Here is a 57,671-nt window from a genome sequence, read left to right as displayed (position 1 = left end):
GAATGTTCCGGTTGATTCTACTTTAACAAAATCGGTTATAATTAGATTATTAGAAGGTTGAATGTTTAATGTTCCACCATTTTTAACTGTTAAGTTTTTTCCGAAAGCATTATAATTTGTCCCGGAAATTGTTGTGTTGTTTGGAATTACCACACAATTGTCTGATGTAGGAATTCCGGCTGGTGACCAATTATCAACATCGTTCCAATTAGAATTTACTGTACCTTTCCATACTTTTGACTTATTCGTTACATTTACTGTTCCGCTAGTTGTACAGCCGTTTGTGAGGTTTGCATTGGCGGTAAAAGAATAATTAGCATTTTCTAATTGAGCTAATGTTGGTTTTATATATACGGTTGAAACAGGAGTTCCTGTTGTATATGGAATTGTACAAGCTAAATCTACATAAGCATCAATTGGGTAACCGCTTGTCCAAGTAAAGTTAGGTACTAAAGGACGATTACCAAATATTTTAACATCATCAATAGCAACACCATCACACCATCCAGCTCTATACCTGATTCTAATTTTAAAATTAGATATATTGACAAAACTGTTTAAAGGAATATTTTTTTCAACAAATTTTGTACCAATTCCTTCGTCTGATAAATAAGTAGCTACCGGAGTAGAAGACCATCCACTACCATCATTGGTTTCAATAAAGACAGCTTCTGTATTTGCGTTATTAGCATCGTAATAACTTGAAAAATATATTTTAAAAGTTAAGGTTAAATCTGTAAAACCTACGGTGTTGACACTGTTTGTTAGCTCTAATGCTTCATTAACCTTGCCTGAAGTTGTTCCTCCAGCTACTAAGTCAGATGTTGACATCATAAATTTGTTATTGCCAAAACCAGAAGAGATTGCTGGGTACCATACAGGATAAGTTGGATAAGGAGGAACGTAAGTACTTGTTTTTATTTGCCAATTTGTTATTGAACTATCTGGGGAAGCAATTTGATTGCTTGTGAAAACATAACTACTTCCTTCAAAACTTTCATCTACTAAATATACTTGTTCACTAGTTCCGCTAGCAGATAACTCTAAAATACTATCTTCTCCACATATTTCTGGACTTGAATTACTAAAAGTTAAAGCGGGTACTTTTTTAACAGTTGCAACTACTGCAGTTCTATATAATGACTCACATGAGCCATTATAAGCAGTTACATAATATGTCGTTGTGTTATTAATTGAAGGAGTATTCCACGAAGACGATGGAGAACTAATATAAGTTCCTCCAGTTGCTGTAGAATACCATCTATACTCTGTTGTTCCAGAAGAACCTACAGCATTTAATGTTACGGATCCTGTTCCACATCTAGTGCCATTTGTTATAGAGGTTATTTTTGCACTACAATTTGAAACAACAGTAAATAAATAGTCTTCAGTTTCTCCATAATAAGCTATGTTTCCACAAGGTCCGTAGGAGTTACTTGCTCCAGAGCCACTACTTCTATTAATTCGTAATCTAATTCTGTAGTCACCTGGGGTAGTACTACTTGGAATTTGAAATCCAAAAGTAGTATTAAGAAAACCACTTGTACACTGATAAACTACTTCTGTTGATGTGTCAAATGTCCCGTCCTTATTCCAATCTACCCATGCCTTTAAATAGTTTGCACCACCATCCGTATCTACATATAGATTAACACCTTCTCCCTGTGCTTGAGAAGCTCTTGATCCTAATGATGACCAATCTTGATATCCTCTTGGTGAAGAACTATATTGCGGAGTTGGCGAGTTGTTGGTATTGATTATATTTCCAATAAAATTCACAGTTGTAATGTAGTTTGAAGCTTCTCTACCACTGCTGACTGAGGGTGTACAATATACTGGGCTAACTGTTAATAAAGCAGAAGTCGAAAATGTTGATGTTCCACAAGAATTTGTTGCAGAAACTCTGTATCTATAGCTATCCATTGCTAAAGCAGCGTTTGTAATGACCAAAGTAGCTGTTGTGGCACCAGAATAAACACCACCATTAGTAACTGTTGACCAAGTTCCACCACCATTGGTGCTAACCTGCCATGAATAACTACTAGGACTATTTGTAGCGCCAACTGTAAATGAAGTATTAGATCCTTCGGTAATTGAAGAATCTATTGGATTTGTATTAATTGTAGGTGTTGTAGAAACATTTAAAGCTACTGCGTTTGAAGTTCTACTGCAACTTCCATTGCTAACAACAACATCAAAATTACCTGCTATTGCTAACACAGGATTTGTAATTGTTAATGTACTTGATGTTGCTCCAGAATAAGGAGTACCATTTGATATGTTAACACCGTTTCTTCTCCATTGAAAAGATGTTGCACTAGTTGCTGTAACAGAAATAGTTCTTGTTCCTGAACCAGCACAAACTGTTGTAGGTGCAACTGGCTGAGATGTTATATTTGGACCATTTGTAATATTAACCCATAGGTATTGACCACCACCACCAAAACCACAACCATTTATTGATTGAACCCTTATGTTACCTGATGTTGCTGTCGAGTTAAATGTAACAGTTGCAGATAAACCATCAGCTGCTGGAGTAATTGTAGCACCGCTTCCACCGTCAACATACGACCAAATATAAGAACTGGAATACTGATCTGGTACAATTGTATATGTTGTTGTAGAGTTTGTACATTGTGTATTGGAGCCATTTAAACTAATTGGACCGTTTCCAGGACCATTAGCTACATAAACAGTTCTTGTGCTAGTGTATGTTGGACAAGATCCACCTCCAACAGTATATGTTATAGTTGCAGTACCAGAATTTACAGCAGTTACCAATCCAGTTGAAGCATTTACATTAGCGACACTGGTATTGCTACTTGTCCAAGTTCCACCAGAAACTGAAGAAGAAAAAGTTGTACTAGTATTTGTGTATCTACAGATGTATTGATTACCAGAAAGTGTTCCTGCGGATGTTTGACAAGGACTGTAAACACAAATTTGTCCATTCATACTTCCATCTGAATTATTTCTTTGAATTCTTATCATGTATTTTTGACCAATTATTGTTGGGTATGTTATGGTCTCTAACTCTCCATTACCACCAATATTAGAACAAGCTAAGGCAGTTACTGATGTACTACAGGTTCCTGTAAATAGATGTAAAATAGCATCTCTACCATTTGTTGGCTGATAATTAATGATAGTCGATGTGGAAGTTGCTGTAAACCAACCCCATGCATCATCTCTATTTGAATCGGCACTACAAGTGTTGCCATTCCAGTAATTATTATTAAAATTAGAATTGAAATTTGAATAATTGCAACTTGCACCAACAGTAACTTCACCAGCTGAGGCTGTCAAATCGCAATTATTAGTCTGAGAAAAGGTGATATTTGTTGAAAATATAAAACAAATAAAAAACAAAACTCTTAAATGCATTAAACTATTGCTTGATACATTTAAAATGGTTAGCTTTGGGGAACTATTTTCCATAATAAAGTAATTTGTAGGTGTCTATTAAATAAAGATAATAATAGAATTTACTCTGACAAAAATGAAAAATACGAAAGTAGTTTTTCAGTTCTTAATAATATTTTATGTGTCTGATTTAAGGCCTATTATTTCCAATAATCAGGACAAATGTAGAATTTAATTTAACATCAACAAAATAACTTCTCTAAACAATCTTTTTAATCGATAAAAGGCTAATATTTTTCGACGAATGGATTTTGTGTAAGTTATTTTTATATATTTGTTTGAATAAAATATACTCTTAAATCTGTTTCAAATGAAAAACTGTATTTATCTATTCTTTTTTTTAATTTTTAGTTATACTTCCTATTCACAATTATTTGTGAAAGATGGGAGCTATATTTACAACAATGATAATGTTGTATATGTTAAAGAGGATGTTAACTTAGAATTAAACTCTAATTTTTACTTAAGAAATCAAGCACAACTTGTTCAAGGTAAAACAGGAGTTTCAACTAATTCAGGTGAAGGGAAAGTTTCTGTTTTTCAAGAGGGAACTTCAAATCGTTATGTTTATAATTATTGGTGTTCACCTGTTGGAGTAGCAAATGGTGCTGCAGGAAATACTAATTTTGGAATATTGTTAATGAATAGACCAACATCTGTTACTGCTTCAAATGTTATTACCACAACAGCATATGACGGTTCATCTTCCACTAGTTCATTAGTGGTTGCGAAATATTGGATTTGGAAGTACTTAAGTGCAAACGGATATAATCTAGGTGGGCCAAATGGCTGGATACATGTTCAAGATACTCAAACACTTTTGCCTGGACAAGGTTTTACGATGAAAGGTGTTAGTGGAACTGATACAACATTAATTACTACTGAGCCGACGCAAGCAAATAATCCAGGAAATAATCAACGTTATGATTTTAGAGGAAGACCAAACGATGGTGATATAACTATTGAAGTTGGGGAAGATGATTTTACATTGACAGGGAATCCTTATCCTTCAGCATTGAATGTTAGTGCTTTTCTATTAGACCCTGTAAATTCAGCATGTAATGGAATTGCTTATTATTGGGAACAAAATAAAACTGATAATTCACATTATTTGGTTGATTATCATGGTGGATATGGTACGTATGCTCCAATTTCTGCTCCTTATACAGGTATTTATATACCTGCAACATTTGATACTTATAATGGAGATGGTACAATAAATACAACAGGTTCTTCTTCTGGTTTAGTTATTGAAAGAAAATATGCTCCGATAGGACAAGGTTTTATGGTTTTTGGTGCTGCTGATGGAACTATAACCTTAAAAAACGAATATAGAGAATATGTGAAAGAAGGTTCTAGTTTATCTCAATTTGAAAAAGTAGCTTCTCCTCAGGTTACAACAACTGCTAATCAAGTTCCTCACATGCGTTTTGATATTTCTTTGAATAATCAAAACACAAGACAAATAGGTTTAGTTTTAATTCCAGAGGCTACTGATGGAGTTGATAGAGGAATTGATGCAAAAAGTCCTGCTGAAGATACTTTGCCAAATGATGTTTATTTTTTCTTAGATAATGACAAATATGTTGTTGAAGGAATTCCCTTTGATATAAATAAAAGAATTAAAGTAGGTGTAAAATCAGCTGCTAATGTTCCTTTTAATTTTAAACTGTCTCATGTTATTAATTTTGATCAAAACCAAAATGTTTATCTGTATGATGGATTAACACAGACTTATCATGATATTAAAAATGGTAATTATGATGTGATTTTACCAGGAGGAACAATAAATGATAGATTTGAAATTACATTTACAGCAAGTGCTTTAAATACTGCTGTGAATTTGGAAGAAAGTTTTGCAATTTATCAAAATAATGATAAACAAACTTTAAGAGTAGAGAATCCTACACTGTTAGATGTACGCTCAATTTCTCTTTTTGATGTTACTGGAAAAGTTATTTTTGGAAAAGAAAAATTAGGAATAGAAAATGAATATGAGTTTTCAACTTCAGGTATTAGTGATGGAGTTTATATTGTTAAAATGGTTACAAGTGATAGCCAAAGTTTAAGTCATAAAATCATAGTTAAGAATAATAAAAAATAGCATTTTTATAAAAAAGTTAAAATGAGCAGTCTTATGGCTGCTTTTTTTATGAAATGTAAATGATGAATTGTAATTTTGCATTCGTGGAAATTAAGACTCAAAAAATTAAAATTAATAACTCAAACGTTGAATTATATATTAAACGAGAGGATTTGATTCATCCGTTAATTTCAGGAAATAAATACAGAAAGCTTAAATACAATTTAATAGAAGCTAAAAACGAAAATCATTCTACATTGTTAACTTTTGGTGGAGCTTTTTCAAATCATATTTTAGCGGTTGCTTCGGCTGGTTTTGAAAATAATTTTAAAACAATTGGAGTAATTAGAGGAGAAGAGTTGTTTGATAAAATTGAACAAAACCCTACTTTAAAGAAAGCAAAAGAATTAGGTATGCAGTTCAAGTTTGTGTCAAGAGAAGATTTTAGAAATAAAAACAACAAAGATTTTTTAGAAGGTTTAAAAGCTCAATTTGGTGAATTATATCTTTTGCCAGAAGGAGGAACAAATCAATTAGCCATAAAAGGTTGCGAAGAGATATTAACAAAAGAGGACAAAATGTTTACTCATGTTTGTTGTTCAATAGGTACTGGTGGCACAATTTCAGGAATTATTAATTCAAGTTTTAGTGGTCAACAAATTGTTGGTTTTCCTTCTTTAAAAGGGGATTTTATTTCAAATGAGATTAGTAACTTTGTACAGAAATCAAATTGGAATATCATTTCTGATTATCATTTTGGAGGTTATGGCAAAATAACTGACGAATTAATTCGTTTTATTAATGATTTTAATTCGAAGAGCAATATTCCATTAGACCCAATTTATACAGGAAAAATGATGTTTGGAATCTATGATTTAATTAAAAATGAATATTTTCCAAAAGGAAGTAAGATTTTAGCAATTCATACTGGTGGTTTACAAGGTATAAAGGGAATGAACGAGTTGTTGAAAAAACAAAATAAAGAAATAATACATATAAATGAAATTTAAAATTGCCCTAATCTGTTTTTGTACTCTACTCTTAGTGAGTTGTGGATCTCAAAAAAAAGTAAGAACTACTAGTACTAAAAGACAACCAGTGAAGAAGACTGTTGTTACTAATAAAAAGCAAATTATTAAAAAGGAAGAAGAAAAACTTGAAGCTACTTCTTTTGTTGTAGTAACATTTGAAAATGTTGAAGAATATATTTCATGGTTCAAAAACACAGCTATTAGTAATATGATTAATTATAAAATTCCTGCAAGTATTACGCTAGCTCAAGGAATTTTAGAATCTGGTGCTGGAAAAGGTGAGCTATGCAAAAAAGCTAATAATCATTTTGGTATAAAATGTCATGTAGGTTGGGAAGGAGCAAGTGTATATCATGATGATGATGAGTCACAAGAATGTTTTAGAAAATACAATCATCCTGCGGAATCTTATAGAGATCATTCGTTGTTTTTAACTTCTAGAAGTAGATATAATTTTCTTTTTGACTTAAAAGAAGATGACTACAAAGCTTGGGCAAATGGATTAAAAAGTGCAGGTTATGCAACTGATCCAAAATATCCTGCAAAACTCATTCATATTATTGAACGATATAAATTATATGAATATGATAATGAAGCATTAGGAAGGTCTCCTATTAAAGAAGAAGTAGTCCTTTATGAAGCACCTAGTAAATCAATAAGTAACTCTGAATATGAAGTGGTTAAAGGAGATACTTTGTATTCTATTTCAAGAAAATATAATATTTCAGTAGAAGATTTAAAAAACAAAAACAATATTTCTGACAATGCACTTTCAATAGGTCAGATTTTAAAGATTAAATAATGGTATATAAAAGAAGTAGCGAATTATTCGTTGAAGCAAATAAAGTAATTCCAGGAGGTGTAAATTCACCAGTAAGAGCATTTAAATCAGTTGGTGGAACTCCAATTTTCGTAAAAAGTGCCAAAGGACCTTATTTGTTTGATGAAGATGGAAATAAATTAATCGATTATATCAACTCTTGGGGACCAATGATTTTAGGTCATGCTCACGAACCCGTAATAAATGCAATTACTGAAAGAGCTAAACTAGGAACTTCTTTTGGGATGCCAACAGAATTAGAAACAAAGATAGCTGAATTAGCCGTTTCAATGGTGCCAAATATTGATAAAATTCGTTTTGTAAATTCAGGTACAGAAGCTTGTATGAGTGCTATTCGATTAGCAAGAGGTTATACTAAAAGAGATAAAATCATAAAATTCGCTGGTTGTTATCATGGACATTCAGATTCTTTTTTGATTCAAGCAGGTAGTGGTGCTATAACTTTTGGTTCACCAAATAGTCCTGGTGTAACTGAAGGTACTGCAAAAGATACGCTTTTAGCTAATTACAATGATATTGAAAATGTAAAAGCTCTATTTGAAGCTAATAAAAATGAAATTGCAGCTATAATCATCGAACCAGTAGCTGGAAACATGGGTTGTATTCCTCCAAAAGCAGGTTTTTTAAACGCGTTAAGAGAACTTTGTGATGCAGACGGAACAATGCTAATCTTTGATGAAGTTATGACTGGATTTCGTTTAGCAAAAGGTGGAGCTCAAGAACTATATAATGTCAAAGCAGATATAGTTTGTTTTGGAAAAGTAATTGGTGGAGGTTTGCCAGTTGGTGCTTTTGCAGCAAAAAAAGAAATTATGGATTATTTAGCTCCAATAGGACCTGTTTATCAAGCTGGAACTTTGTCTGGAAATCCACTAGCAATGGCTGCTGGATACGAAATGCTTAAAGAACTAAATTCGGATAAAGATATTTATAAAAGACTTGAAGAAAAAACAGCTTATCTTTATGAAGGAATACATAAAGTTTTATCAGATAAAGAAATTGATTTTACTATAAATAGAGTAGGCTCTATGATTTCAGTTCATTTTGATAAAAACGAAGTGTATGATTTTGAAACCGCTAAAAAAGGAGATAATGATAGCTTTAAAAAATTCTTTCATGGTTTGGTTAAAGAAGGTGTTTATATTGCTCCTTCAGCCTATGAAACTTGGTTTATAACTGATGCTTTATCTTATGAAGACTTAGATTTTACAATAAATGCAATTAATAAAGTAGTAAGTAATTTATAAAAAAAATCCCGAAATTAAATTTCGGGATTTTTTTTAATTTCTAGTTAACTTTTTATAAAGTGCTTTATCAGCCTTTAATTTATCAAAATCACCTTGATTTAATAAAGATGATAATTTTGTTTCTACAAAGTTAGATACAATTACTTTTCTGTCTTCAGAAATTCCTTCAGTTAAAAGAACATCGTGTTTTTCTTTGAAAACTGTTTGTAAGTCGGTTAAAACTTCTCCTTGTAAACCAAGATATTGAGCAAGTTCTTGTGTGTCTTGCTTAGCAAGTTCCGTTGCTTTGCTTTTGTCTTGTGCATTTGCATTAAAAGTAAAAGCAAATAGTAAAACAAAAAGTGCGATTATTTTTTTCATAGTATTTGGTTGTTTTTGATTTTGAAATTCAAATCTAACTATTTTTTTTTAAATTCAAAATAATACACAGGCTTTTTATTTAAATTATTCCGTTTTTTTACCTTTATTGGCTCTTCTTTCTTTCATTTTTTCTTTGACTTCTTCTTTTTGAGTTTCCCATTTTTTGTATTGGTCATCATTAAGTATAGATTTCATTTTGGCATTTATTACTGCTTTTTTCTCATTCATTTTAGCTTTCATTTCTGCTCTTTGCTCTTTTGTGGCTTTTTCAGCAGTTTCTTTCATTTCTTTTCTTCTTTCTAGCATTTCAGCTCTTTCTTCTTTTTGAGAATTTAAAAGTTCTTTTATTTGCTTTTGTTGCGTTTCATTTAAGTCAAGATCTTTTGTCATTTTCTTAACCTGAATTTCTGTTCTTTGTTCTGGAGTCATTTCTTTAAAATCTCCTCTCTTACCTTTTCCTTGAGCAAATGTTGTTAATCCAACAACTAGAAATGCTACTACTAGTAATTTTTTCATTTTTATAATTTTTTAAGTTTGAAGATAAGACAGTGTTATTATTAAAAGGTTTAATCTTTAATAAAAAAAAACACAAAAAAAAGGAAACTCTAATGAATTTCCTTTAATATATAATGTGGTAAGATTAATTCTTATTTCAATTCCACAATCTTGCTTTCACCTTCAACTCTTACTGAAGTCATGTTGTGTTTAGCTAAACCTTTCATAGCTGCATCCCATTTTTTTCCGCTTAAAGCAGCTTTGGTTTTTAATTCAGCTAAATCCATTGCATTTTCATTTTTAGTTAAAAGATCAATTATCATTTTTTCTTCTTCAGATAATTCTACTTGTTTTTTTTCAGGTCTCATTTGAGGAAAAAACAATACTTCTTGTATCGATTGATTATTTGTTAAAAACATGATTAATCGGTCCATTCCAATTCCTAAACCAGATGTTGGAGGCATTCCGTATTCTAAAGCTCTTAAGAAATCTTCATCAATAATTCCGTTTGCTTCGTCATCACCTTTGGCAGCTAAAGCCATTTGGTTTTCAAAACGACCTCTTTGGTCAATTGGATCATTTAATTCAGAATAAGCATTCGCAATTTCTTTTCCACAAACCATCAATTCAAAACGTTCAGTTAAATCCGGATTATCTCTATGTTCTTTACATAAAGGAGACATTTCTTTTGGATAATCTGTAATAAAGGTTGGTTGAATAAAATTACCTTCACATTTTTCACCAAAAATTTCATCAATTAATTTTCCTTTACCCATAGTTTCATCAACTGCAATTCCCATTGATTGAGCAGCTTCAAATAATTCTTTTTCAGATTTTCCTGTAATGTCAAAACCTGTAAAGTTTTTGATGGCATCAGTCATTGTAACTCTTGCATAAGGAGCTTTGAAGCTAACTTTATGTTCACCAAAAGTAGCATCTGTAGTTCCGTTTACTTCTTTGGCACAATGTTCTAATAAGTTTTCGGTAAACTCCATCATCCAATTGTAGTCTTTGTAAGCTACATAAATTTCCATAGCAGTAAACTCTGGATTATGAGTTCTATCCATTCCTTCATTTCTGAAGTTTTTTGAAAATTCATAAACTCCATCAAAACCACCAACAATTAATCTTTTTAAATATAATTCATTTGCAATTCTCATGTACAAAGGAATGTCTAAACTATTATGATGTGTAATAAAAGGACGAGCAGCAGCACCACCAGGAATAGCTTGTAAAACTGGAGTTTCAACTTCCATATAACCTGCTTGGTTAAAGAAATTTCGCATAGCAGTGAACAGTTTTGTACGTTTTACGAAAACCTCTTTTACTTTTGGGTTAACCACTAAATCCACATAACGCATTCTGTAACGCAACTCTGGATCTACAAATGCATCAAATGTATTTCCTTCTGTATCTGTTTTTGGTAAAGGTAATGGACGAAGAGTTTTACTTAATAAAGTTAAATTAGAAACTCGTATTGATTTTTCACCAACTTGGGTCATAAATAAAGTTCCTTCAATCCCGATAAAATCACCTAAATCAATCAATTTTTTAAAGACTTCATTGTATAAAGTTTTGTCTTCATCAGGACAAATTTCATCTCTATTCACATAAATCTGAATTCTACCTTCACTATCTTGCAATTCCGCAAAAGAAGCTTTTCCTTGAATACGAGTACTCATCACACGACCAGCTAAAACTACCTTTTTCCCTTCTTCAAAATTTTCTTTAACCTGTTTTGAAGTAGTGTTTACAGCAAATAAATCTGCTGGATAAGGATTTATACCTAGAGCACGAAGTGAATTTAACTTTTCTCTTCTAATGATTTCTTGTTCCGAAAGTTGCATAATATCTTTATTTTAAGCCTGCAAAGATAAGTATTAGTTTCAGAGTTTCAAAGCGTTGTTTTTTGATTTTTGAAGCAAAAGTTTTGGGCTTATTTGGTTGTGTAATTCCTGCCATCCATTCTATCTTTTTTTTACAAAAAAAGGATGCCATTCCTGTCAGGGCTAATTGGTAAATCATTTGTATCTTTGCAAAGATAAATTGAAATCAAAAATAGGTTTTTACAAAACATGAATAAAAAAATCCAGTTACAAGATTTAGGTCACAAAGATTATAAAGATACATGGGATTATCAAGAAGAGCTTTTCAAAGAAATAGTTGATTTAAAAATCAAAAATAGAAGAGAGGAACTAAATGATGAAACTCCTAATTATTTTCTTTATGTAGAACATCCTCATGTGTATACTTTGGGTAAAAGTGGTGATTTGTCTAATTTGCTTTTATCTGAAAAACAATTGGCTGATAAAGGAGCGACTTTTTATAAAATAAATAGAGGAGGAGATATTACTTATCACGGACCTGGTCAAATCGTTGGTTATCCTATTTTGGATTTAGAAAATTTCTTTACAGATATTCATAAATATTTACGACTTTTAGAAGAAGCAATAATCTTGACTCTGGCAGAATATAATATTTTTTCTTCAAGAAGCGAAGGTGAAACTGGAGTTTGGTTAGGTGTTGGGACTCCATTTGCAAGAAAAATTTGTGCCATGGGAGTTCGTGCAAGTCGCTGGGTAACTATGCATGGTTTTGCATTAAACGTAAATGCTGATTTAGGATATTTTGATAACATCATCCCTTGTGGAATAAGAGGAAAAGCAGTTACTTCTTTGAACGTTGAACTTGGAGTTGAAAAAGTAAATGAAGAAGAAGTAAAGCAAAAAATTCTTAAGCATTTTACAGATCTTTTTGAAGCTGAATTTGAGAATTCTTAAAAAGAAAAATATTAAAGGTCTAAAGATAGTTGCTCGGGTAATAATCTAAAAGACATTCTGTGGTATTTTGATGGGCCATATTTTCTAATAGCTTCTCGATGTTCTTTTGTTGGGTAGCCTTTGTTTTTTTTCCAATTATACATTGGGAATTCTTCGTGAATTTTATTCATATATTCATCTCTATATGTTTTAGCTAAAATAGAAGCAGCTGCAATACTTATGTATTTGCTATCACCTTTTATAATTGTTGAAAAAGGAATGTTGTTCAATGGTTTAAATCTATTTCCATCCACTATAATATATAAAGGTATGGGATTTAACTTTAAAATACTTTTTTGCATAGCTAATATTGATGCGTTTAGTATGTTTATTTCGTCAATAACATTAGGTTCTAAATGAGTTACTGCAAAAGATAAAGCTTCATTTTCTAAAATTGGTTTTAAATAATCTCTGTTTTTTTCTGAGAGTTGTTTGGAGTCATTTAGCAATTCGTTTTTAAAATTGTTTGGCAAAAGAATTGCAGCAGCAGTTACAGGTCCAGCTAAGCAACCTCTTCCAGCCTCGTCTGTTCCGCATTCTAAATCAAATCCTGAAAAGTTAAAGTTTAACATATTCTTTTTTTGATAAAAATATAAATTTTAACGCAACCTTTTAAATTATTCTGCATCTTTTATATGTGTTGCAACCACAAAGTTAGTTTTAGAGTAAAAAAGTTTAACATAATTAAAAACTAATTATTAGTTAATAAAATTTGTTTATTTAAGAAATTATTAAGAAGTTTGCTGAATAACTAACTCAAATAAATTTAATATGAGATCGAAGTTCAAATGGATTTTTACGCTATTAGTAGCGTTTACAATGCAGTTTTCGTTTGCACAAGAGAAAACTGTTACGGGTAATGTTTCTGATGAATTAGGAACGTTAGCTGGTGCAACTGTTCAAGTTCAAGGAACAAATCGCGGTGTAACAACCGATTTTGATGGAAATTACTCAATTTCTGCTAAACAAGGAGACGTTTTGGAATTTTCTTTCGCAGGAAAGAAAAAATCAACAGTAACTGTTGGTGCTGCCAATGTTTACGATGTTGTTCTTTCTGAAGGTTTCGTTGGAGACGAAATTGTATTAACTGGTATAGTAGGTGTTGCTAGAAAGGCAGATGCTGTTACTTCTACTTATCAAGTTGTTAAGTCGGAAGAATTAAATCAGGCAGCTAACCCAAATGCAGTACAAGCACTTGCAGGTAAAGTTTCTGGTTTGCAAATCACTACAACTAGTAATGGTGTTAATCAAACAAACTCTATTGTGTTAAGAGGTAATCGTTCGATTACTGGTAGTAATGAAGCATTGATTGTAATTGATAATGCAATATCTTCAGCTACAGTATTACAAAATTTAGCTCCTGAATCAATCGAGTCTATGAACGTTATTAAAGGTGCTCAAGGAGCTGCTTTGTACGGAGATAGAGGTGTTAATGGTGTTATTGTTGTTACAACTAAAAGAGGTAATGGTGAGGAAAAAGTAAGTATTTCTTTAAATTCTTCTATTGCTTTTGAGAACATTTCTTTTATGCCTACACGTCAAGAACGTTATGGACAAGGATGGAGTGGTCAACACGTGACTTATGAGAATGGTGCATGGGGTGCTGAATTTGATGGTGTTGTTAGAACAGTAGGTCAAGTTCAAGCTGATGGTACTTATTTTACTGCTCCATATTCACCAATAGATAAAAACATCAATGAATTCTTTAAGACAGGTACATTGTTTCAAAATGGAATTAGTATAAGTGGAGGTTCGCTTAAAACAGGTTATGTGAGTGTTACTGCTAATAAGCAAAATACTGATTTCGTTGTGGATGGAGATAAGTTAGATAGATCATCTTTTATTGTGAGAGGTGGTAAGCAAATCGGAAAATGGACTTTAGATGCAAACGTTAATTATATTTCATCTAAGACAGAACAAACTACTTCAAATCTTTTATCTGAGCTTTTGCAAGCAGCGACAAATATCCCTGTTGAGAAGTTTAAAAACTCTGGAAATGAAGGTGCTTGGACTTCTTATTATAGAAATCCATATTGGAGAGCGCAAAATGAAAGATTTATTGATAGATCTGATTATATGACTGGTAGTGCAACTATCGGATATGAAATTAATAAAAACATTAAATTAAATTACATAGCTAACATTAGAACTTTCCAAAATAACGGATATAACTATGTTAATGAATATATAGATCAAATTCAGTTAGGTGGAGGTGATGCATCAACTGTGTCTTCTTTCTCACAATACAATTCTGGACAAAGAGATTTTTACGGAGATTTTACAGCTAACTTTAATTATAAATTAACTGAAAAAATTGGTTTTAACGGTACTTTTGGTAATAATATTACTGATAGATTTTTCAAAACTACTAGTGTTGGAGGTACTAATTTAACGATACCAGGTTTGTATACTATTGATAATGTTGAGAATATTGCTGCTACAACTGGTAGTAATTTTCAAACAAGAGCTAGATCGGCTTCGTTCTTTACAAATTTAGATTTTGATTATAATGATTATTTGTTCTTAACTTTAACAGGTCGTTATGATATGATTTCTGAGTTAATTGGAAGTTCTGAAGGTAATAAATATTTCTATCCATCTGTTGGGCTTGCATTTATTCCTACAAAAGCTTTTGAAGGAATTAAAAGTGATAAAGGTTTGAAATATGCAAAAGTTTATGCTAACTACATTAGAGTTGGTAATAGATCTACTATCGGAGCTTATGATTTGAATAGATTATATACTGGGGGTGCAGGTTATCCATATGGAAATAATAACTCTTTTGTACAAGATGTAACTGTTACTGATGGTGCAATCAAACCAGAATTTCAAACAACTCTTGAAGGAGGTATTAATTTAGGGTTCTTTAAAGATAGATTAACTTTTGATGCTTCAGCATACCAAACTACAACAACTGATCTTATTACAAGTGTTGATGCTTCAGCTGCATCTGGTTTATCTAGATTAGAAACTAATATTGGTAAAATGACTAATAAAGGATTTGAAATTGATTTAGGATTTACTCCAATTGCAAAATCAAGTTTTAATAATTTAGGTTTAGTTTGGGAAAACAGATTAAGTTATACTACATATAAAGCTATTGTTGATGAAGTTTCAGATCAAGCAGATGAAGTAGCATTAGTTACTGGCCCTGAAGCAAGTATTTTCGCTATTAAAGGAGAAGAATTTCCTATAATCAAAGGTACAGCTTATCAAAGAGATGATCAAGGTAGAGTAATAATAGGGGCTAATGGAAATCCATTACGTGCTGAAGGATTACAAATTTTAGGAAAATCTACACCAGACTATATTCTTAATTATAGTACTTCTGTAAGTTTCAAAGGACTTAAGTTGTCATTAGTTATGGACTACAGAACAGGTCATCAATTTTATGCTGAAACAAAAGACTGGATTTCTTGGTCAGGTCAATTATACGAATCAGCTTTAAATGGAAGAACTGGATTCATTTTCCCAAATTCTTCAGTTGAAACTAGTCCTGGTGTTTATACTGCTAATACTAATGTAGTAACAGGTGGAAATAGTTATTCTTCTTATTTATCTTATTTCCAAGATGAGTATGCTGATATAGCTGAAAATGCAGTTTTAGATGCTACTGCATTAAAAATTAGAGAGATTGCTTTAAGTTATGGTTTACCTAGTGAGACAGTTAAAAGAATTGGTCTTTCTTCACTACGTTTTAGTGTTTCTGCAAGAAATCCATTCGTTTTCTTAGCTAATGAAAATAGAGGATATGCAGATCCAGAGTCTTCTTTCTCTAACGGAAATGGTAAAGGTTATGCTAATATCGGAAGATATCCTACTACAAGAACTATGGCATTTACATTAAACGCAACATTTTAAAAAAAAATAGATATGAAAAAAATAAAAATTTTAGCACTTTTCGCTTTTCTAGGTTTCATGTCATGTGATAATTATTTGGATATAAATGAATCTCCTAATAATGCTAAAAACACTGATATAACTCCAGATTTAGCATTAGCAGCTGCTCAAACAAGTTCTTATGCGAACGTTACAACTTCAATGAATTTTCTTGGAAATTTATTTATGAATAACTGGGGGTTTGATGTAAACTCTTTCGCAGTAACAAATCCAGCTGAATTTTCTTATTCAATTGATAATAATTTTTATGCTGCAATTTGGAATACTCCAATGCGTAATACTGCTAACTTAAGCAATATTATAAATACAGAGTTTCCTAATTATGAAAACCATGTTGCAATTGCAAAAATTTGCAAAGCGTATTATTTTCAAATTTTAGTTGACATGTATGGTGATATTCCTTATTCTGAAGCTCATTTAGGTGTTGAGGATATTACTCCTTCTTACGATGATGCAAAATCAGTTTATCGTGATTTATATGTGCAGTTAGATGATGCAATTAATTTGATTGATAATTCTCCTGCGGCTAACGCTGTTGGTGCTGAAGATGCTGTTTTTGGTGGAAACATGGAAAGATGGAAACAATTTGCTAATACAATGAAATTAAGATTGTTAATGCGTCAAGTGGATTTAGCTGAAGCGGGAACTGATGCTGAAACAACTGCTTATGTTGCTGATAAATTTGCTACTCTAGCTGGTTCTTCTTTCTTAGACGTTGATGCAACTTTAAATCCTGGTTACTCTGATACTCGTGCTGATACTCGTAATCCATTTTGGAATATTATGTATGGTGCTGACAATACAACAGTATCTACTTTTTATAGACAATACAAAGCTTCTAAAAGAAATGCGGATAATTTAAATGATAATGGCGGTGATCCTAGAAGATTTAGATTGTTTACACCAGTTGGCGGTCAAGTTGTAGGTGTCCTACAAGGAGATAATGCTGTTGTTAATGGAGGAACTGCTCCAACAACTCTTTCTTCTTTCGGTCCTGGTGTTTTAATAGGAGCTTCACAAGATGCTTATATGTTCTCTGCAGCTGAAAGTTTCTTGTTACAGTCAGAAGCTGTACTTAGAGGTTATATGCCTGGTAATGATGAAGCTTTATTTAACGCAGCTATCAATGCATCATGTGCACAACTTGGAGTAACTGAAGGAGGTTACATTGGAGCTATTTCATCAGTGCCTGGTAAAGGTTGGACTGGAACTGTTGCTCAAAAAATTGAAGCAATCATGTACCAAAAAAATATAGCTTTACAAGGAACAAGTCAAGCTTTAGAAGCGTTCATTGAATATACACGTACTGGTTTAATTGATTCAGTTCCTGGTTCTATTTTAGGAGCTACACAACCTAACAGACCTAGACGTTTATTATATCCAACTTCTGAATACACTAGTAACTCCGCTAACGTTCCTGCTCAAGGTAATGTTTTCACAACTGGTTCATTCTGGTACGCATATTAATTAACTAAAAATATAAATTATGAAAAAGATTTTATCATTATTTGCTATATCAGCGGTACTTTTTTCTTGTACTGATGATGATATAAGAATTGAGCATCAACTTAATACAGGAAGTAAAATTGTTGGTTTTTCAAAGTCATTTGAAACGGTTTCTTACTTCGTTGATGAAGGTGCAGTTCAATTAGGTTTTCCAGTAAATTTAATTGGAAGCGGAAACGGTCAAACTTTGAGTGAGCCAATAGAAGTTCAATATGAAGTTGATGCTGCTAACAGTACTGCTACTGAAGGTGTTGAGTTTGATTTTGTTAGCTCAACGGGTAAAGTTACTATTCCAGCTGGTGGAACATTTGGTGAGTTTTTGCTTAATGTAAATACTGGGCAGTTAAATCCAACTATGAAAACAGAATTAGTTGTTAAATTAACTGCAGCTAGTAATTCAACAGTAGTTGGTGCACAATATCAAACTCTTAAAGTTATTTTCGTTGGATGTAAGTCTTTAATTGCTGGTCCAACAGGAGTTGGTAATTATAATCTTGTAGTTACTCGTCCGGATTTACCAGGAAGTGTTTGGAATTTTTCTAACGAAGCTGTTACGGAAACTTCAGTTAACAATTTTGTAACAACAAGATCTGGTAATTATGATATTGGTGTATTACAAGGAAACAATACTGGTTACGATTTTGTTGATATTTGTAATGAAATTACAATTCCAGAGCAAAATTTAGCACACATTTACTCTAATATTCTAAGACCTCGTACTGCTAATAATGGTATTGATGGAACAGTTACTGATATTAACCATTTCCAAACAAACTATGAAATTGGTTTTACAGGAAACACTGTTTGGAGAACTTTTAATTGTGTTTACACAAGAATTTAATTTAAACTTAAAACATGAAAAAACATTTTATAAATAAAGCTTTATTTGCTTCAATTATGGTTTCGTTGTTTTTCTCTTCTTGTAATGAGATTGAGAACGACACTACAGATTTACGTGTAGTTAAACCAGTTGTTACTGCAAATCAAACTAATTTTACGATAGAGGAAGGAGAATCAGCTACTGTTACTTTAACAACTGACACTCCTTACAGCCAAGATTTGACATTCAAATTAGAATTGGTTGGAGGAACAGGTTCTTTTAATGATTACCTTTGCTCAGGAACTGAAACTGCTGATAGTGACGGTTTTGGTCCAATAGGATATATTGTAACAGTACCTGCTTATGCAACAAGTGGAACATTTGATGTTACTGCAGTATTTGATTTATTACCTGAAGGTTCAGAAACTCTTCAATTAAGATTATATTCTGATTCTTATGCAAGAGGTCTTGTGGCTGAAGGTTCAGATATGATTAACATTACAATTAACAACAAACAATCTACTGATTTTGTTGCTGTAGTTGATTGGACACAAAATTATATTGATTCTTTTGGTACACTACAAGAAGGTGTATACCTTGATGCTGACGGTGATCCACATTCTTTCTGTGATTTAGATTTTGACTTAGAAATTTATGATGAATTCTTTTCAAGTGTAGTTGCTGATAGTTACTCTAGCTGCCCTGAAATGATTACTTTAGATGCTTCTACAACACCAGATGGAACTTATCAAATTGTTCCAAGTTTATGGACAACAACTGGAAATATTTTACCAGCTTCTGATTTCTTCTTCAAAGTTAAAGTTACTATGTCTAAACCAGGTGTTTGGGTAAAAGAAATAAATGTTGACGATAACTGGAAGTTCTCAGAAGGTGGTGCTCAACAAAGTAATCCAAATGCATATTACCCAGTTGCAACTTTAGTTAAAACAGGTACAACATATGTTTTAAAAGACTTTGCTACTGGAGATGTTTTAGCTTCAGGAAAACTTGCAGATTTTAAATTAAAATCTAAGAAAAATAAAAAATAATTATAATTTAATTATAAATTTTTAAAGACTGCTTTTTTAAGCAGTCTTTTTTTGTTTTAAATTATTACATTTGCTCTTATTTACTCAAATGAAAAATATATTTCTATTATTCTTTTTATTCATAACTATATTTTCTTTTTCTCAAGAAGAAGATGTAGAAGGCCTTGAAAAGTTACCTAAAAAAGAAAAACCCTCTATTGAGTTATACAAAATATACACTTTAGAAAAGGATACTGTTTTTTTAGATACAACTTTAACTATCAAAAAAGAGTATAAATTCAATATGCTTAGAAAAGATAATTTTGGATTATTGCCTTTTGCTAACGAAGGACAAAATTATAACACATTAAATTTTGGATTAAATACAAATTCAACTTTTCCAAACTTTGGATTTAAAGCAAAGCATTTTAATTATTTAGAAGTTGAGGATATAAAATATTATTCTGTTCCAACTCCTTTGTCAGATTTGTATTTTAAAACAGTTATGGAGCAAGGACAATCTCTTGATGCTTTTTTAACTATAAACACAAAACCAAATCTAAATTTTTCAATTGCATATAAAGGAATTAGATCTTTAGGGAAATATATTAACTCTCTGACTAGTTCTGGAAATTTTAGGTTTACTTCAAGTTATTTTACGAAAGACAAAAGATATATATTAAATGCTCATTTCACAGGTCAAGATATAATGAATCAAGAAAATGGTGGAATAACAACTACTTCAGATTTTGAAATTAGTGATGAACCTTACGATGAGAGAGCTCAACTAGAAGTTTATTTTAACGATGCTACAAATCTATTAAAAGGTAATAGATTTTTTATTGATCACTCTTATAAGCTTTCAAAGGACAATCCAAATAGTTTGGTGTTCACTCATCAATTTAATCATGAATATAAGTTTTTTGAATATAATCAAAGAACTGTTAGTGATAGATTCGGTGACTCTTATTCTAATTCGATTTATAATAAAACGAGATACAATCATTTGTATAATAAAATTGGTGTTGCCTACAAAACCAAAGATTTTGGAAACTTAGAGTTTTTTGTAGATGATAATAAATATAATTATTACTACAATAGTGTTGTTTACGATAATCTTGGAAATATTGATGTGCCAAATGCAATTAATGATAGAATCAATAATGTTGGAGGAACTTATACTTATTTTGCTACTAATTTAGTGGCAAAACTTTTAATTTCAAACGCAATTACAGATCAGTCAATTTCAAATATTGAAGCGAAAGCTACTTATAAGCTTAATGATGATTACAATTTTATTTTTGAATATCAAAAACTAAATAGTCTTCCTGCTTTAAATTACACTTTATATCAAAGTAATTACGTTGATTACAATTGGTCTAATAATTTTAAAAATGAAAAATTAAACCAATTTAAAATTGCAGCGAATACAAAATGGTTAGACCTTTCGTTTAATTATAAAATCTTAAATGATCATTTGTATTTTGAAAATGAAAATAACGACATAACTTCTTTAAAAGTTAAACCTAAACAATTTGAAAATACTATAAATTATTTATCATTTCAAGCAAAAAAAGAAATTAAATTTTGGAAGTTTGCCCTAGATAATACAGTTTTGTTTCAAAGTGTAGATCAATCAAGTGATATTGTTAATGTTCCTCAAATTGTAACAAGAAATACTATTTACTTTACAGATAAAGTTTTTAAAAAAGCTATGCAAATTCAAACGGGTGTAACTTTTAATTATTTTACGGAATATTATGCTAATGATTATAATCCTTTGTTAGCTGAATTTTATGTACAAAATCAGACTAAAATCGGAGGTTTTCCTATGTTAGATTTCTTTATCAATGCTAAAGTTCGTCAAACACGTATTTTCTTAAAAGCGGAACACTTCAATTCGGCTTGGACAGGTTACAATTTCTATTCAGCTCCAAATTATCCTTATCGTGATTTTATAGTACGTTTTGGTTTAGTTTGGAACTTCTTTCAATAGTTTTTTTGAAACAGCACTATAGGCTTGTCATTAAATGCAATTCCTGCTTTCCGCTAACACTACAATCAGGGTTAGATAGATATTTGTATTGATTGTCTATTTAGGTCTCTTAAAAAGCTTACCAACAACAAATCGTAAAGTTATTTTGCTATACTATATCAAACCTATATCTTTGCAATCAGAAAAATTTAAAAACAAGTACAATTCACTATGAATTACGCAAAAAATATACTAGAAACTATTGGAAATACTCCTTTAGTACAATTAAATAAAGTAACTGCTGAAGTTGATGCTTTGGTGTTGGCAAAAGTTGAAACTTTTAACCCTGGAAATTCTGTAAAAGATAGAATGGCTGTTAAAATGATTGAAGATGCAGTTGCTGACGGAAGATTAAAACCAGGAGGAACTATCATTGAAGGAACTTCAGGAAACACAGGAATGGGTTTGGCTTTAGCAGCAATTGTTCATGGTTATAAGTTGATTTGTGTAATTTCAGACAAACAATCTAAAGAGAAAATGGACATTCTTCGTGCTGTTGGTGCAAAAGTTGTAGTTTGTCCTACTGATGTTGATCCAACTGATCCAAGGTCTTACTATTCTGTTTCAAAAAGATTAGCTACTGAAACTCCAAATTCTTGGTACGTAAATCAATACGATAATCCAAGTAATGCAATTGCTCATTATGAACAAACTGGACCGGAAATTTGGGAACAAACAGAAGGAAAAATCACTCATTTTGTAGTTGGAGTTGGAACTGGTGGAACAATTTCAGGTGTTGCAAAGTACTTGAAAGAAAAAAATCCAAACATCAAAATTTGGGGAATTGATACGTATGGTTCAGTATTCAAAAAATATCATGAAACAGGAATCTTTGATGAAAACGAAATTTATTCTTACATTACAGAAGGAATTGGAGAAGATATTTTACCTAAAAATGTTGACTTTTCTCTAATCGATGGTTTTACAAAAGTTACTGATAAAGATGCAGCTGTTTATACTAGAAAAATTGCTTTGGAAGAAGGAATTTTTGTTGGAAACTCTGCTGGTGCTGCTATCAAAGGTTTGATTCAGTTAAAAGACGAATTCAAACCAGAAGATGTTGTAGTAGTTTTATTCCACGATTCAGGAAGTAGATATGTGGGTAAAATGTTCAACGACGATTGGATGAGAGAAAGAGGTTTCTTAGAAGAAGAAATCACTAAAGCTGAAGATGTAATCAAAGGTCATATCAATAAACCATTAGTAATAGTAAGAACAGAAGAATTAGTTTCTCATGCTATTGAAAGATTAAAAAAATACAATATCTCGCAAATTCCAGTTATTGATACAACAGGTTTTGTAGGAAGTATTGATGAATCTGATTTATTCAGAAGTTATGTTGAAAATAAAGACATTGCTGATAAACCTATCAAAGATATAATGGGTAAACCTTATCCAATTGTAGATAGAAATGCTCCAATAGAAGAGATTTCTAAATTAATCAATAAAGACAATCAAGCTGTTATTGTTGATTTAGGAGAAGGAAAACATCACATTATCACAAAACATGATATTATTAGTTCTATTAAGTAAGGCAATAGGCAAAAGTAATAAGGCAAAAGAAGAGTCAGGATTCAGGCATAATAAGTCTAAATTTTGACTCTTTTCTTTTTTCTAATCTCTTTTTTCTTAAATTATTCTCCTAATAAAACACCCGAAACATTCCATGCACTAAAGCTATTTCCTTCTGGTTCTCCTTGAGGAATTAAAATTTGCATGGAATGTTTCCCTTTTTTAAGGTTACCCAAATTAATATAAACAGGATTTGTAGCCATTCCAGGACACCAATTACTTCTACTATAATCTGATGATGATAATCCATTGCCAAAATTCCCAGAAGCAGGATTATAAAGTCGATAACTTCCACAATCTTGTCTCCAAGGTGTAAAACTATGTACTTCTTTACTATCAAGTAAAATAGTGTTTAGTTTAGGAACAAACTCATCACCATTTTCCCAACCACCATGACCAGTTGTGATATATCTTAATCTAGCATTAGTAATGTCATTTTCTAAAGTAAATTCAACGGTTAAACCTTTTTCAGAATTAAACATAGTTCCATATTCTTGTCCAGCCATTTCCATTACATTTACTGTATTGAATAATGGCAAAACAAAATTTTCCTTATTCAATTGCGATTCTGATTCTGGATGAATAGTTATATTCATTGAAACTTTATGACCACCTTTGTCATAATTTCCCACAAAAGTTCCAATATAAATTTCTTTATTCGATAGTGATAATCTTAAATCTGAAATATCTTGTCTATAAGGAACTATTTCATGCCAATTTTTATCTTTTAACTCAATATGATTGTATTGTTTAATGCCAAAAGGAGTAAAAAATCGCATCAATTCTATAATTGGATAATAATTTTCAGTTGCCACAACACCTTGATAAGTTTTTCCATTTCCATTATCAAAAACAGGAAGCACATCTTTACCATTCTCCAAACCATTTAAAAAACTCTTTTCTTTTTCCATAGGAATAATAAAAACAGAACCTGTTCTATCATATGCATCACCATTTGATTGTTCCAATAAATCAATGAAAATTTGGCTTCCTTTCTTGATTTCGGGAATTTTTATTTTTCGCAAAGCAATTGTTCCATTTGCATAACGAAAGACACTATCATTTGATTTAGATTGATCTGAAAAATTAATGATTTCATCCTTGAAAACTGAAATTGTAGTAAACCTACTTTTCCAAAGTAAATCTCTATAACTTAATAAATCAATTGGTTTAGAATTCAGATTAATTTCTGGAATTTGTTTCACTTTTTCAAGTTTTGAAGCAGCAATTAAATAATTTCCATTTCTATTCATTTCTAGAACTAGTCCTAAATTCCTGCCAAGTGAAGAAGGAGAAGCATTTATCTTCAGGTCATTTGTATACCAAATTTCAATGGTATTTGAATTAATTATGGTTTTTGCTTTTTTACAATTGTAGCCTAGAATTTTTTTAGTTTCACTTAAAAGTTCAAAATTTTGCTTTTCTAACGAAACACTATCAATTGTTATAATGTTTTTCTCTTGATTAAGTTGAGCAATATTGTAATACAGATTTTTATTTTTCGAATTAAAATAACTTATTTCATATGGAAAATCAGCTTTGTTATCAAGTATCTTTTGATTCGTAATAATCGATTCATTAGAATTTGCAAAAACTAAAATTGGTTCCTGGTTTTCAATCAGTTTGTTGTTTGAACTTCTAAGATAAGAGATTTTATAATTTTGAGAATAAACTGAAAAACTAATTAAAAGTAGTAAAAAATATTTTTTCATTAAAAATGTATTTGAAAAGCAAATATAATTAATTCTCTAAACTTAATTTTTTATAAATTAGCTTTATGAAAGAGGATTTTCTACATCATATATGGCTCAACAAAAGGTTTGATTTTTCGAATTTAAAAACTTCGGATAATCAAATACTTCAAATTGTTGATTTTGGTCGGTATTTGCAAATGGCTGGTCCAGATATTTTTAATGCTCAACTTATAATTGACAATCAAAAATGGGCCGGAAATGTTGAAATTCATGTAAAATCTTCAGATTGGTATTTGCACAATCACGAAAATGATACTAATTATGATAATGTAATTTTGCATGTAGTTTGGGAACATGATGCTGAAGTTTACCGAAAAGACAATTCTGAAATTCCAGTTTTAGAGCTCAAAAACTATGTCGCTAAATCAGAACTTGATAAATATAATGCTTTAACAACTTCTAAATCTTGGATATTTTGCGAAAACGATATTGCAACTATTGATGATTTGACTTTCATAAATTGGAAAGAACGATTGTTTTTTGAACGTTTAGAACGAAAAGCAATTCCTATTCAAGAACTTTTAAAAGAAACTTCAAACGATTGGGAATTTGTTCTTTTCGTAATGTTAGCTAAAAATTTTGGTTTGAACGTAAACGGAATTTCATTTTTTGAAATGGCTAAATCTATTCCGAGTAATGTGCTGAAGAAAGAAGTTTTTGATGTAGAGAATTTAGAAGCATTATTTTTCGGAAGAGCTAATTTATTGGAAGAAGAGAAACAAGATAACTATTATAAAAATTTACAAATTCGTTGGAGTTTTCTCAAACAGAAATATGAACTAAAGAATCATTACATAACACCAATTCAGTTTTTTAAATTAAGACCCGATAATTTCCCAACTATTCGATTAGCTCAATTAGCTCAATTATATCATTTGAACCATAGTTTGTTTTCTAAAATTGTCAATGCAAAATCTTTAATTGAATTGTATGATATTTTTAAAAACGCAACTTCAATTTATTGGAAAACACATTATAATTTTGACAAACAGAGTAGCTCTAAGCCAAAAAACTTGAGTTCAGCATTTATAGATTTACTTATAATAAACACCATAATTCCAATCAAATTTCTTTATGCAAATGAGAACGGAAAAGATAGTACTGAAGAGTTATTGGAATTAATAAGTCAAATTAAACCTGAGAGAAATACCATAATCGATAAATTTGAAGTTTTCAAAATTAAATCTAAAAGTGCATTTGATTCTCAAGCTTTGTTGCAACTTAAAAATGAATATTGCAATCATAAAAAATGTTTGCATTGCAATATAGGTTTAGCTTTGCTAAAAAATTAATTATATCTTTGTGAGTATAAAAATCAAAAAATGATTCGTAATATTTTACATTTTTTTGAAAAAAACGGTTTTTTTGTTGCTTCGCGTTTGGCAGATAGATTGGGTATGAAAGCTACAAATGTTCGTTTGTTTTTTATTTATATATCCTTCATAACAGCTGGTTTGTGGTTTGGTGTTTATCTTACATTAGCGTTTTGGTTAAAATTAAAAGATATGATTTATACCAAGCGTTCTTCGGTTTTTGACTTGTAAAAAGTAATAAATACTTTGTTTTTTCATTGGTTTTATTATCTTTGAACAACTAATAACTAACCAAAAATATTTTATGTCTACAAAAGCAGATTCATGGGGCTCACGTGTCGGCCTTATATTAGCAATGGCTGGAAATGCAGTTGGTCTAGGAAATTTCTTAAGATTTCCAGTTCAAGCAGTGCAAAATGGAGGTGGAGCCTTTATAATTCCTTACTTAGTTTGTTTCCTTGTAATGGGAATTCCTTTACTTTTTATTGAATGGTCAACCGGAAGATATGGAGGAAGAATGGGAAATCACAGTACTCCTTACATCTTAAATACAATGGCAAAAGGTAGGGTTTGGAAATACATTGGTGTTTTCGGAATTTTTACCAATATAGCAGTTGCTGCTTACTATTGTTATATTGAATCTTGGACAATGTCTTATGTATATCATTCGGTTGTAGGAACTTTTAACGGAATGAGTCAAGCTGATGTTGCAGGATTTTTTAATTCATATGTAGATGTTGCACAATCAACAACAGGAATTCCATATGAAGCAGTTATATTTTACATTGTATGTTTACTTTTAAATACTTACATACTTTCCAAAGGATTAGGAGGAATTGAAAAAGTTGCGAAAATAGGAATGCCTTTGTTAATTATGTTTGGAGTTATCTTAGCAGTCCGTGGATTGACTTTAGGTACTACAGGAGCTTCAGATATTTTTCCAGATGCTAATGCATGGGATGGTTTAAATTTCTTATGGACACCACAGTTTGATTCATTGTCTAATCCAAAAGTATGGTTAGCAGCTGCTGGTCAAATTTTCTTTACCTTATCTGTAGGAATGGGAACTATTCAGTGCTACGCTTCTTACTTAAAAGAGAGAGATGATATTGCGTTAAATGCGGTTTCAGCAGGTTTTATGAATGAATTCGTAGAAGTAGTTCTTGGAAGTTTAATTGTAATTCCAATTGCAGCAGGTTATTTAGGATTGGATTGGGTACTTCAAAACGCTGGTTTTGGTATGGCTTTCCAAACAATGCCATATTTATTTCAACAATGGGGAGATGTTCTTTCAATTTTTGCTGGAGTTTTTTGGTTTGGATTATTGTTCTTTGCCGGAATTACATCTTCATTAGCAATGGGAACACCTTGGATGGGATTCATGCAAGATGAGTTTAATTGGAGTAAGATTAAAGGAGCTTGGTCTTTTGGAGCTTTAGCTTTATTAATGGGATTACCAACTGTTATATTCTACAAACAAGGACTATTTGATCAATATGATTATTGGGCAGGAACAGTAAGTTTAGTAGTTTTTGCTTTCCTTGAGACTATTCTTTTCTCATATATATTTGGAATCAAGAAAGGGTGGGCAGAGATTAATAGTGGAGCTGATATAAAAATACCCGGAATCTATAAATATATTATTTTAATTGTAACACCATTATTACTTGGTTCAGTTTTGGTTTCAAGTATTCCAGATTGGGTTGATAAAGTAAATGATGCTGATACTAATAATAAAGAGTGGTTTACAGACTCTTATTATGCAGAGAACTTTGATGCTTCGGGTACCAAAAAAGGTAAAGTAGTAGAAGTCAATCCTAACTACATAAAGCTTTCATTTGAAAATGAGAAAAAAGTTTTTGATAAAGGAACTGAAAAGGTTAAAGTTGTAAACTTTCAAGATTTTAAAGAATATAAATTTAATGCTTCTAAAAATCAAATAACAACGGTAAAAGTTGGAGATGAAGTTTCTCCAAATGATAAAATCGCAACAGGTGATTTTACCAATGATACATTTCATAAATTTTTAGGTAGAATGTTGCTTTTAACATTATTCTTATTTATTTCATTTGTTGTATATTTAGCTTATAAAAAACGTGTAAAAGAAGGGAGAGAATAATTATGAACACAACAGCAATAATCACAATGGTATGTGCACAAGGGATAGTAGTAAGTTTTGCAGCTTATTTTTTCTATAAAGTATTAACTATTCCACCAAAACAAGAACCAGATTCGTATTCAGAAAATGACGACGAATTAGTAAGACAACCTAAAGACTAAATTTAGGAGTCATGAAAAATATAAAATCCTACTTCATGTTTTCAAGAGAACACAGAAGTGGGATTTTTTTGTTATTACTACTCATTATATTGTTTCAAGTTGCTTGGTACCTTTATGATTTTTCTCCTAAAGTTTCAAAACCATCTGAAAAAGAATTACAATGGTTGTCAATCCAAAATGAAATAGACAGTTTAAAACAAGTTGGTCTCAACAAGAAATATGAAATCAAACCTTTTAATCCAAATTTTATAACTGACTATAAAGGTTCTGTTTTAGGAATGTCTGTTGAGGAAATTGACAGATTGCATAAATTTAGAGAACAAGATAAATATGTTAATTCTGCAAAAGAATTTCAACAAGTAACCAAAGTTTCAAATGAATTATTAGATAAAATTTCGCCTCACTTTAAGTTTCCTGATTGGGTTACTAACAAGAAAGCTTCAAATTATAAAGAGTATTCAAGCGATAATTTCAATTATAAAAAATTTCCAGAAAAGAAATCCATTATTACAAAAGATATTAATTTGGCAACAAAAGAAGAAATAATGGAAGTTTATGGAGTTGGAGAAAAAATTTCTGATATTATATTACAAGAAAAAGAAAAGTTTGGTGCTTTTGCATCCATAGAACAATTGCAATTTGTTTGGGGCGTTTCACCTGAAGCTTATGAAGATATTCAAAAAAGATTTTTTGTTGGTCCAAATCCTTCAATTAAAAAAATTGATATAAATAATTTATCTATAAAAGAACTTTCTAAGTTTCCTTATTTTGATTACAATCTTGCAAGACAAATAGTAATTTATAGAAGTGCGAATGATGAAATCAAAAATATTGAGGATTTAACAAAAATTAAGGGAATGCCTGATGAAAAAATTAGAATAATAGCCTTATATTTGGAATTCTAAAAAAAGAATACAAAAACAAGCTTATGAATTCATTATATTTTACAGAAGAACACCAATTATTTAGAGAAAGTTTACGAGATTTTTTGCAAAAAGAAGTTGTTCCTCATATTGAAAAATGGGAAAAAACAGGAACAATTGAACGTTTTATTTGGAAAAAATTTGGAGAGATGGGTTTCTTCGGAATTAATTATCCTGAAGCATATGGAGGTTTAAACTTAGATCTATTTTATACTGTAATATTTTTAGAGGAACTTCAAAAAATAAAATCAGCAGGTTTTGCAGCGGCTATGTGGGCACATGCTTATTTGGCAATGACACATTTAAATGCTGAAGGAGATGAGAGAATCAAGCAAGATTATCTAGCACCAAGTATTTTAGGAGATAAAATAGGAGCATTATGTATTACAGAGCCTTTTGGAGGAAGTGACGTAGCAGGAATGCGAACAACTGCTGTTAAAAAAGGTGATAAGTATGTTATCAACGGTTCAAAAACTTTTATTACAAATGGAGTTTATGCAGATTATTATGTAGTAGCTGCCAAAACAAGTCCAAGTGAAGGAAATAAAGGAATCAGCATGTTTTTAGTCGATAAAAGTGTAAAAGGAATTTCGGCTACAAAGTTAGACAAGTTGGGTTGGAGAGCTTCTGATACAGCAGAATTGGCTTTTGATAATGTTGAGATTTCCGAAGATAATTTAATGGGTGAAGAAGGGAAAGGTTTTCCTTATATTATGCAACATTTTGCATTAGAACGTTTAATAATGGCAATAAATGCTCATGCTCGTTCAGAATATGCAATTGATTATACCATAGAATACATGTCACAACGTGAAGCTTTTGGTAAAACGATTGATAAATTCCAAGCATTACGTCATAAAATGGTTGAACATGCAACAGATGTTGAACATTGTAAAATATTCAATTATGCTGCAGTAGCTCGATTAGACAAAGGAGAGTATGTGGTGAAAGAAGCAACAATGGCTAAATTAAAGTCAACTAAAGTAGCTGATGAAACCATTTATAGTTGCTTGCAAATGTTAGGTGGCTATGGTTATATGGAAGAATATCCATTAGCACGTTTACTGAGAGATAGTCGTTTAGGACCAATTGGTGGTGGAACATCAGAAATTTTGAAAGAAATTTTATCTAAAATGATTATTGATAAACAGAATTATAAACCAGCTGTAAAATAAACTAAAAAAAAGCGAAAATCAATCACGATTTTCGCTTTTTTCTTTTTTACCTTCTTCAATCATTTCGTCAATATTCTCTTTATTTTCCTGATTCAAATTTTCATTTGACTCATCATCATTATTGTTTTTTTTATCTATGTAAAAAGAACAGTAAATAGGAAAGTGGTCAGAGCCAAAATAGTTTAATGTTTTTAAATCTTCAATGTAAATTTCTGAAGAATGAAAAAGTAAATCAATAGGAAATCTAAGAAACCAATATTTAGCATGAAAAGTTGAAAAAAGCCCTTTTCCTATTCTTGCGTCAATTAGTTTACTTGATTTTTTAAACAATATAGATGATTTTGCCCAAGCTACATTGTTGAAATCTCCAATTACTAAACATGGATTGTTTAGTTTCTTTACCATTTTTCCAACACTAAGTATTTCACCATCTCTTTCTTTAGAGTTGTCCTCCTCTGTTGGACTTGGTGGTGGTGGATGAACACCAAAAAAATCAAATTTGTATCCGTCAATAGTTTTTATTTCTGCTTGAATACTTGGAATATCATCAGCTACAAAAAAATGTACTTTGTGGTTTAATATTTCTAGCTTTGAATATAAATGCATTCCATAAGTATTTTCTAAAGGTATTTTTATTTGATGAGGATATTTTTTTTCTAAAACAGAAAGTCCATCTTCCCATTTTTTATCGGATTCCATTGTTAAAAGTAAATCAGGGTTATATTTCTTAACTAAGGTAATTAGCCTTTTGTAATCTGAATTATCTTGATATACATTGGCTGAAATAATACTTAGAGCTTTTGATGAAAAATTTGATTTAATATTTTTACGAGCTTTTTTTAATTTAGAATAAGGATATAAGTCTTTTATCAAATAGATTACTATTAAAATGTCAATACAAAAAACGGAAATAAAATAGCTTTCTTTCTTAAAAAAAAATATTCCAAATATTAATAACAAAATAAATAGTTGAAATAATTGTACCTTTCCAAATTCGAAAATTCTAAAAAACCAATAAGGACTATTGATTAATGGAATTAAACTAGCAATTATTAAAAGCAATGAAATGACAATAAACCACATAATTAAATTTGTTTAAGCAAATTACTGAAAAAAAAATCAAGCAATATAGTTTGTGGATAAGTATTTTATTGTTACTTTTGCACCCTTAACGAGAGGAGGTGTCAATATTATGTTAATTATACCAATTAAAGACGGAGAAAATATAGATAGAGCTTTAAAGCGCTACAAGAGAAAATTTGATAAAACTGGAACAGTTCGTCAATTAAGAGCACGTCAGCAATTCATTAAGCCATCTGTTACAAACAGAGCTAAAATTCAAAAAGCTGCGTACATCCAACACATGAAAGAGGCATTAGAGAATTAATTTTTTTTGATGTTAAAAATAATAACCGTTAGTTTATAAAGTGTAACTTTGTATCTAACGGTTTTTTTATGGTCAAAAATTTGCAAGCATATCAAGATTATCTTCTAAAAGAAAAGAACTATTCGTTACTTACTTTGCGAGCTTATTTGGATGATATAAAATCCTTTCAGGATTATTTATCTAATGAACATGAAAATCTTCCTTTAGAACAAATCAATTATTCACAAGTCAGAAGTTGGATTGTTGTTTTGGTTGAAAAAGGAATAGCTAATAAATCCATAAACCGGAAAATATCTTCCTTAAAATCATATTATAAATTTCTACTAAAAATTAAGCAAATAGAAATTAATCCGTTTTCAAAACACAAATCTTTAAAAGTTCCAAAAAAAATTCAAATTCCTTTTTCTGAAAAAGAGTTGAATACTGTTTTGGATATAAATTATATAGAAAATGATTTCGAATCCATCAGAGATAAATTAATAATTGAATTGTTTTATGCGACTGGTATTCGAAGAGCTGAGTTGATTAATTTGAAAATTAATAATATTGATAAATACAATAAAACATTAAAGGTTTTAGGGAAAAGAAATAAAGAAAGAATTATACCTTTATTAGATTGTACAATTGATTTAATAAGTGTGTATATAATTCAAAGAACAAAGTTAGAAAACATCCAAAATTCTGATGTGTTAATTTTGTCTAAAAAAGGTAAAATACTTTCTGAAACATTTGTGTATAGAATGATTAATTCATACTTTAGTGCTATATCTGAAAAGGTAAAAAAAAGTCCCCATGTTCTTAGGCACACATTTGCAACTCATTTATTAAACAATGGTGCTGATCTCAATTCAGTTAAAGAATTATTGGGTCATGCTAGCTTATCTTCAACGCAAATATACACACACAGTAGTTTGTCAGAATTGCAGCAAGTTTATAAAGACGCGCACCCTAGGAACAAATAATATTGTAAAACCTTAAAAATTTGAATTATGAAAGTAAATGTTCAAGCGGTAAATTTTAATGTCGACAGAAAACTTGTTGACTTTACACAAGAGAGATTAGATAAATTAGAAAAATTCTATGATAAAATTGTTTCGTCGGATGTTTTTTTAAAAGTGGAAAATACAAGTGATAAAGAAAATAAAATTGTTGAGGTTCGAATAAATGTACCAGGGGATGATTTAATGGTTAAGAAAATAGCTAAAACTTTTGAAGAAGCTGTTGATTCTTGTGCTTCTTCATTGGAAAGAGTTCTGGTAAAAAGGAAAGAAAAATTAAGAGCTCACGCATAAATTAAAAATATTTGCAAAAATTATTTTGATTAAACAAATAATTCCATACATTTGCAGTCCGTTAGAAATAGCGGACTTTTTTTATTGAATAAGCCGGTGTAGCTCAGCTGGCTAGAGCAGCTGATTTGTAATCAGCAGGTCGTGGGTTCGAGTCCCTCCACTGGCTCTATTTTTAGAGTAATAATTTGGTTTTTTTAAAATCATTTTAAGGTTTATTGAAATATTTAAAGTTGGGGGAGATACTCAAGCGGCCAACGAGGACGGACTGTAAATCCGTTGGGAAACCTTCGCAGGTTCGAATCCTGCTCTCCCCACAAAAGAATTTAGAGTTTAGAGTTTAGATATTTCTAAATTCTGAATTCTAACTTCTGATTTACACTTGCCGGTGTAGCTCAGGGGTAGAGTGCTTCCTTGGTAAGGAAGAGGTCTCGGGTTCAATTCCCGACATTGGCTCAAAAATGTGAATAAATTTGAACACTATAAATAAATAACTAAGATTAAATTATTAAATCATGGCAAAAGGAAATTTTGATCGTTCCAAACCACACTTAAACATTGGTACAATTGGACACGTAGATCACGGTAAAACTACATTAACAGCTGCAATTACAAAAGTATTGTCAGATGCTGGATACTCTGAAGCAAAATCGTTTGATCAAATTGATAACGCACCAGAAGAAAAAGAAAGAGGTATTACAATTAATACATCTCACGTTGAATATGCTACAGCTAATCGTCACTACGCTCACGTTGACTGTCCAGGTCACGCGGATTACGTAAAGAACATGGTTACTGGAGCTGCTCAAATGGACGGAGCTATCTTAGTAGTTGCTGCTACAGATGGTCCAATGCCACAAACAAGAGAGCACATCCTTTTAGGGCGTCAAGTTGGTGTGCCTAGAATGGTTGTATTCATGAATAAAGTGGATATGGTTGATGATGCTGAATTATTAGAGTTAGTAGAGATGGAAATCAGAGATTTATTATCTTTCTACAAATATGATGGTGATAATGGACCAGTAGTTCAAGGTTCTGCTTTAGGAGCTTTAAACGGTGAGCAAAAATGGGTTGATACAGTTTTAGAATTAATGGAAGCTGTTGATAACTGGATTGAATTACCAGCTCGTGATGTTGAGAAACCATTCTTAATGCCAGTTGAAGATGTGTTTACAATTACAGGTCGTGGAACTGTTGCAACAGGTCGTATCGAAACTGGTATTGCTAATACAGGTGATGCTGTTGAAATCATTGGTATGGGTGCTGATAAATTAACTTCTACTATTACTGGTATTGAAATGTTCCGTCAAATCCTTGATAGAGGTGAGGCTGGAGATAATGCAGGTATCTTATTAAGAGGTATTGCTAAAGAAGATATCAAAAGAGGAATGGTGATTGTTAAGCCAGGATCTGTTAAGCCACACGCTCATTTCAAAGCTGAGGTTTACATCTTGAAAAAAGAAGAAGGTGGACGTCACACTCCATTCCACAATAATTACCGTCCACAATTCTACGTTCGTACAACTGACGTAACAGGAACTATTACTTTACCAGCTGGTGTAGAAATGGTTATGCCTGGGGATAACTTAACGATTGAAGTACAATTATTAAGTCCAATCGCATTATCTGTTGGTTTACGTTTTGTAGTTCGTGAAGGAGGTAGAACTGTAGGTGCTGGTCAGGTTACTGAAATCTTAGACTAAGAATAAACAAATAATTATTTATAAGCCAGTTGATTTTATTGACTGGCTTTATAAACAAACGGGCGTAGTTCAAGGGTAGAATAGCGGTCTCCAAAACCGTTGATGGGGGTTCGAATCCCTCCGCCCGTGCCAATAAAATAAAATAAAATGACAAAAGTTGTTAATTATATTACTGAAGCATTTGGTGAACTAAAATCAAATGTAACTTGGACAAGTTGGGCAGAATTGCAAAAGCTTACTATTGTTGTAGCTGTTTTTTCTGTTTTGTTTGCTTTGTTAACATTTGGTGTTGATCAGGTATTTGAAGTAGTTGTTAAAAATATTTACAGTTTTTTAAAATCATAATATATCCCTATGTCAGATAATAACATAAAGAAATGGTATGTAGTAAGAGCTGTAAGTGGTCAGGAAAATAAGGTTAAAAACTATATTGAAACTGAAATTAGTAGACTTGGATTATCTGATTATGTTTCTCAAGTTCTTGTACCTACTGAAAAAGTAGTCCAAGTTAAGGATGGAAAAAAAATCAGTAAAGAAAAAGTTTATTTTCCGGGTTATATAATGATAGAAGCAAATCTTACTGGTGAAATCCCTCACATTATTAAATCAATTACAAGTGTTATTGGTTTTTTAGGTGAGACTAAAGGAGGAGATGCTGTACCATTGCGTCAATCTGAAGTTAACAGAATGTTAGGTAAGGTTGATGAATTAGCTGTAAATACTGATAATGTTTCTATTCCATTTACAACTGGTGAAACAGTTAAAGTAATTGACGGTCCTTTTAATGGTTTTAATGGAACTATTGAAAAAGTAAATGAAGAAAAGCGTAAACTTGAAGTTATGGTTAAAATTTTCGGAAGAAAAACTCCATTAGAATTAAGTTTTATGCAAGTTGAAAAAGTATAATATTTGTTACATTCATAATAAACAACATCAATCGCTTCCAAGAAAGATGTTAAAATTTAAAAACAATGGCTAAAGAGATTAGTAAAGTAGTTAAACTACAAGTTAAGGGAGGTGCTGCGAACCCATCGCCACCGGTTGGACCTGCTCTGGGAGCTGCTGGTGTTAATATCATGGAGTTCTGTAAGCAATTTAATGCTAGAACACAAGATAAAGCTGGCAAAATATGTCCGGTACAAATTACCGTGTACAAAGACAAGTCTTTTGACTTTGTTATTAAAACGCCACCAGCTGCAGTTCAATTATTAGAGGCAGCAAAATTAAAGTCTGGTTCAGGAGAACCTAACCGTAAAAAAGTAGCAAGTGTTACTTGGGATCAAATTAAATCTATCGCTGAAGATAAAATGCAAGATTTAAATGCATTTACAATCGAATCTGCTATGAGTATGATTGCAGGTACAGCTAGATCTATGGGTATAACAGTTTCAGGAACAGCTCCTTTTTAATCCGATAAAGAATTAGACAATGGCAAAATTGACAAAAAAACAAAAAGAAGCAGCTGCAAAAATTGACAAGAATAAATTATACTCTTTAAGAGATGCTTCTGCATTAATTAAAGAAGTTTCTTCTGCAAAATTTGATGAGTCTGTAGATATCGCTGTTCGTTTAGGAGTAGATCCTAGAAAAGCGAATCAAATGGTAAGAGGTGTTGTTACTTTACCTCATGGGACTGGAAAAGATGTAAGAGTATTAGCTCTTGTAACTCCAGATAAAGAAGCAGAAGCGAAAGCTGCTGGTGCTGACCACGTAGGTTTAGATGATTACCTTCAAAAAATAAAAGAAGGTTGGACTGATATTGATGTTATCATCACTATGCCAGCAGTTATGGGTAAATTAGGACCTTTAGGACGTGTTTTAGGACCTAGAGGATTAATGCCTAACCCAAAAACAGGTACAGTTACTATGGATGTAGCTAAAGCTGTTGAAGAAGTAAAAGCTGGTAAAATTGACTTTAAAGTTGATAAAACAGGTATCGTTCATGCAGGTATAGGTAAAGTGTCTTTTGATGCTGATAAAATCTATGACAATGCACACGAAATAGTACAAACATTAATCAAAATGAAACCAACTGCGGCAAAAGGTACTTACATTAAGTCTATCTACTTAACAAGTACTATGAGTCCTGCTATTGCTTTAGATCCTAAGGCAGTATAATTGGTAGTTAAAAACTTTTAGTATGACTAGAGAAGAAAAATCAATCGAGATTGAAAATTTAACTGCACAGTTAGCGGGAGTTAATGTTATTTACTTAGCAGATATTTCAGGACTTGATGCAGATACTACATCTAACTTAAGAAGAGCTTGTTTTAAAGCTGGAATTAAATTAGAAGTTGTGAAGAATACATTACTTGCAAAAGCAATGGAAACTTCAGATATTAACTTTGGTGAATTGCCAACAGTTTTAAAAGGAAATACATCTATAATGATTGCTGATGTTGCTAATGCTCCAGCTAAAATTATTAAAGATTTCCGTAAAAAAGGTAATAAACCTTTATTGAAAGGAGCTTATATCACTGAAGATATTTATATCGGTGATGAAAATCTTGATGGATTAGCTGCAATTAAATCTAGAACAGAAGTTATTGGTGAAATCATTGGATTACTTCAATCTCCTGCTCAAAGAGTTATTGCTGCTCTTCAAAATCAAGATAAAGAAGAAGCTGCTGAATAAACAAGCGCACATTAATAAATTATATTTTTACAAAACATTTTAAACGATAGAAAAAATGGCAGATTTAAAACAATTCGCAGAGCAATTAGTTAACTTAACAGTTAAAGAAGTTAATGAATTAGCTACAATATTAAAAGATGAGTATGGTATCGAACCAGCTGCAGCTGCAGTTGTTGTTTCTGGTGGTGCTGGTGCTGAAGGTGGTGCTGAAGAAAAATCAGAATTCACTGTAGTACTTAAAGAAGCTGGTGCTTCAAAATTAGCTGTTGTAAAAGCAGTAAAAGAATTAACAGGTTTAGGACTTAAAGAAGCTAAAGACTTAGTGGATGGAGCTCCTTCAAACATCAAAGAAGGTGTAGCTAAAGATGAGGCTGAAGGTCTTAAAAAATCTTTAGAAGAAGCTGGAGCTGTTGTTGAGCTTGTTTAATTAAAACAAAGACAATAAAGCTGGGTTTAGACCTTGGGAAATGCTCCCAAAGGTCTAAACCATTTTGCGTATAAAGAAATTACCATTTTTATACACATAAAAATAATCAATAACGAAGAAAGAAAACAAACTAACTTTCCTGGTTTATTTTTAAAGATGTATTGATTATTTATCAAAAAGGAAGTATTAAACATATCGTGTTTTTGCACAAAAATTACTTTTTTTAAATCAAAAATTTGTTCATTGATGATTGCTAATCAGACTGAAAGATTAAATTTTGCTTCTACGAAGAACATACCTGATTATCCAGATTTTCTAGATATTCAAGTGAAGTCATTCCAAGATTTTTTTCAATTAGAAACTAAATCAGACGAAAGAGGCAACGAAGGGTTGTATAACACCTTCATGGAAAACTTTCCAATTACAGATACAAGAAATAACTTCGTTTTAGAATTTCTTGATTATTTTGTAGATCCACCAAGATACACAATTGAAGAGTGTATAGATAGAGGATTAACTTATAGTGTTCCATTAAAAGCTAGACTTAAATTATATTGTACTGATCCTGAACACGAAGATTTTGAAACTATTGTTCAAGATGTCTATTTAGGAACAATACCATATATGACTCCAAGTGGTACTTTTGTTATCAATGGAGCAGAACGAGTTGTAGTTTCTCAATTACATAGATCTCCTGGTGTTTTCTTTGGACAGTCTTTTCACGCAAATGGTACTAAGTTATATTCTGCTAGAGTTATTCCTTTCAAAGGTTCTTGGATTGAATTTGCTACAGATATTAATAACGTAATGTATGCGTACATTGATAGAAAGAAAAAATTACCTGTAACAACTTTATTTAGAGCAATCGGTTTTGAAAGAGATAAAGATATCCTTGAAATTTTTGACCTTGCAGAAGAAATTAAAGTGTCTAAAACAGGTGTTAAAAAATATATCGGTAGAAGATTAGCTGCTCGTGTATTAAATACATGGCATGAAGATTTCGTAGATGAAGATACTGGTGAAGTAGTTTCTATCGAGCGTAATGAAATTATTTTAGATCGTGATACAATCTTAGACAAAGATAATGTTGAAGAAATTATCACAGCTGATGTAAAAACTATTTTATTACATAAAGAAGATAGCAATCAAGCGGATTATGCAATTATTCATAATACGTTACAAAAAGACCCTACAAACTCTGAAAAAGAAGCTGTAGAACACATATATAGACAATTACGTAATGCTGAACCACCTGATGAGGAAACTGCTCGTGGAATCATCGATAAATTGTTCTTCTCTGACCAAAGATATAACTTAGGTGAAGTTGGTCGTTATAGAATGAACAAAAAGTTAGGTTTGGACATCGCTACAGATAAACAAGTTTTAACTAAAGAAGATATTATTACGATTGTGAAATATTTAATCGAATTAATCAACTCTAAAGCTGAGATTGATGATATCGATCACTTATCAAACAGACGTGTAAGAACAGTTGGTGAACAATTATCTTCTCAATTCGGTGTTGGACTTGCTCGTATGGCAAGAACAATCCGTGAGAGAATGAACGTTAGAGATAACGAAGTATTTACACCAATTGATTTGATTAATGCTAAAACATTATCTTCTGTAATTAACTCATTCTTCGGAACGAACCAGTTATCTCAATTCATGGATCAAACAAATCCATTAGCTGAGATTACACACAAGCGTAGATTATCTGCCCTTGGACCTGGAGGTTTATCTAGAGAAAGAGCAGGATTTGAGGTTCGTGACGTTCACTATACACACTACGGTCGTTTATGTCCAATTGAAACTCCTGAAGGACCAAACATTGGACTTATTTCGTCACTTGGTGTTTATGCTAAAGTAAATGGAATGGGATTCATTGAAACTCCTTACCGTAAAGTTGATAATGGAGTTGTTAATTTAACAGATGAACCTATTTACTTAAGTGCTGAGGAAGAAGAAGGAATGATGATTTCTCAAGCAAATATTGATGTAGATGCTCAAGGAAAAATTCTTGCTGATAGAGTTATTGCTCGTGAAGAAGGAGATTTTCCAGTTGTTGAACCATCAGCTATTCATTATGCGGACGTTGCTCCAAACCAAATTGCATCTATTTCGGCTTCATTAATTCCTTTCTTGGAACATGATGATGCTAACCGTGCATTGATGGGATCAAACATGATGCGTCAAGCTGTACCTTTATTACGTCCAGAAGCTCCAATTGTTGGAACTGGATTAGAAAGACAAGTAGCTTCAGATTCACGTGTACTTATTAATGCTGAAGGTAATGGTGTTGTTGAATATGTTGATGCAAATTCTATTACAATTAAATATGATAGAACAGAAGAGGAAAGACTTGTAAGTTTTGATACTGATGAAAAAACATATAACTTAATTAAATTTAGAAAAACAAATCAAAGTACTTCTATAAACTTGAAACCAATCGTAAGAAAAGGTGACAGAGTTGTAAAAGGACAAGTGCTTTGTGAAGGGTATGCTACTCAAAACGGAGAATTAGCACTTGGAAGAAACCTTAAAGTAGCATTTATGCCATGGAAAGGTTACAACTTCGAGGATGCAATTGTAATTTCTGAAAAAGTAGTTCGTGATGACATTTTTACATCTATTCATATTGATGATTATACTTTAGAAGTTAGAGATACTAAATTAGGTAACGAAGAGTTGACTAATGATATTCCTAACGTTTCTGAAGAAGCAACAAAAGATTTAGATGAAAATGGTATGATTAGAATTGGAGCAGAGGTTAAACCTGGTGACATTCTTATCGGAAAAATTACACCAAAAGGAGAATCTGACCCAACACCTGAAGAAAAATTACTTAGAGCAATCTTTGGAGATAAAGCAGGTGATGTAAAAGACGCTTCATTAAAAGCTTCACCTTCATTACATGGTGTGGTTTTAGATAAAAAATTGTTTGCAAAAGCAGTTAAAGATAAACGTAAACGTACAAAAGATAAAGAAGATATTGATAAACTTGAAACAGAATTTGATGTTAAATCAAACGAGTTGAAAGAAAAACTTATCGATAAATTATTCAATATTGTTAATGGAAAAACATCTCAAGGTGTAATGAATGATTTAGGTGAAGAAGTATTACCAAAAGGTAAAAAATTCACTCAAAAAATGTTATACGCTGTTGATGATTTTGCTCACTTAACAAAAGGTCAATGGACAACGGACGATAATACAAATTCGTTAGTAAATGACTTAATTCACAACTATAAAATCAAATTAAATGATTTACAAGGTTGGTTAAGAAGAGAGAAATTTACAATCACTGTTGGAGATGAATTACCAGCAGGTATCTTAAAACTAGCTAAAGTTTATATCGCTAAGAAACGTAAACTTAAAGTGGGTGATAAGATGGCAGGTCGTCACGGAAATAAAGGTATTGTGGCTCGTATCGTTCGTCATGAAGATATGCCATTCCTTGAAGACGGAACACCAGTTGATATTGTATTGAATCCTCTTGGAGTTCCTTCTCGTATGAATATTGGTCAAATTTATGAAACAGTTCTTGGATGGGCTGGTCAAAAATTAAACAGAAAATTTGCTACACCTATTTTTGATGGAGCAACTTTAGACCAAATCAATGAGTTAACAGACGAAGCAGGAATTCCTCAATTCGGACATACTTATCTTTATGATGGTGGTACTGGAGAGCGTTTCCATCAAGCAGCAACAGTTGGAGTTATCTATATGTTGAAACTTGGACATATGGTTGACGATAAAATGCATGCTCGTTCTATTGGACCATACTCGCTTATTACGCAACAACCTCTTGGTGGTAAAGCACAATTTGGAGGTCAGCGTTTTGGAGAGATGGAGGTTTGGGCACTTGAAGCATATGGTGCATCAAGTACACTAAGAGAAATCTTGACGGTTAAATCTGATGATGTTATTGGTAGAGCTAAAACTTACGAATCTATCGTAAAAGGAGAAGTTATGCCAGAACCAGGATTACCTGAGTCATTCAATGTATTAATGCATGAATTAAAAGGACTTGGATTAGACATTAGATTAGAAGAATAAAAAAAATAGTTGGCAGTAACAGTGTTTAGAATTATCCGAACACTGTATACTGAACACTGAACACTTTTTAAATGTTACGACTATGATGAACAATAGAAATAGAGACAACAAAAATAATCCAATCAAGAGATTTAATAAAATCTCGATAGGTCTTGCTTCTCCAGAATCAATTTTGGCTGAATCAAGAGGTGAGGTTTTAAAACCAGAAACCATCAACTATCGTACACACAAACCAGAAAGAGATGGTCTTTTCTGTGAACGTATTTTCGGTCCAGTTAAAGATTATGAGTGTGCTTGTGGAAAATATAAAAGAATTCGCTACAAAGGTATCGTATGTGACCGTTGTGGTGTAGAAGTTACTGAAAAGAAAGTACGTAGAGATAGAGTAGGACACATCAATCTTGTTGTGCCAATTGCTCATATCTGGTATTTCCGTTCATTACCAAATAAAATAGGATATATTTTAGGTTTACCATCTAAGAAATTAGATATGATTATCTACTACGAAAGATATGTAGTTATTCAAGCAGGTATCGCTAAAGGTCCAGAAGGTGATGAATTAAAAAGATTAGATTTCTTAACTGAAGAAGAGTATTTAAATATTTTAGATACACTTCCAATGGAAAATCAATATCTTGATGATAATGATCCAAATAAATTCATCGCTAAAATGGGTGCTGAATGTATTATGGACTTATTAGCTCGTATTGACTTAGAAACTTTATCTTACGAATTAAGACATGCTGCTAATACAGAAACGTCTAAACAACGTAAAACAGAAGCATTAAAACGTCTTGTTATCGTTGAAGCATTTAGAGAATCAAATAATAATAGAGAAAATCACCCAGAATGGATGATCTTAAAAGCAATTCCGGTTATTCCACCAGAATTACGTCCTCTTGTGCCTCTTGATGGTGGTCGTTTTGCAACTTCAGATTTAAATGATTTATACAGAAGAGTAATCATCCGTAACAATCGTTTAAAAAGATTGATGGAAATCAAAGCTCCTGAAGTTATCTTAAGAAACGAAAAACGTATGTTACAAGAATCAGTAGATTCATTATTTGATAACACACGTAAAGCTTCTGCAGTTAAAACAGAATCAAACAGACCATTAAAATCATTATCTGATTCATTAAAAGGTAAACAAGGTCGTTTCCGTCAAAACTTATTGGGTAAACGTGTGGATTACTCTGCTCGTTCGGTAATTGTTGTTGGACCAGAATTAAAATTATTTGAATGTGGATTGCCAAAAGATATGGCAGCTGAATTATACAAACCATTTGTTATCCGTAAATTGATAGAAAGAGGTATTGTTAAAACAGTAAAATCTGCTAAGAAAATTATAGATAAAAAAGAACCAGTTGTTTGGGATATCTTAGAAAATGTAATTAAAGGACATCCAGTTATGCTTAACCGTGCTCCTACATTACACAGATTGGGTATTCAAGCATTCCAACCAAAATTAATTGAAGGAAAAGCAATTCAATTACACCCATTAGTGTGTACTGCCTTCAATGCCGATTTTGATGGTGACCAAATGGCTGTTCACTTACCACTTGGACCAGAAGCTATTTTAGAATGTCAATTATTAATGTTGGCTTCTCATAATATCTTAAATCCTGCGAATGGAGCACCTATTACGGTACCTTCTCAAGACATGGTACTTGGTTTGTATTATATGACAAAAGAACGTTTGTCAACTCCAGAGGTAAAAATCAAAGGAGAAGGATTGACTTTCTATTCTGCAGAAGAAGTAAATATTGCATTAAACGAAGAGCGATTAGACTTAAATGCAAGAGTTAAAATTAGAGCAAAAGACTTTAATGAAGCTGGAGAATTAGTTTATAAAATTATTCAAACAACTGCTGGTAGAGTATTATTTAATGAAGTAGTACCTGAAGCAGCTGGATATATCAATGAGGTTTTAACTAAAAAATCATTGAGAGATATTATTGGTAAAATTCTTAATGCTACAAATGTTCCAGTAACAGCAGCATTTTTGGATAATATCAAAAACATGGGATATAAATTCGCATTTAGAGGAGGTTTATCTTTTTCATTAGGTGATATTAGAATTCCAGAACAAAAAGGTCAGTTAATTGCTGATGCTCGTGTTCAAGTTGATGGAATTTCAGCTAATTATAACATGGGTCTTATTACTAATAACGAACGTTACAACCAAGTTATTGATATCTGGACTTCAGCAAATGCTCAATTAACAGAGTTAGCTATGAAAAACATTAGAGAAGACCAACAAGGTTTCAACTCAGTGTATATGATGCTTGATTCTGGAGCAAGGGGTTCTAAAGAACAAATTCGTCAGTTAACTGGTATGCGTGGTTTGATGGCTAAGCCTAAAAAATCAACAGCTGGTGGTGGTGAAATTATTGAAAACCCAATTCTTTCTAACTTTAAGGAAGGTCTTTCGATTCTTGAGTACTTTATTTCTACTCACGGTGCACGTAAAGGTCTTGCGGATACTGCCCTTAAAACGGCCGATGCAGGTTACTTAACTCGTAGATTACACGATGTATCTCAAGATGTTATTGTTAATTCTGTTGATTGTGGAACTTTAAGAGGAATTGAAGTAGCTGCTTTAAAGAAAAATGAAGAAATTGTTGAAACTTTAGGTGATAGAATTTTAGGACGTGTTGCATTACAAGATGTAATTGATCCTTTAACTACAGATGTTATCGTTCATGCAGGTGAAGAAATTGTTGCTTCTCATGTGAAGAAAATTGAAGAGTCACCAATTGAAAAAGTTGAAGTACGTTCACCATTAACTTGTGAAGCTAAAAAAGGAATCTGTGCTAAATGTTACGGAAGAAACTTAGCAACTGGTAACATGACTCAAAAAGGTGAAGCTGTTGGTGTTGTAGCTGCTCAGTCAATTGGGGAGCCTGGTACACAGTTAACACTTCGTACATTCCACGTTGGTGGAGTTGCTGGAGGACTTTCTGAAGAATCAAGTATCACAACTAAGTTTGCTGGTCGTTTAGAAATAGATGATTTGAAAACTGTAAAAGGTGAAGATGCTGAAGGAAATTCAATTGATATTGTAATTTCTCGTTCTACAGAGCTTAAATTAATTGAACCAAAAACAGGAATCTTATTAAATACTCACAATATTCCTTATGGATCAACTATCTATGTAAAAGATGGAGAAGTTGTGGATAAAGGAGCTGTGATTTGTAAATGGGATCCATATAATGGAGTTATTATTTCAGAATTTACTGGAAAAGTTGAATACGAAGACATCGAGCAAGGACACTCGTTCATGGTTGAAGTCGATGAGCAAACAGGTTTCCAAGAAAAAGTAATTTCTGATTCAAGAAGTAAAAAATTAATCCCTACTTTATTAATTTATGGTAAAGATGGAGAGTTAGTTCGTTCTTATAACTTACCAGTTGGAGCTCACCTTATGGTAGATAACGGAGAGAAAATTAAAGCAGGAAAAATTCTTGTGAAAATTCCTCGTCGTTCTTCTAAATCAAGTGATATTACAGGAGGTTTACCAAGAATTACAGAGTTGTTAGAAGCTCGTAATCCTTCAAACCCAGCTGTGGTTTCTGAGATTGATGGTGTTGTTACATTCGGTAAAATCAAAAGAGGAAATAGAGAAATCGCTATTGAATCTAAGTTTGGTGAAGTGAAGAAATATTTAGTTAAACTTTCTAACCAAATCTTAGTTCAAGAGAATGACTTTGTGAAAGCAGGAACATCTCTTTCTGATGGAGCTATTACTCCAGAGGATATTTTAAGAATCCAAGGACCAGCTGCTGTTCAACAGTATTTGGTTAATGAAATTCAAGAAGTATACCGTCTTCAAGGGGTGAAAATTAACGATAAGCACTTTGAGGTAGTAATTCGTCAAATGATGCGTAAAGTAAGAATTGAAGATCCAGGAGACACATTAATGTTAGAAGATCAATTAGTTCATACAAGTGACTTTATCTACGAAAATGATAAATTATACGGAATGAAGTTTGTTGAAGATGCAGGTGATTCTGAGAACTTAAAAGCTGGTCAAATTATTACAGCTAGACAATTAAGAGATGAAAATTCGTTGTTAAAACGTAATGACAAAAACTTAGTTGAGGCTAGAGATGTTGTTCCGGCAACTGCTACACCAGTACTTCAAGGTATTACTAGAGCATCGTTACAAACTAAATCGTTTATATCAGCTGCTTCTTTCCAAGAGACAACTAAAGTATTAAATGAAGCTGCAGTTGCAGGTAAAGTAGATACATTAGAAGGTCTTAAAGAAAATGTAATTGTTGGACACAGAATTCCAGCAGGAACAGGTATGAGAGATTATGACGATATGATTGTAGGTTCTAATGAAGAATACAATGAAATGGTTGCTTCAAAAGAAGCTTATAATTATTAAAAAATAGTTATAAATAAGAATAAAAACCATGAGTATAAATCATTTGATTAACTCATGGTTTTTTGTTTACTAAAATAATTTAAAATATATACTATCATGAATGACAATAACCAACAACAAAACCAAATCAATATAGAATTAGATGAAAAAATCGCAGAAGGAATTTATTCTAACTTGGCAATAATCAATCATTCGAATACAGAATTTGTAGTAGATTTCGTAACAATGATGCCTGGAGTTCCAAAAGCAAAGGTAAAATCAAGAATTGTTTTAACACCACAACATGCCAAAAGATTATTAAAAGCATTAGGTGAAAATATCCATAGATTTGAAGCAGTTCATGGAGAAATAAAAGAAGGTGATGCACCACAAATACCTCTAAATTTTGGTCCAACAGGACAGGCATAATATTGAAAAATATTTTATAAAAGACTCCTCAAGAAATTGACGAGTCTTTTTTTTGTTAAGTATATTTTAAATTAAATCTACCTTAGTGTTATGAAATCATTTTTGATGTTATTTTACTGGGATTGTAACGTTTAGCATGTAAATTTAGTTGTTTAACATTTTGTTTTCTCATTTTAAATTGTAATATTGCATCCTCAAAAGTTAATTCATTTTCAGTGAATTATAGCTTTTTGTTGAAAACATAAAATATTTTTATATGAAATTACAATTACTTAAAACAGTTTTAATTTTTCTCTTTGTTTTTGCTTGTACAGGTGTAATTAATGGACAAGTCACACACACTTTTGCTGGTACTTCAGGAACAATTGACTCTAATATCTCTTATACTACAGAAAAGAACACCTCGTCAAATGCTCCTTTATTTAGTTCAGAATTAAGGCTGTATTACAGCAATGCTTCCCCATATAATGGATGCTCAATTACCTTATTACCTAGTAATGGTGTAATAATTAATTCTGTTGAAATATATGCTATAAGTTCAACATATACTCCAACTTTAAGATATACAATCGGTAGTGCTAGTATAACAGCAAGTAATCCAGCTATGTCTTTGTCTGGGACTACATATTCATTAAGTGGTCTTAATGTATCAACTAGTTTGAAAATTAGAAATGCAAATACTACAAACACCCAAGCAAGATTATCAGGCATAAAAGTAACTTATACCCTACCAGGTCCTACAGTTATTTCTACAGCATCTACTTTAATTGGTACAGATTCCGCTAATTTAAATGGCTCAATCAATGCAAATGGTTTAAATACCGATGCTACTTTCGAATACGGTACAACCACTTCTTACGGAAGTACAGTTTCAGCTACACCTTCATCAGTGACTGGAACAACTGCAACTAGTATTTCAGCCTCAATTAATTCACTAAGTTTAAATACACAATACCATTACAGAGCAGTGGGTACAGTTAGTGGCACACCAACCAATGGTTCAGACATGACATTTTATACCTTAGCTGCTACACCAGGTGTTTTAACGTTGAGTAACCCTCTACAAACTACTCTTGATGTTACTTTAAATGCTACTACAGAAAATAGTAATCCAGCAATTACAGAATATGCTATTCAAGAAACAGGAGGTCAATATGTTCAGGCAAATGGTACATTAGGTGCATCAGAGGTTTGGCAAACGGCTGCTACTTGGGCAACCACTACGATTACGGGTTTGTCAACTTCTACTCTTTATACTTTTCAAGCAAAAGCTAGAAATGGTGCAAATGTTGAAACTGTTTTTGGAACATCAGCTAGTGAAACTACTTTAGCAGCACAATTAGTGGATTATGCAGTTGTTCAATTTCCAAACACAACACAATCTATTCTTGAAGGTACAAATCTAACTGTTTATGCTAGAGCATATGAACCAGGTTTAACTACATTAAGCGGAGAACAATCTAATTTATTGGCATGGATTGGTTATAGTTCAACAGATGTTGATCCATCAAATCCTGTTTTTACTTGGATTCCTGCTACTTTTAATGCTGAATTTGGAAACGATGATGAATATCAAGCAACTTTAACGGGTTTACCAATTGGTACATATTATTACGCAGTTCGTTTTCAAATAGGAACTGGTCCTTATGTGTATGGAGGTTCTAATGGAAATTGGAATAATGATAATGTAACTTTAAATGTAAATGCAGATGTTGTTGATTTTGCCAATGTTCAATTTCCAACAACAGCAACTATTACAGAAGGAAATGCAGTAACAGTTTATGCACAAGTGTATGAACCAGGAGTTACTGAAGCAGCTGGTCAAGGTGCTGGAATTACTGCAGAAATAGGATATTCAAGCACAGACTCAACTCCAGATGCAACTTGGACTTGGACTTCTGCCACATTTAATGTTCAATCAAACAATAATGATGAGTATCAAGCTACAATTGGATCTAATTTAGCTCCAGGAACATATTACTATGCTTCGCGTTTTCTAAAATCAGGAAGTTCTACTTATATTTATGGAGGAACAACTGGTATTTGGAGTTCTGGAAATAGTGGTGTTTTAACGGTTAATGTTTTAGGAAATCCTAACGCAACTGCCGCTTCTGATATTACTCCTTCTTCATTTACAGCAAATTGGGAGGCTGTTACTGATGCTACTAGTTATCGTTTAGATGTAAGTGTTTCTTCTAATTTTGAAATTACAAATACTACTTCAATAGTAGAAAGTTTTGAGACTGGATTATCAGGTGGATATCAAACTGCTACGGTATCATTATCTACAGGAGATTGGCAGGTGGAAAATGTTTTAGCTGGAACTACAGGTGTTAATTCTGGTAGTAAATCAGCTCAGTTGCAAAGTGCTACGGGTTCTCAATTAATTTCTCCATCATTCGACAATGGTATTTCTTCAATAAATTTTTGGGTTACTTCAAGTACTTCTAGTGGAGCCATTCAAGTTAATTATTCAATTGACGGAGGAATGAATTGGATTCCAACATCAAATTCTCCTTATACAGGTTTGAACACATCTAAAGTTCAAATATCTGTTGACATAAATACAAACTCTCCAACTTTAATTCAAATTAAAAGAACAGGAGCAACAATTTATATTGATGATATTCAAATAAATTCAAATACTGTTGTTCCGAATTTTGTTTCTGGATATGAAGACTTAAATGTTGGTAATGTTACTTCATACAATGTAACAGGCTTAACACAAGGCACAACATATTATTATAGAGTTAGAGCTGTTGGTCAAACAACTTCAGATAATAGCAATGTAATTGATGTAACTACTGGTTATAGTTCGGTTACTTGGGATGGAACATCATGGACAAATACAGTTGGTCCAGATTCTACTATGGATGCAATCATCGAAGGAGTTTATTCAACTTCAACAAATGGTGCTTTTAATGCTAAAACGGTTACTCTTAACTCAGGTTCTTTAACTATTAATTCTGATACAACAATTGAAATTCAAGACGAGTTAGTCAATAACTTAACTTCTGCAGCAGTTGTGATAGAGAACAATGCCATTTTAAGACAATTTAATAATGTGGCTAATACAGGTCAAATTACTGTTAGACGAAATAGTGCAAATGCTCTTCGTTTAGATTATACAGCTTGGTCATCTCCAGTTAGTGGACAAAATGCATTAGCTTTTTCACCAGCAACTTTGCCAAATCGTTTTTATGATTATGATGCTTCTTCAAATGCTTATGTGTCTATTGTGCCAAGTACAACAGACTTTACAGCTGGAAAGGGAATTTTAATTCGTACTCCAAATAATTGGTCATCCACAACTCCAGCAGCTTATCCTGGAGAATTTAAAGGTGTACCAAATAATGGAGATGTTACAACTACTGTTGTTGATGGATTTAATTTATTGGGTAACCCTTACACATCTCCAATTAGTGCTACTTCTTTTTTACTTAATACAAATAACTCATCTACTTTAGGGATGAACACTATACATTTTTGGACACATACTATTGCGTCTAATCCAGTAACTGGTACTTATGCGACTAGTAATTATGCTACTCATAATGGAGCAGGAGGAGTTGCTTCTGCAGCTGGTGGTGAAGAACCAGATGGTATAATTCAAGTGGGTCAAGGTTTTGTTATTGAAGTTGATGTAAATGGAACTGCTGAATTTAATAACTCAATGCGTTTGTCTGCAAGTAACGGTCAGTTTTTTAAATCTGCTAACCAAACAACAACTCTTGAAAAACATAGAATGTGGTTGGATTTAACAAGTCCACAATACAGTCATAATCAAATTTTAGTGGGTTATATTGAAGGAGCAACAAATACTATAGATTCATCTTTAGATGCTAAATTATTTGGACAATCAAATAGTGTGATTTATTCTACTATTAACAATTCAAAATATGTGATTCAAAGTAGAGCATTGCCTTTTACTGCATCAGATATTGTTCCACTTGGATTAATAGCACAGACAGCCGGTCAATATACTATTTCTATGAATCATGTTGATGGATTGTTTGATACTCAAGATATTTATTTAAGAGATAATTTATTGAATATTACACATGATATCAAAGGTTCACCATATACATTTGTTTCTGATGCTGGTCAATTTGATTCTCGTTTTGAAATAGTTTATGCTGCACCTTTAGCGACTGAGTTACCTAATTTTAATGAAAATTCAGTTGTAGTTTATACTAATGAAGCTGGAATTACTATTAATGCAGGTCAAACAATTATTGATAATGTAAAAGTATATGACGTAAGAGGTAGACTTTTGTTTTCTCAATTAAATGTTAATGCTAATTCATTAGTTCTTGATAAAATTAACACAACGAATCAAGTATTAATTCTTCAGATTGGTTCAGTTGATAACAAAGTAATATCTAAGAAAATTGTAAACTAAGTATAGTTTTTAAGATATAAAAACAAAACCCTATTATAATTTAATAGGGTTTTTTGTTTGCAATAAGTAAAAGTTAAAAAAAAAGCACTCTTCAAATTAAAAGAGTGCTTTTGTGTTATATTTTGTAATTTACTTTATTTAGTCTTTACTATATTCTTGTTTAAAATTTTGTAAGCAAAATAAATACCCACAAATACCAAAACAATTAAATAGTTGTTAATTGGAGCTGCTGGTGGATCACCATCACCTGGTGGATCAACAATTTGAGCGTTGCTAGCTATACTTGTAATCAACATAAATATTGATACAAAAATCTTCGTAATTTTCTGTGTCATAATCGTAATTTTAAGCTAATATAAACAAAAATTACTAAGAATTAAAAAAAAAGTGTTTTAAATAATTGTTAATCGATTTCTGACGTATAATATAGATGAACGGTTGGGTATTTTTGCTTTGTCATCTGTATAGAGAACTCAGAATCAGCTAAGAAAACCATTTTTCCGTATTTGTCTGTTGCTAAGAATTTTTGTTTTATTCTTCTAAATTCGGCAAATTCTTCGTTTTTTGGGTCTGTTGGTTTAACCCAACATGCTTTATAAGCAGGAAAGTTTTCATAAGTACATTTTGCTCCGTATTCATGTTCCAATCTGTATTGAATAACTTCGTATTGTAAAGCACCAACAGTTCCAATTATTTTTCTTCCATTCATGTCTAAGGTAAATAATTGGGCAACACCTTCATCCATCAATTGATCAATTCCTTTTTCTAATTGTTTTGATTTAAGTGGATCAGCATTGTTTATATATCTAAAATGTTCTGGAGAAAAACTTGGGATTCCTTTAAAATTCATCAATTCACCTTCTGTTAAAGTATCTCCAATTTTAAAGTTGCCAGTGTCATGTAATCCTACAATATCACCTGCATAAGAAATGTCAACAATTTCTTTCTTTTCAGCAAAAAAAGCATTTGGACTAGAAAATTTTAAATTCTTTTTCAACCTCATGTGATGATAAGCTTTGTTTCTTTCAAAAGTTCCAGAAACAATTTTGATAAAAGCCAATCTATCTCTGTGTTTTGGGTCCATATTAGCATGAATCTTAAAAACAAATCCACTCAAAGTTTTCTCACTTGGGTTTACCAATCTTGTGTCTGATTCTTTTGGTCGAGGTGAAGGTGCAATTTCAATAAAGCAATCTAATAATTCTCTAACCCCAAAATTATTTAAAGCAGAACCAAAGAAAACAGGTTGTAAGTCTCCTTTCAAATAATCTTCTCTATTGAATTCTGGATATACTTCACTTGTCAATTCAATTTCCTCACGTAATTTTTCTGCAGGTTTTGAACCAATTAAAGTGTCTAATTCTGGACTGCTTAAATCTGAAATTGCAATTGTATCTTCAATATTCTTTCTACTGTCTCCAGAAAAGAGATTAATGTTCTTTTCCCAAATATTATAAATTCCTTTAAAATCATACCCCATTCCAATTGGAAAACTTAAAGGAGTAACAGTCAGTTTTAATTTTTGCTCTACTTCATCTAGTAAATCAAAAGCATCTTTTCCTTCACGGTCAAGTTTGTTTATGAAAACGATTATAGGAATTTTTCGCATTCTACAAACTTCAACTAATTTCTCTGTTTGTTCCTCAACTCCTTTTGCTACGTCGATAACAACAATAACACTATCAACAGCCGTTAAAGTTCTAAAAGTGTCTTCAGCGAAATCTTTGTGACCTGGAGTATCAAGTATGTTTATTTTTTTGTCTTTGTATATAAATGCTAAAACAGAAGTAGCTACAGAGATTCCTCTTTGTCTTTCAATTTCCATAAAATCGGATGTAGCTCCTTTTTTTATTTTATTGTTTTTTACAGCTCCAGCCTCTTGTATAGCTCCTCCAAATAACAGTAGTTTTTCTGTTAATGTAGTTTTACCTGCATCTGGATGTGAAATAATTCCAAATGTTCTTCTTTTTAAAATTTCTTTTTCTAAACTCATAGTTCTATTAAAGTTGCAAATTTATTAAAATGTATGGTAATACAATCATACTAATTACTTTATTGTTAATGTATTTTATATTCCCAATACATTTTTCTGACTAAAAAGTCTTGTGAAAGATGTATTTTATCGAACTATTCTGCCTTTAATCGCTAAAAGCTTGTTTTTTAACACTGTTTTGTTAGTTTATTAACATATTTTATATATTTGCATGTATATATAACTAATTTACAGTACATATGTGTATTGTAGATTGAAAAAAAATAGTATAGAATGTAAATGCCTACTTTGCTTTTATACTAATTTATTAATAAAAATAGACATCTAAATAGTATAAAATTACGTATACTGTTTTTATGAAAATATCATAAATCCCAAATCTATGAAAAACAACGAGCCCCAAAACTTGTTTTTTTACTATGGAATTAAGTGTGTAAAGTTGTTAGCTATACTAATGACTTTGTTAATTTCTAATATAGTATTAGCGGAAGGTACACCTTCAGTATCTCCAAATTCAACAAATATTACAGGTATATTAGTAGCTCCAGATTTATTATCTGGACCATATCTTAATGCTCCAGTAGATAATAGATTAAAATTTCATATTAGAAATAATAATACAGAAAATTTATATTTTGGATTTGATTTTAGAGAATATCAAAATACTGGAACTCCTTCAAGGGTAAATAATCTTTATTACAGAATTTATAGGCCTGATGGTAGTTTAGCTGCATCTGGCCTTTGGAATTCTACGTTAGGCTCAACAGGTTCTATAGATACTTATAATAGAGCTGTTATAGGTCCCAATATAGGAGGTGTTACAACAGGTTACACTCCTTTATCATTTAATCCAGATGTTAATGGGGAACATTGGATTGAATTTTATAGAAGTAATGACGGTGGAAATACAGCATTGACTTCATCTGGAAGTGGAAGAGCTTTTGGAGCTCTATTTGATTTGACCGTGGCAAGAAATAATGGAACTCAAGCCAAACAAAGCGGAAGGGTGTATTCTACTAAATGGGGTTTTGCTGCTGCAGATTCGAATTTTACAGTGGCTTTAGATGCAACTGCTGAACCAGAATTATACGCATACACTAATGATCAAGTTTTAATTAAAGTAGAATTTGAACCTGGTTTTCAACCTATTGCTTTTAATGTTGCAGTAAATAGTTATGGTGTATCAAACACAGGAGTTTATTTAATAGACAGAAGATCAAGAAATGATGCTGTCGCTCCAAGTTTGGTTAATGGATACAAAGTATTTGTCAGTGTTCCAGATCCAAATGTTTTTCCAATTGGCAATATTCCAGGTTTACCTACCTTTTTAACACCAGCAATTACAGGATGTAATCCTTATCAATTGCATTTTAATATTGCTGAACCTGGAGATGTTAAAATTTTAGTTGATTTGAATGGTACTGCAGGATATCAACCTTTTTCTTCTGATAGAATTTTAGAATATTTTGACTTACCAGCAGGTAATAATTCAGTAAATTGGGATGGTAATGATGGTAATGGTAATCCAATCGCTAATAATATAAATTTCAGCTTAACTCTAACTTACTTAAAAGGTAGATTTAATGTTCCTTTATACGATGCGGAGTTAAATAAAAACGGACTACGAGTGGCAATTATTGCACCAGTGGCAATTGCTAACGCAACAATGTTTTGGGATGATTTCTTATTATTAAATGTAGGGTTGACTTGTAATAGTTCTTCTGCAAGTAATAATACTACAGGAGGAGGATTACTTAATACCAATGTTGGAACAATTTCTCCTGCTCATGCTTGGAGTGGTAACGGTAATTTTGGACAAACAATTCCTGCTCCAAATGTAGGAGGAAATGATACAGATGGCTTGCAGTGTAATGATTATGGAAATGTTAGAACGATAAATACATATGGTTGGGGAGTTACTTCATCAACAACTGCCATCACTGTATCTTCTAATTGTACTGATCTAAGAGTTGTTAAAACAGTCAGTAATGCTACACCTGCCGTTGGTAGTAATGTAACTTTTACAATTACAGCAACTAATAACGGACCAACAAATGCAACTGGTGTAACGGTTACAGATGTATTACCTACAGGTTATACTTTTGTGTCTTCAGCTCCTTTTGGTCAATATAATAGTGGTACAGGTGTTTGGACAATTGGAAATTTAAATAGCGGATCATCAGCTACATTATTCATAACTGCGACTGTAAACGCAACAGGTACTTATTCCAACACAGCAACTATAGATGGTGGTCAAACTGATCCTGATGGTAGTAATAATTCTTCTACTGTTACCCCAACACCTTGTGGCTCAGTTCCAACTTTAAGTGCTGTTACTCAACCAACATGTTCAACAGCCACTGGAAGTTTTACAATAACCAATTATAATGCTTCTTTTACTTACACAGTGAGTCCTTCAACAGGAGTCACAATATCAGGTAATACAATTACAGCACCAGCAGGAACATATACTGTTACTTCTACTTTTGGTTCGTGTACTTCTTCAGCTTCTGTACCTAGAACTGTAAATACACAACCAGTTACACCAGCACAACCGACATTAAGTTCAGTAACACAACCTACTTGTTCAACATCTACAGGAAGTTTTACTATTACGAATTACAATGCGAGTTATACATATTCTGTAAGTCCTTCAACTGGAGTTACTATATCTGGTAATACTATAACTGCACCAGCTGGCAACTATACTGTAATTGCTATATTAGGAGCATGTATTTCTAATGCATCATCAAGTGTTACAGTAAATGCACAACCAGTTACACCATCTGCACCAACTGTTGGAACTATTACACAACCAACATGTTCGACGGCAACAGGAAGTGTTGTCTTGAGTGGTTTACCAACAGGAAGTTGGACAATTACAAGAAACCCAGGAGGAGTTACAACAACAGGAACTGGGTCAAGTACAACTATATCAGGATTAGCTGCAGGAACTTATACGTTTACAGTAACAAATTCAGTAGGATGTACTTCAGTTGCATCAGCAAGTGTTACAGTAAATGCACAACCAGTCACACCAGTTCAACCGACATTAAGTTCAGTAACACAACCTACTTGTTCAACAGCAACAGGAAGTTTTACTATTACCAATTATAATGCAAGTTATACCTATGCAGTTTCACCTTCAACTGGAGTAACTATATCAGGAAACACAGTTACAGCACCAACAGGAACGTATACAGTAACAGCTACGTTGTCACCATGTACTTCAGTTGCATCAGCGAGTGTTACAGTAAATGCACAACCAGTTACACCAGCACAACCTATATTAAGTACAGTAACACAACCAACATGTTCAACAGCCACAGGAAGTTTTACTATTACAAATTATAATGCAAGTTATACCTATACAGTTTCACCTTCAACTGGAGTAACTATATCAGGAAATACAGTTACAGCACCAGCAGGAACTTATACAGTAACAGCTACTTTATCACCATGTACTTCAGTTTCATCATCAAGTGTTACAGTAAATGCCCAACCAGTTACACCATCAGCACCAACAGTTGGAACTATTACTCAACCAACCTGTTCGACAGCAACAGGAAGTGTTGTATTGAGCGGTTTACCAACAGGAAGTTGGACTATCACAAGAAACCCAGGAGCAGTAACAACAACTGGAACAGGATCAAGTACTACGATTTCAGGCTTAGCTTCAGGAACTTATACGTTTACAGTGACTAATTCAGTAGGATGTACTTCAGTTTCATCAGCAAATGTTGTAATTAATGCACAACCACTTACACCAGTTCAACCTATATTAAGTACAGTAACACAACCAACATGTTCAACAGCCACAGGAAGTTTTACTATTACAAATTATAATGCAAGTTATACCTATACAGTTTCACCTTCAACTGGAGTAACTATATCAGGAAACACAGTTACAGCACCAGCAGGAACGTATACAGTAACAGCTACTTTATCACCATGTACTTCAGTTGCATCAGCAAATGTTGTAATTAATGCACAACCACTTACACCAGTTCAACCGACATTAAGTTCAGTAACACAACCAACATGTTCAACAGCAACAGGAAGTTTTACTATTACAAATTATAATGCGAGTTATACCTATGCAGTTTCACCTTCAACTGGAGTAACCATTTCTGGCAACACAGTTACAGCACCAGCAGGAACATATACAGTAACAGCTACGTTATCACCATGTACTTCAGTTTCATCAGCGAGTGTTACAGTAAATGCACAACCAGTTACACCATCAGCACCAACAGTTGGAACTATTACTCAACCAACATGTTCAACAGCCACAGGAAGTTTTACTATTACAAATTATAATGCAAGTTATACCTATACAGTTTCACCTTCAACTGGAGTAACTATATCAG

The 57,671-nt window shown here is 32.0% G+C and carries 41 protein-coding genes, 4 tRNA genes and 1 pseudogene (1 of these 46 running past the window's edge); 36 read left to right on the top strand and 10 right to left on the bottom strand.

Translation table 11 applies throughout. The features are described from left to right. Positions 1 to 3,438, bottom strand: partial view of a GEVED domain-containing protein gene (locus ACFO3U_RS02825; RefSeq protein WP_379738220.1) — the 5' portion only. Its footprint begins 1,500 nt before the window's first position; only the first 3,438 of its 4,938 coding nucleotides appear in the window; its start codon is at positions 3,436 to 3,438; its stop codon lies beyond the left edge, outside the window. 295 nt (positions 3,439 to 3,733) lie between these two features. Between ACFO3U_RS02825 and ACFO3U_RS02820 the strand changes: the two genes are divergently transcribed. From ACFO3U_RS02820 to hemL, 4 genes are all read left to right on the top strand, one after another. After that, on the top strand, positions 3,734 to 5,527 hold the full coding sequence (locus ACFO3U_RS02820) for a T9SS type A sorting domain-containing protein (protein WP_379738219.1): 1,794 nt from the start codon (positions 3,734 to 3,736) through the stop codon (positions 5,525 to 5,527). A 59-nt stretch (positions 5,528 to 5,586) separates the two neighbouring features. Then, the gene (locus tag ACFO3U_RS02815; RefSeq protein WP_379738218.1) at positions 5,587 to 6,516 is read left to right on the top strand and encodes a 1-aminocyclopropane-1-carboxylate deaminase/D-cysteine desulfhydrase; all 930 of its coding nucleotides are present in this window, start codon (positions 5,587 to 5,589) and stop codon (positions 6,514 to 6,516) included. Positions 6,517 to 6,604: 88 nt separating this feature from the next. Beyond that, entirely contained in the window at positions 6,605 to 7,339 is a 735-nt protein-coding gene (locus tag ACFO3U_RS02810) for a glucosaminidase domain-containing protein (RefSeq protein WP_379738217.1), read from the top strand. Further along, positions 7,339 to 8,625 (top strand): glutamate-1-semialdehyde 2,1-aminomutase, encoded by a 1,287-nt coding sequence (gene hemL, locus ACFO3U_RS02805; RefSeq protein WP_379738216.1) that lies wholly within the window; start codon positions 7,339 to 7,341, stop codon positions 8,623 to 8,625. Before ACFO3U_RS02810 ends, hemL begins: the two co-directional genes overlap by 1 nt. 33 nt (positions 8,626 to 8,658) lie before the next feature. Here hemL and ACFO3U_RS02800 read toward each other — a convergent pair whose 3' ends face one another. The 4 genes from ACFO3U_RS02800 to ACFO3U_RS02785 form a co-directional block, all read right to left on the bottom strand. Next, positions 8,659 to 8,985 (bottom strand): hypothetical protein, encoded by a 327-nt coding sequence (locus ACFO3U_RS02800; protein ID WP_379738215.1) that lies wholly within the window; start codon positions 8,983 to 8,985, stop codon positions 8,659 to 8,661. Between the two features lie 84 nt (positions 8,986 to 9,069). Further along, complete coding sequence (locus ACFO3U_RS02795; protein ID WP_379738214.1) at positions 9,070 to 9,501, bottom strand: hypothetical protein; 432 nt, start codon at positions 9,499 to 9,501, stop codon at positions 9,070 to 9,072. A gap of 131 nt (positions 9,502 to 9,632) precedes the next feature. Further along, the gene (gene lysS / locus ACFO3U_RS02790) at positions 9,633 to 11,327 is read right to left on the bottom strand and encodes a lysine--tRNA ligase (protein WP_379738213.1); all 1,695 of its coding nucleotides are present in this window, start codon (positions 11,325 to 11,327) and stop codon (positions 9,633 to 9,635) included. A gap of 7 nt (positions 11,328 to 11,334) precedes the next feature. Next, positions 11,335 to 11,505 (bottom strand): hypothetical protein, encoded by a 171-nt coding sequence (locus ACFO3U_RS02785; protein ID WP_379738212.1) that lies wholly within the window; start codon positions 11,503 to 11,505, stop codon positions 11,335 to 11,337. Between the two features lie 50 nt (positions 11,506 to 11,555). Between ACFO3U_RS02785 and lipB the strand changes: the two genes are divergently transcribed. Next, complete coding sequence (gene lipB / locus ACFO3U_RS02780) at positions 11,556 to 12,260, top strand: lipoyl(octanoyl) transferase LipB (protein WP_379738211.1); 705 nt, start codon at positions 11,556 to 11,558, stop codon at positions 12,258 to 12,260. A gap of 11 nt (positions 12,261 to 12,271) precedes the next feature. Here lipB and ACFO3U_RS02775 read toward each other — a convergent pair whose 3' ends face one another. Further along, on the bottom strand, positions 12,272 to 12,871 hold the full coding sequence (locus ACFO3U_RS02775) for a ribonuclease HII (protein ID WP_379738210.1): 600 nt from the start codon (positions 12,869 to 12,871) through the stop codon (positions 12,272 to 12,274). 199 nt (positions 12,872 to 13,070) lie between these two features. Between ACFO3U_RS02775 and ACFO3U_RS02770 the strand changes: the two genes are divergently transcribed. The 6 genes from ACFO3U_RS02770 (at position 13,071) to ACFO3U_RS02745 (ending at position 23,121) form a co-directional block, all read left to right on the top strand. Beyond that, on the top strand, positions 13,071 to 16,160 hold the full coding sequence (locus ACFO3U_RS02770) for a SusC/RagA family TonB-linked outer membrane protein (protein WP_379738209.1): 3,090 nt from the start codon (positions 13,071 to 13,073) through the stop codon (positions 16,158 to 16,160). A 12-nt stretch (positions 16,161 to 16,172) separates the two neighbouring features. Continuing rightward, positions 16,173 to 17,666: a SusD/RagB family nutrient-binding outer membrane lipoprotein gene (locus ACFO3U_RS02765; protein ID WP_379738208.1), complete on the top strand. Its 1,494-nt coding sequence runs from the start codon at positions 16,173 to 16,175 to the stop codon at positions 17,664 to 17,666. Between the two features lie 19 nt (positions 17,667 to 17,685). After that, positions 17,686 to 18,546 (top strand): hypothetical protein, encoded by an 861-nt coding sequence (locus ACFO3U_RS02760; protein WP_379738207.1) that lies wholly within the window; start codon positions 17,686 to 17,688, stop codon positions 18,544 to 18,546. 14 nt (positions 18,547 to 18,560) lie between these two features. Beyond that, positions 18,561 to 19,574 (top strand): hypothetical protein, encoded by a 1,014-nt coding sequence (locus tag ACFO3U_RS02755; RefSeq protein ID WP_379738205.1) that lies wholly within the window; start codon positions 18,561 to 18,563, stop codon positions 19,572 to 19,574. 88 nt (positions 19,575 to 19,662) lie between these two features. Next, on the top strand, positions 19,663 to 21,549 hold the full coding sequence (locus ACFO3U_RS02750) for a putative porin (protein ID WP_379738203.1): 1,887 nt from the start codon (positions 19,663 to 19,665) through the stop codon (positions 21,547 to 21,549). Between the two features lie 210 nt (positions 21,550 to 21,759). Then, positions 21,760 to 23,121 carry a pyridoxal-phosphate dependent enzyme gene (locus tag ACFO3U_RS02745; RefSeq protein WP_379738201.1) on the top strand — a complete coding sequence of 454 codons (1,362 nt, stop codon included), beginning with the start codon at positions 21,760 to 21,762 and terminating at the stop codon, positions 23,119 to 23,121. Positions 23,122 to 23,222: 101 nt separating this feature from the next. On the opposite strand, the gene ACFO3U_RS02740 is transcribed toward ACFO3U_RS02745, so the two are convergent. Further along, positions 23,223 to 24,872, bottom strand: coding sequence for a GLPGLI family protein (locus tag ACFO3U_RS02740; RefSeq protein ID WP_379738199.1), 1,650 nt, complete (start codon positions 24,870 to 24,872; stop codon positions 23,223 to 23,225). A gap of 65 nt (positions 24,873 to 24,937) precedes the next feature. Here ACFO3U_RS02740 and ACFO3U_RS02735 point away from each other — a divergent pair, with 65 nt between their 5' ends. From ACFO3U_RS02735 to ACFO3U_RS02710, 6 genes are all read left to right on the top strand, one after another. Continuing rightward, positions 24,938 to 26,206, top strand: coding sequence for a DUF2851 family protein (locus ACFO3U_RS02735; protein ID WP_379738197.1), 1,269 nt, complete (start codon positions 24,938 to 24,940; stop codon positions 26,204 to 26,206). Positions 26,207 to 26,236: 30 nt separating this feature from the next. Next, positions 26,237 to 26,458, top strand: a complete 222-nt coding sequence (locus tag ACFO3U_RS02730) for a PspC domain-containing protein (protein WP_338376211.1) — start codon at positions 26,237 to 26,239, stop codon at positions 26,456 to 26,458. Between the two features lie 73 nt (positions 26,459 to 26,531). Beyond that, positions 26,532 to 28,346 (top strand): SLC5/6 family protein, encoded by a 1,815-nt coding sequence (locus ACFO3U_RS02725; RefSeq protein ID WP_379738195.1) that lies wholly within the window; start codon positions 26,532 to 26,534, stop codon positions 28,344 to 28,346. 2 nt (positions 28,347 to 28,348) lie between these two features. Beyond that, on the top strand, positions 28,349 to 28,507 hold the full coding sequence (locus ACFO3U_RS02720; RefSeq protein WP_379738193.1) for a hypothetical protein: 159 nt from the start codon (positions 28,349 to 28,351) through the stop codon (positions 28,505 to 28,507). Positions 28,508 to 28,518: 11 nt separating this feature from the next. Further along, positions 28,519 to 29,412 carry a ComEA family DNA-binding protein gene (locus tag ACFO3U_RS02715; RefSeq protein WP_379738191.1) on the top strand — a complete coding sequence of 298 codons (894 nt, stop codon included), beginning with the start codon at positions 28,519 to 28,521 and terminating at the stop codon, positions 29,410 to 29,412. A gap of 23 nt (positions 29,413 to 29,435) precedes the next feature. Further along, on the top strand, positions 29,436 to 30,605 hold the full coding sequence (locus ACFO3U_RS02710; RefSeq protein ID WP_379738189.1) for an acyl-CoA dehydrogenase family protein: 1,170 nt from the start codon (positions 29,436 to 29,438) through the stop codon (positions 30,603 to 30,605). A gap of 18 nt (positions 30,606 to 30,623) precedes the next feature. Here the strand turns inward: ACFO3U_RS02710 and ACFO3U_RS02705 are convergent, their stop codons facing one another. Then, positions 30,624 to 31,478: an endonuclease/exonuclease/phosphatase family protein gene (locus ACFO3U_RS02705; protein WP_379738187.1), complete on the bottom strand. Its 855-nt coding sequence runs from the start codon at positions 31,476 to 31,478 to the stop codon at positions 30,624 to 30,626. 319 nt (positions 31,479 to 31,797) lie between these two features. Between ACFO3U_RS02705 and rpsU the strand changes: the two genes are divergently transcribed. From rpsU to ACFO3U_RS02615, 18 genes are all read left to right on the top strand, one after another. Further along, positions 31,798 to 31,992: a 30S ribosomal protein S21 gene (gene rpsU, locus ACFO3U_RS02700; RefSeq protein WP_379738551.1), complete on the top strand. Its 195-nt coding sequence runs from the start codon at positions 31,798 to 31,800 to the stop codon at positions 31,990 to 31,992. 68 nt (positions 31,993 to 32,060) lie between these two features. Beyond that, positions 32,061 to 32,954 (top strand): tyrosine-type recombinase/integrase, encoded by an 894-nt coding sequence (locus ACFO3U_RS02695; RefSeq protein WP_379738184.1) that lies wholly within the window; start codon positions 32,061 to 32,063, stop codon positions 32,952 to 32,954. A gap of 27 nt (positions 32,955 to 32,981) precedes the next feature. Beyond that, positions 32,982 to 33,284 (top strand): ribosome hibernation-promoting factor, HPF/YfiA family, encoded by a 303-nt coding sequence (gene hpf, locus ACFO3U_RS02690; RefSeq protein WP_379738182.1) that lies wholly within the window; start codon positions 32,982 to 32,984, stop codon positions 33,282 to 33,284. 92 nt (positions 33,285 to 33,376) lie between these two features. Next, positions 33,377 to 33,450, top strand: a tRNA-Thr gene (locus ACFO3U_RS02685). A 67-nt stretch (positions 33,451 to 33,517) separates the two neighbouring features. Next, a tRNA-Tyr gene (locus ACFO3U_RS02680) sits at positions 33,518 to 33,598 on the top strand. Positions 33,599 to 33,665: 67 nt separating this feature from the next. After that, a tRNA-Thr gene (locus tag ACFO3U_RS02675) sits at positions 33,666 to 33,737 on the top strand. A gap of 59 nt (positions 33,738 to 33,796) precedes the next feature. Beyond that, positions 33,797 to 34,984 carry an elongation factor Tu gene (gene tuf, locus ACFO3U_RS02670; RefSeq protein ID WP_379738180.1) on the top strand — a complete coding sequence of 396 codons (1,188 nt, stop codon included), beginning with the start codon at positions 33,797 to 33,799 and terminating at the stop codon, positions 34,982 to 34,984. A gap of 58 nt (positions 34,985 to 35,042) precedes the next feature. Then, positions 35,043 to 35,116 (top strand) — tRNA-Trp (locus ACFO3U_RS02665). A gap of 15 nt (positions 35,117 to 35,131) precedes the next feature. Continuing rightward, positions 35,132 to 35,329: a preprotein translocase subunit SecE gene (gene secE, locus ACFO3U_RS02660; RefSeq protein ID WP_379738178.1), complete on the top strand. Its 198-nt coding sequence runs from the start codon at positions 35,132 to 35,134 to the stop codon at positions 35,327 to 35,329. A gap of 9 nt (positions 35,330 to 35,338) precedes the next feature. Continuing rightward, positions 35,339 to 35,890: a transcription termination/antitermination protein NusG gene (gene nusG, locus ACFO3U_RS02655; RefSeq protein ID WP_379738176.1), complete on the top strand. Its 552-nt coding sequence runs from the start codon at positions 35,339 to 35,341 to the stop codon at positions 35,888 to 35,890. 65 nt (positions 35,891 to 35,955) lie between these two features. Then, a complete protein-coding gene (gene rplK, locus ACFO3U_RS02650) occupies positions 35,956 to 36,393 on the top strand; it encodes a 50S ribosomal protein L11 (protein WP_026718438.1) in 438 nt (145 codons plus the stop codon). A 19-nt stretch (positions 36,394 to 36,412) separates the two neighbouring features. Next, positions 36,413 to 37,102, top strand: a complete 690-nt coding sequence (gene rplA / locus ACFO3U_RS02645) for a 50S ribosomal protein L1 (protein WP_379738174.1) — start codon at positions 36,413 to 36,415, stop codon at positions 37,100 to 37,102. A gap of 22 nt (positions 37,103 to 37,124) precedes the next feature. Then, the gene (gene rplJ, locus ACFO3U_RS02640) at positions 37,125 to 37,619 is read left to right on the top strand and encodes a 50S ribosomal protein L10 (protein ID WP_379738172.1); all 495 of its coding nucleotides are present in this window, start codon (positions 37,125 to 37,127) and stop codon (positions 37,617 to 37,619) included. 55 nt (positions 37,620 to 37,674) lie between these two features. Further along, positions 37,675 to 38,046, top strand: coding sequence for a 50S ribosomal protein L7/L12 (gene rplL / locus ACFO3U_RS02635; protein ID WP_379738170.1), 372 nt, complete (start codon positions 37,675 to 37,677; stop codon positions 38,044 to 38,046). Positions 38,047 to 38,292: 246 nt separating this feature from the next. Beyond that, positions 38,293 to 42,105, top strand: a complete 3,813-nt coding sequence (gene rpoB / locus ACFO3U_RS02630) for a DNA-directed RNA polymerase subunit beta (RefSeq protein WP_379738168.1) — start codon at positions 38,293 to 38,295, stop codon at positions 42,103 to 42,105. A gap of 82 nt (positions 42,106 to 42,187) precedes the next feature. After that, positions 42,188 to 46,498 carry a DNA-directed RNA polymerase subunit beta' gene (rpoC, locus tag ACFO3U_RS02625; protein ID WP_379738166.1) on the top strand — a complete coding sequence of 1,437 codons (4,311 nt, stop codon included), beginning with the start codon at positions 42,188 to 42,190 and terminating at the stop codon, positions 46,496 to 46,498. Positions 46,499 to 46,594: 96 nt separating this feature from the next. Continuing rightward, a complete protein-coding gene (locus ACFO3U_RS02620; RefSeq protein ID WP_379738164.1) occupies positions 46,595 to 46,906 on the top strand; it encodes a DUF3467 domain-containing protein in 312 nt (103 codons plus the stop codon). A gap of 256 nt (positions 46,907 to 47,162) precedes the next feature. Beyond that, on the top strand, positions 47,163 to 51,308 hold the full coding sequence (locus ACFO3U_RS02615) for a T9SS sorting signal type C domain-containing protein (protein WP_379738162.1): 4,146 nt from the start codon (positions 47,163 to 47,165) through the stop codon (positions 51,306 to 51,308). A 134-nt stretch (positions 51,309 to 51,442) separates the two neighbouring features. On the opposite strand, the gene ACFO3U_RS02610 is transcribed toward ACFO3U_RS02615, so the two are convergent. Next, positions 51,443 to 51,643 (bottom strand): hypothetical protein, encoded by a 201-nt coding sequence (locus tag ACFO3U_RS02610; RefSeq protein WP_379738160.1) that lies wholly within the window; start codon positions 51,641 to 51,643, stop codon positions 51,443 to 51,445. Between the two features lie 68 nt (positions 51,644 to 51,711). After that, a complete protein-coding gene (locus tag ACFO3U_RS02605; protein WP_379738158.1) occupies positions 51,712 to 53,301 on the bottom strand; it encodes a peptide chain release factor 3 in 1,590 nt (529 codons plus the stop codon). A gap of 382 nt (positions 53,302 to 53,683) precedes the next feature. On the opposite strand from ACFO3U_RS02605, the pseudogene ACFO3U_RS02600 reads away from it, so the two are divergent. Further along, a pseudogene (locus ACFO3U_RS02600) lies at positions 53,684 to 57,671 on the top strand (hypothetical protein); the annotation flags it as partial.

Origin of the sequence: Flavobacterium ponti (assembly GCF_042652765.1) — a bacterium.
Taxonomy (GTDB): domain Bacteria; phylum Bacteroidota; class Bacteroidia; order Flavobacteriales; family Flavobacteriaceae; genus Flavobacterium; species Flavobacterium ponti.
The sequence above is the reverse complement of the archived record's forward strand: the minus strand, read 5'-3'. Positions and strand labels throughout refer to the sequence as shown.

Excerpts from the sequence above, each read along its gene's own strand:
- ACFO3U_RS02820 (WP_379738219.1), top strand. The coding sequence starts at position 3,734 with ATGAAAAACTGTATTTATCTATTCTTTTTTTTAATTTTTAGTTATACT.
- ACFO3U_RS02815 (WP_379738218.1), top strand. The coding sequence starts at position 5,587 with ATGATGAATTGTAATTTTGCATTCGTGGAAATTAAGACTCAAAAAATT.
- hemL (WP_379738216.1), top strand. The coding sequence starts at position 7,339 with ATGGTATATAAAAGAAGTAGCGAATTATTCGTTGAAGCAAATAAAGTA.
- ACFO3U_RS02800 (WP_379738215.1), bottom strand. The coding sequence starts at position 8,985 with ATGAAAAAAATAATCGCACTTTTTGTTTTACTATTTGCTTTTACTTTT.
- ACFO3U_RS02795 (WP_379738214.1), bottom strand. The coding sequence starts at position 9,501 with ATGAAAAAATTACTAGTAGTAGCATTTCTAGTTGTTGGATTAACAACA.
- lysS (WP_379738213.1), bottom strand. The coding sequence starts at position 11,327 with ATGCAACTTTCGGAACAAGAAATCATTAGAAGAGAAAAGTTAAATTCA.
- ACFO3U_RS02785 (WP_379738212.1), bottom strand. The coding sequence starts at position 11,505 with ATGATTTACCAATTAGCCCTGACAGGAATGGCATCCTTTTTTTGTAAA.
- lipB (WP_379738211.1), top strand. The coding sequence starts at position 11,556 with ATGAATAAAAAAATCCAGTTACAAGATTTAGGTCACAAAGATTATAAA.
- ACFO3U_RS02775 (WP_379738210.1), bottom strand. The coding sequence starts at position 12,871 with ATGTTAAACTTTAACTTTTCAGGATTTGATTTAGAATGCGGAACAGAC.
- ACFO3U_RS02770 (WP_379738209.1), top strand. The coding sequence starts at position 13,071 with ATGAGATCGAAGTTCAAATGGATTTTTACGCTATTAGTAGCGTTTACA.
- ACFO3U_RS02765 (WP_379738208.1), top strand. The coding sequence starts at position 16,173 with ATGAAAAAAATAAAAATTTTAGCACTTTTCGCTTTTCTAGGTTTCATG.
- ACFO3U_RS02760 (WP_379738207.1), top strand. The coding sequence starts at position 17,686 with ATGAAAAAGATTTTATCATTATTTGCTATATCAGCGGTACTTTTTTCT.
- ACFO3U_RS02755 (WP_379738205.1), top strand. The coding sequence starts at position 18,561 with ATGAAAAAACATTTTATAAATAAAGCTTTATTTGCTTCAATTATGGTT.
- ACFO3U_RS02750 (WP_379738203.1), top strand. The coding sequence starts at position 19,663 with ATGAAAAATATATTTCTATTATTCTTTTTATTCATAACTATATTTTCT.
- ACFO3U_RS02745 (WP_379738201.1), top strand. The coding sequence starts at position 21,760 with ATGAATTACGCAAAAAATATACTAGAAACTATTGGAAATACTCCTTTA.
- ACFO3U_RS02740 (WP_379738199.1), bottom strand. The coding sequence starts at position 24,872 with ATGAAAAAATATTTTTTACTACTTTTAATTAGTTTTTCAGTTTATTCT.
- ACFO3U_RS02735 (WP_379738197.1), top strand. The coding sequence starts at position 24,938 with ATGAAAGAGGATTTTCTACATCATATATGGCTCAACAAAAGGTTTGAT.
- ACFO3U_RS02730 (WP_338376211.1), top strand. The coding sequence starts at position 26,237 with ATGATTCGTAATATTTTACATTTTTTTGAAAAAAACGGTTTTTTTGTT.
- ACFO3U_RS02725 (WP_379738195.1), top strand. The coding sequence starts at position 26,532 with ATGTCTACAAAAGCAGATTCATGGGGCTCACGTGTCGGCCTTATATTA.
- ACFO3U_RS02720 (WP_379738193.1), top strand. The coding sequence starts at position 28,349 with ATGAACACAACAGCAATAATCACAATGGTATGTGCACAAGGGATAGTA.
- ACFO3U_RS02715 (WP_379738191.1), top strand. The coding sequence starts at position 28,519 with ATGAAAAATATAAAATCCTACTTCATGTTTTCAAGAGAACACAGAAGT.
- ACFO3U_RS02710 (WP_379738189.1), top strand. The coding sequence starts at position 29,436 with ATGAATTCATTATATTTTACAGAAGAACACCAATTATTTAGAGAAAGT.
- rpsU (WP_379738551.1), top strand. The coding sequence starts at position 31,798 with ATGTTAATTATACCAATTAAAGACGGAGAAAATATAGATAGAGCTTTA.
- ACFO3U_RS02695 (WP_379738184.1), top strand. The coding sequence starts at position 32,061 with ATGGTCAAAAATTTGCAAGCATATCAAGATTATCTTCTAAAAGAAAAG.
- hpf (WP_379738182.1), top strand. The coding sequence starts at position 32,982 with ATGAAAGTAAATGTTCAAGCGGTAAATTTTAATGTCGACAGAAAACTT.
- tuf (WP_379738180.1), top strand. The coding sequence starts at position 33,797 with ATGGCAAAAGGAAATTTTGATCGTTCCAAACCACACTTAAACATTGGT.
- secE (WP_379738178.1), top strand. The coding sequence starts at position 35,132 with ATGACAAAAGTTGTTAATTATATTACTGAAGCATTTGGTGAACTAAAA.
- nusG (WP_379738176.1), top strand. The coding sequence starts at position 35,339 with ATGTCAGATAATAACATAAAGAAATGGTATGTAGTAAGAGCTGTAAGT.
- rplK (WP_026718438.1), top strand. The coding sequence starts at position 35,956 with ATGGCTAAAGAGATTAGTAAAGTAGTTAAACTACAAGTTAAGGGAGGT.
- rplA (WP_379738174.1), top strand. The coding sequence starts at position 36,413 with ATGGCAAAATTGACAAAAAAACAAAAAGAAGCAGCTGCAAAAATTGAC.
- rplJ (WP_379738172.1), top strand. The coding sequence starts at position 37,125 with ATGACTAGAGAAGAAAAATCAATCGAGATTGAAAATTTAACTGCACAG.
- rplL (WP_379738170.1), top strand. The coding sequence starts at position 37,675 with ATGGCAGATTTAAAACAATTCGCAGAGCAATTAGTTAACTTAACAGTT.
- rpoB (WP_379738168.1), top strand. The coding sequence starts at position 38,293 with ATGATTGCTAATCAGACTGAAAGATTAAATTTTGCTTCTACGAAGAAC.
- rpoC (WP_379738166.1), top strand. The coding sequence starts at position 42,188 with ATGATGAACAATAGAAATAGAGACAACAAAAATAATCCAATCAAGAGA.
- ACFO3U_RS02620 (WP_379738164.1), top strand. The coding sequence starts at position 46,595 with ATGAATGACAATAACCAACAACAAAACCAAATCAATATAGAATTAGAT.
- ACFO3U_RS02615 (WP_379738162.1), top strand. The coding sequence starts at position 47,163 with ATGAAATTACAATTACTTAAAACAGTTTTAATTTTTCTCTTTGTTTTT.
- ACFO3U_RS02610 (WP_379738160.1), bottom strand. The coding sequence starts at position 51,643 with ATGACACAGAAAATTACGAAGATTTTTGTATCAATATTTATGTTGATT.
- ACFO3U_RS02605 (WP_379738158.1), bottom strand. The coding sequence starts at position 53,301 with ATGAGTTTAGAAAAAGAAATTTTAAAAAGAAGAACATTTGGAATTATT.